The following is a 56,937-nucleotide window of genomic DNA, read 5'->3' as shown; positions in this document are numbered from 1 at the left end:
TGGGCGCGCTGTCCTCGCTGATCGTCACCGCCTGCGTGGCACCGCCGCTGGTGGCGGCACTCGCGGTGATCGGCCAGACGGGGGACGTCTTCCGGGGCGCGGCGGCCCTGTTCGCGCTGAGCCTCGGCATGGGCGCGCCGCTGCTCGCGGTGGGCGCCTCCGCCGGCAAGCTGATGGTGAAGGCCGGCCCCTGGATGGTGGCGGTGAAGAACGCTTTCGGCTTCGTGATGCTGGGCCTGGCCATCTGGATGCTGGACCGGGTACTGCCCGGCGCCATTACCCTGGCCCTGTGGGCCGTGCTCATCTTCATGGCCGGCGTATTCCTGGGCGCGCTGACCCCGCTGACGCCGGAGTCGGGAGGCGCGCAGAAACTCGGCAAGGGCTTCGGCGTGCTGGCGATGTTCTACGGCGCCGTCCTGCTGCTCGGCGCGCTGTCCGGGGGCGACGACCCGCTGCAGCCCCTCGCCGGCACCCGCGTGGCGGCGGTGGGCGGCGGCGCGGCCGCGGCCCACGAGGAACTGGAATTCCGCCGCATCAAGACCGTGGCCGACCTGGAGCAGGCCGTGGCCGCGGCGTCGACCCGGGGACAACCGGTGATGCTCGATTTCTATGCCGACTGGTGCGTGTCCTGCAAGGAGATGGAGAAGTACACCTTCAGCGACCCCGAGGTGCAGGCGGAACTCGACGGAGTCGTCCTGCTGCAGGCGGACGTGACCGCGAACGACGAGCAGGACCAGGCGCTGCTGACGCACTTCCGCATCTTCGGGCCGCCCTCGATCATATTCTTCGGGCCGGACGGCGAGGAGCGCCGCCCCTACCAGGTGGTGGGCTTCATGCCCGCCGACGAGTTCGCCGCCCATGCCGCCCGGGCCGTCGCGCCGGCGCCTGCCGCCGTGACCGCACAGGCAGACTGATATGCCCCGTATCCTGATGGTCCTCGTCCTGGCGGCGTCGGTCGCTGCCGGCATGTGGCTGTCCCGCCTGCTGCTGCCGCCGGAGAGTCCCGCCACCGCACCCGTCGACCGGACCGCTGCCGAGATGCGGGCCAGCGCCGTGCAGGCGGAGACGGGGGACTTCAGCCTGCCCGACCTGGCCGGCGAGACGCGCACCCTCGCCGACTGGGACGGCAAGCTGCGGGTGATCAACTTCTGGGCCACCTGGTGCGCCCCCTGCCGGCGGGAGATCCCGCTGCTGAAAGACATCCAGGCCCGGCACGGGGAGGCGGGCATCCAGGTCATCGGCATCGCCATCGACGATGCCGAACCGGTGGCCGACTACGCCGCCGAGATGGAGTTCAACTACCCCGTACTCATCGGCCAGGAGGACGCCATCGCCGCCGCGGAGAGCTTCGGCATCGATTTCCTCGGCCTCCCCTTCACACTGATCGTCGCCCCGGACGGGGAACTCCTGAACGTCCACGTGGGCGAATTCAACGCGGACCAGGCCGAGACCATGGCGTCGGTGCTGCGGGACTTCCTCGACGGCACGCTGCCAGCCGACGCCGCCCGGCAGGCCCTCGCCGATATCTGACCCGGCGGCAATCCCGCCCGGCGCACGCCGCCGCACCCCGCTGGCCGGTGGCTCCCGACGACGCCCGCCTATGGGGATTATTGTGCAATTGCCGGCTATGGGCGTTAAACTCGCCGCTAACTTCGCTGAAAAGGCAGTCTACTGGACTGATCATGCCGCGGCTGCTCCTATTGAACGGGCCCAATCTGAACCTGCTGGGCAAAAGAGAACCCACGGTCTACGGCGACGAGAGTCTGGCCGCGGTGGAGGAGCGTCTGCGTAACCTGGCCGTCGAGTTCGGCCACGAGTTGGTCTGTTTCCAGAGCAACGCCGAGCACGAGCTGGTGGCCCGGGTGCAGGCCTGCACCGACGACGGCACCCGCGCCCTGATCGTGAACCCGGGCGCCTATACCCACTCCAGTATCGCACTGCGCGATGCCCTGCTGGCCGCCGGCCGGCCCTTCATCGAAGTCCATCTCTCGAACGTGCACGCCCGGGAGGGCTTCCGGCACCACAGCTATTTCTCCGACGTAGCCGACGGCACGATCGTCGGACTGGGCGTCATCGGCTACGAACTCGCCCTGCTGGCACTGCACCGCAGGCTGACGGACTCATAAGAGAAGGCAAGCGCATGGATATAAGGAAGGTCAAGAAGCTCATCGAGCTGCTGGAGGAATCCGGCATCGCGGAGATCGAGATCACCGAGGGGGAGGAGGCGGTGCGCATCAGCCGCTACCCGGCCAATACCATGGTGGCCGCACCGCAGATGTCTCACTATCCGATGCCGCAGGCAGCACCCGCCAACCCGTCGCCGGAGCCCGCCGCGCCCGCGCCCGATCCCGCCGCCGCGCCGGCCCGGGAGCCCGAGGAAGAGGGCCACGTGGTCACCTCGCCGATGGTGGGCACCTTCTACGCCGCGCCCGCCCCGGGGGCGAGCCCGTTCGTGCAGATCGGCGACCGGATCAAGGCCGGCGATACGCTGTGCATCGTCGAGGCGATGAAGATGATGAACCCGATCGAGGCCGACGTGGACGGTGTGGTGAAGTCGATCCGGGTCCAGAACGGAGAGCCGGTGGAATACGGCCAGATGCTGTTCGTGATCGACCAGCGCACCGGCTCCTGAGCGGACCATGATCGAGAAAGTCGTCATCGCCAACCGCGGCGAGATCGCGCTCAGGATATTGCGCGCCTGCCGCGAGATGGGCATCAAGACGGTCGCGGTGCACTCCACGGCCGACACCAACCTGAAACACGTGCTGCTGGCGGACGAGACCGTCTGCATCGGCCCGCCCTCCTCCGCCGAGAGCTACCTGGACATGCCGGCCATCATCAGCGCCGCGGAGGTCACCGACTCCGTGGCCGTGCATCCGGGCTACGGCTTCCTCTCGGAGAACGCCGACTTCGCCGAGCGGGTCGAGAAGAGCGGTTTCATCTTCGTCGGCCCGAAGGCCGAGAGCATCCGGCTGATGGGCGACAAGGTCTCGGCCATCCGCGCCATGAAGGAGGCGGGCGTGCCCTGCGTGCCCGGTTCCGACGGCCCGCTCGGCGAGGACGGCGACGAGAACCTGCGCCTCGGTCGCGAGATCGGCTACCCGGTGATCATCAAGGCGGCCGGCGGCGGCGGCGGCCGCGGCATGCGGGTGGTCCACAGCGAAGCCTCCCTGCTAGGCGCCATCAACGTGACCCGGGCCGAGGCCAAGGCGGCCTTCGGCAACGATCAGGTCTACATGGAGAAATTCCTGGAGCGTCCCCGCCACATCGAGTTCCAGGTGCTGGCCGACGCCCACGGCAACGCCGTCCACCTCGGCGAGCGCGACTGCTCCATGCAGCGCCGCCACCAGAAGGTCATCGAGGAAGCCCCGGCGCCGGGCATCGGCGACGAGGAGCGGGAGCGGATGGGGGCGCGTTGCGTACAGGCCTGCCAGGAGATCGGCTACCGCAACGCCGGCACCTTCGAGTTCCTCTACCAGGACGGCGAATTCTACTTCATCGAGATGAACACCCGTCTGCAGGTGGAGCATCCGGTCACGGAGATGGTCACCGGCATCGACATCGTCAAGGAGCAGCTGCGCATCGCCGCCGGCGAGAAGCTCGGCTTCACGCAATCGGACGTGCGCGTCACCGGCCATGCCATCGAGTGCCGCATCAACGCCGAGGACCCGAAGACCTTCATGCCCTCGCCCGGCATGGTCCAGCTCTGGCACTCGCCGGGCGGGCCCGGCATCCGCGTGGACAGCCATCTCTACAGCGGCTATCGGGTGCCACCGTACTACGACTCGCTGATCGGCAAGCTGATCGCCTACGGCGAGAACCGGGAGTCGGCCATCGCCCGCATGCAGATCGCTCTGAGCGAGATCGTGATCGAGGGCATCAAGACCAACGTGCCGCTGCACCAGGAGATCATGACCCACCAGGCCTTCAAGACCGGCGGCACGAATATCCATTACCTGGAGAAGCGCCTCGGTCTCTGAACCGGCGCCGGCGGGATGTCTTGGCGTCAGTTCACCATGGCTCTGGACGGCCTGGACGCGGCCCGGGTGGAGGAGGCCCTGGAGGACCTCGGTGCCGGCGCCGTCACCTACTCCGACGCCGGCGATTCGCCGGTGCTCGAGCCGGCGCCGGGCGCGACGCCGCTCTGGCCTGCCACCCTCGTCACCGCGCTGTTCGATGAGCATCTGGACGAGCAGGTTCTGACAGCCGGCCTGCATGCCGCGCTCGATCTGGACGAACTGCCGGCCTGGCGCGTGGAGACGCTGGCGGACCGCGCCTGGGAGCGGGAGTGGCTGCGCGACTTCCGTCCCATGCGCTTCGGCCAGCGCCTCTGGGTATGCCCGACGGGCGGGGTGGTGGAAGAGCCGGACGCAGTCGTGCTGGACATGGACCCCGGCCTCGCTTTCGGCACCGGCACCCACGCGACGACCGCCCTGTGCCTGGAATGGCTCGATGCGGCCCGCATCGCCGGGCACCGCGTGCTCGATTACGGATGCGGGTCGGGCATCCTCGCCGTCGCCGCCCTGCTCCTGGGCGCCGGGGAGGCGACCGCCACCGACATCGACGCACAGGCCCTCACGGCAACGGGGGCTAACGCGGCACGCAACGACGTCGCCGGACGCCTCGGTGTCGTCGCCCCCGAAGAACTCGTCGATGCGGCATTCGACATCGTGCTGGCGAATATCCTCGCCGCCCCCCTGGCCGCACTCGCCCCGCGGCTGGCCGGACTGACCCGGAGCGGCGGCGAGATCGTGTTATCGGGTATCCTCGCGAGTCAGGCGGAGGAGATCCGCGCCGCCTACGAGCGCTGGTTCGAGATCGCGCCGGCGGTCGCACGCGAGGACTGGATCATGATCAGCGGCAGGCGCCGGGAAGACTGAGACCGTGTACACCCAATGCACCGAATGCCGGACCGTCTACCAGATCGGGCCGGAAGATCTGAAGCGCGCCCACGGGCGGGTGCGCTGCGGCGCCTGCGGGACGGTGTTCGACGCGCTGGAAACGCTGTCCCACGAACCGCCGCCGCCGCAGCCGGCCGAGCCGCCGGCACCCGGGCCGGAGTCGATCGAAGAGCCGGGGCCGGAGAGCGGCCCCGAGGCCGGGCCGGAACCGGAAACGGAGCCGGAACCCGAACCCGAGCCCGAACCTGAGCCCGAACCTGAGCCCGAGCCCGAAGCGGAAGGCGAGCCTGAACCCGGAGGCGAACCCGAATCGGGAGGCGAACCCGCGCGCGAGCCCCAGCGCTTCGACGACGACACGCCGCTGGAGGAAATCCTGGCTTCGTTCGGCGGCGACCTGTCCGCAGAGGCCGACGAGGAGGAAGCCGGACAGCGGCAGGAGGCCGCGGCGGCCGGCCAGCAGACGGACGGCCCGGCCGGGGAGCCGGCAGCGCCGACGCCCGATGCCGGCGACGACGCGGCCGAGACCGGCGATCTCGGCGACGAGGACGAGTGGCGCGCACTGCTCGCCGAACTCGAGCTGGACGAGACCACGCTCGGTGTCGGGCTGGAGCGCGAGACCGGCGACGAGGGCGGCCACGAGGACGGCGTCCCGGCCGAACGGGCGCCGGAGGACGCGCCGCCCGAGGAACTCATGCTCGTCGGGGAACCGGCTGAGACGCCTCACCGGACGGTGGCAGCACCGGATGCGGCCGAGCCGGGGGCCGGGGAACCGCCCGCAGGAAAAGCGGAGACCGAGACCGCAGCGGAGACGCCGGAAGCCGAACGACCTCCGGCCGAAGAGCCGTCGGCGCCCGAGGAACCCGCATTGCCCGAACACGCCGCCGCGGCCGGCGACCGGACGGGCGCAGCGGAGGACCGGGACGACCTCGCGGCGTCCGCGGCCCTGTTCGACGAGATCGTCCAGAGCGGTGAGTTCGCGGCGATCCTCGGTCCCGACAGCGACGCCGCGGCGGCCGCCGTCGAGGAGCACGCGCGGGAGGAACGGGAGGAATCGCAACCGGCCACCGAGGCTCCCCGGGGAGTCGAAAGCAAGACGGCCGGGGGCGCTGCCGGTGAGCAGCCGGAGGAAGACGGCGAAGAAGAGCTCATCGACCAGACACTGCTGCCGCGCCGGCGCAGCCGGTCACGGACTCTGCTGTGGTCGGGGGCGGCCCTGCTGCTGGTCGTGGCGCTCGCGGCCCAGGTCATCCACGGCCAGCGGACCCAGCTGGCGACGCATCCGGAATTCGGTCCCCGGCTGCAGCAGATCTACGGCCTGTTCGGCGCCGACGTGCAGCCGCGCTGGGACATCGGCGCGCTGTGCGTCGAGTCGTCCAGCGGCGATGCCAGCGCGGACTCGCTGCAGATCACCAGCGTCGTCGTTCACCAGGGCGACCGGCCCCAACCCTATCCGCTGCTGCACGTCTCGCTGACGGACCGCTGGCAGAGCGTGATCGGCAGCCGCTCGGTCGAAGCCGACGACTATCTGCCCGAGGGGGAATTGCGCGACGTCCGCATGCATCCGGGCGACCGCGTGCGCGCCCGCGCCCGGCTGTCGGATCCGGGCAGCGAGGCGGCAGGCTACGAGCTGCACGTCTGCTACCGGAGCGCAGAGGGCGACCTGCGCTGCTCCGGCGCCTGCCGCTAGAATCCCGACATGCGCATCGGCACCATCGACATCGCCTCTCCCGTACTGCTCGCTCCCATGGCCGGCACCACCGACCTGCCGTTCCGCCGCCTCGCGCGCCGGTTCGGGGCGGGCCTGGCCGCCACGGAGATGACCACCGCGGACACCTCGCTCTGGCGCTCGGAGAAGTCACGGCACCGGTTGCGCCTGGAAGGCGACCCCTGGCCACGGGTGGTGCAGATCGCCGGCAGCGATCCCGCGCCGATGGCGGAGGCGGCCCGTGCCGTCGCCGACGCCGGCGCCGACATTGTCGACATCAACATGGGCTGCCCGGCCAAGAAGGTCTGCCGCAAGCTCGCCGGCTCGGCGCTGCTGCAGGACGAGCGCCGGGTCGCCGATATCCTCGCCGCGGTCGTCGCCGCCGTCGATGTGCCCGTCACACTGAAGACGCGGACCGGCTGGGATCCCGACAACCGCAACGGCGTGCGGGTGGCCAGACTCGCCGAGGACTGTGGCATCCGGGCGCTGGCCATCCACGGACGCACCCGCGCCTGCCGCTTCGCCGGCAGCGCGGAATACGCGACTATCGGGCAGATCGTCGACGCGGTCTCCATACCGGTGATCGCCAACGGCGATATCGACAGTCCTGAAAAGGCACTCGAAGTTCTGCGCGTAACCGGCGCCGCCGCCGTAATGATCGGCCGCGCAGCGCAGGGCCGTCCATGGATATTCCGGGAAGTGCTGCACTACCTCTGTCACGGCGCCGCGCCGGCGTCTGTCGACGCTGCCGAGCTCCGTGCTATCATCACCGCCCACCTGCACGAGCTGCACCGTTTCTATGGGGAAGAGCGCGGTGTTCGGGTGGCACGCAAACACCTGTCCTGGTACAGCCGCCATCTGCCGGATGGCGATGAATACCGACGCCAGGTGGTGCGCGTTGAGAGTGCCAGGGAGCAGCTGCTCCTCACCGAGCGCTTTCTCGACAGCGCGGACCGGGCCGGTGCTCTAGCCGCCTGATCGCGCTGTTCAGCAACAATAAGTCAACAGGAGCGCTGCGGTCGACGGTCGTGGCGGCGATCTGCGGGGAAACGAATCGACGTGGCTCAATCGACACGAAAGAAGAAACGAAAGCCGACGCTGGGCAACGACAAGTCCCTGAGCGACCACACCCAGGAAGCCCTGAACCAGTATTTCGAGAGCCTGAACGGCTATCGACCGGGGGATCTCTACGAGTTGGTGCTGAGCGAAGTGGAGAAGCCGCTGCTGCGGACGGTGCTCGAATACACCGGTGGCAACCAGAGCGAGGCGGCCTCGATCCTGGGCATAAACCGCGGCACCTTGCGCAAGAAACTGAAGGCGTACGCGTTGCTGCGCTGAGCGGCCGCCGGCGCCAGGACACACACCGGGAGCAGAGCCGATGACGCGATCCCGCCGCGCGCTGTTGAGCGTCTCCGACAAGACCGGGGTGGTGGAACTGGCGCGGGGCCTGGCCGACCGCGGCTACGACCTGCTCTCCACGGGCGGCACCGCCCGCGCGCTGCGCGATGCCGGTCTGCAAGTCACCGACGTCTCGGCGCACACCGGCTTTCCCGAGATCATGGACGGCCGGGTCAAGACCCTGCATCCGAAGATCCACGGCGGGCTGCTGGGCCGCCGGGACACCGACGCCGCCGTCATGGCCGAGCACGGCATCGACGCCATCGACGTCCTCGCTGTCAACCTCTATCCCTTCGAGCAGACGGTCAGCGCGGCGGACGCGACCCTCGGCGACGCCATCGAGAACATCGACATCGGCGGCCCCGCCATGATCCGGGCCGCGGCGAAGAACCACCACAACGTCCTCGTGCTGGTGGACCCGGCCGACTACGAGACCACACTCCGCGCGCTGGAGGAGGGCAGCGTGGACGAGGCCATACGCCTGCGCCTCGCCGCGAAGGCCTATACCCACACGGCCAGTTACGATGCGGCCATCTCATCGTGGCTCACCGAGGGGGCGGGCGAAAGCCGGCTGGGCGAACGCTTCGCCGCAGGCGGACGGCGCATCGCCAGCCTGCGTTACGGCGAGAATCCCCATCAGCAGGCTGCCTTCTACGCCGACGCGGGCGACCTCCGCGGCACACTCGCGGGCGCAGAGCAGGTCCAGGGCAAGGCGCTCTCCTACAACAACATCGCGGATGCCGACGCCGCCCTCGAATGCGTGCGCCAGTTCGAGGGCCCCGCTTGCGTGATCGTCAAGCACGCCAATCCCTGCGGCGCGGCCACTGCGGGGTCGCAGTTCGAGGCCTACGAGCGGGCCTACGCCACCGATCCGGTATCCGCCTTCGGCGGCATCATCGCCTTCAGCGCGCCGCTGCAGAAGAAAGTGGCCCGCGAGATCCTGGATCGACAGTTCGTGGAGGTCATCGTGGCACCCGCCCTGGCCGACGGCACCGCCGAAGTGCTGGCCGCGAAGAAGAACGTGCGCATTCTCGTGACCGGGGAGACCCGACCCGAGCGGCCGGCCGTGGAGCTGAAAAAGGTCTCCGGCGGGCTGCTGGTGCAGGAGCGGGACGACGGTCGCATCGAGGCCGGTAACCTGCGCGTGGTGACCCGCCGCGAACCCTCGGCCGGCGAGATCGCCGACCTGATGTTCGCCTGGCGGGTGGCGAAGTACGTCAAGTCCAACGCGATTGTCTTTGCCCGCGGCGGCGCCACCATCGGAGTCGGCGCCGGCCAGATGAGCCGGGTCTACTCCACGCGCATCGCTGCCATCAAGGCGGCGGACGCCGGCCTCTCCACGAAAGACGCCGCCATGGCGTCCGACGCCTTCTTCCCTTTCCGCGACGGCATCGACTCGGCAGCGGAACACGGCGTGCGGGCCGTGATCCAGCCCGGCGGTTCCGTGCGCGACGAGGAGGTCATCGCCGCGGCCGACGAACACGACATCGCGATGGTGTTCACCGGCATGCGCCATTTCCGTCACTGAGCCGGAGAGTTGCCTTGAAGATACTCATCGTGGGCGGCGGCGGGCGCGAACACGCGCTGGCCTGGAAATGCGCGGGCTCACCGAGGGTCGACGAAGTCGTCGTCGCACCGGGTAACGCAGGCACAGCGCTGGAACCCGGTGTCCGCAACGCCGCCGTGGCGGCGGACGACGTGGAAGGCCTGCTGGCGCTGGCCCGCCGGGAAAGCGTGGATCTCACCATCGTCGGCCCCGAGGTCCCGCTGGTCGCGGGTCTCGTGGACCGCTTCGCCGAGGCCGGGCTGCGCTGCTTCGGACCCCGTGCGGAAGCCGCGAGGCTGGAAGGCTCCAAGGCCTACACGAAGGATTTCCTGGCCCGCCACCGCATCCCCACGGCCGCCTACGAAAACTTCACCGAACTGGCGCCGGCTCTCGACTACATCCGCGAGCAGGGCGCGCCACTGGTGGTGAAGGCGGACGGCCTCGCCGCCGGCAAGGGAGTGGTGGTGGCGCACACCGTCGAGGCAGCGGAGGAGGCAGCACGGGACATGCTGCAGGCCGGCGCGTTCGGCGGTGCCGGCCGTCGCATCGTCGTGGAGGAGTTCCTGCAGGGCGAAGAGGCGAGCTTCATCGTCATCACGGACGGCCGCCACATCCTGCCGCTGGCCACCTCCCAGGATCACAAGGCCCGCGACGAGGGCGACACCGGCCCGAACACCGGCGGCATGGGCGCCTACTCCCCTGCGCCGGTGGTCACGCCCGCGATAGAACGGCGCATCATGGACGAGGTGATCCGGCCCACCATCGACGGTCTGGCAGCGGACGGCGTCGACTACCTGGGGTTCCTGTACGCAGGGCTGATGGTCGACGACAGCGGCGCGCCGCGGGTGCTCGAATTCAACTGCCGCTTCGGCGACCCCGAGACACAGCCGATCATGGCGCGACTACAGAGCGACCTGGTCGAGCTCTGCGAGGCCGCGCTGGACGGCCGCCTGGCCGACGCGAGGGCCGAATGGGATCTCCGCGCCTCCCTCGGCGTGGTAATGGCCGCGGGCGGCTACCCGGAGGACTATCCGAAAGACGATGCCATCGAGGGCCTGGACCGCGCCGCCGCCCTGGACGGCGTCAAGGTCTTCCATGCCGGCACGCGCATGGATGGCGACCGGGTGGTGACCGCCGGCGGGCGCGTGCTCTGCGTCGTGGGGCTGGGCGAGAACGTCACGGCGGCGCGGGACTCGGCCTATCGGGGCGTCGCTTGCATCCGCTGGGACGGTGCTTATTTTCGTCGGGACATCGGCCACCGCGCCATCGCCCGCGAAATCGCCGCGGCGGCCGGCGGCTGAGACCTCGTGATTACCGCCGGCGAAGCCTGGCGGCCTATCGAAGACGCCCTGCCCGACTACGGCATCGAAGACGCCGCCTCAGCGTTTCCTCAACGCTTCATGGCCTCGAAGAACTGGGCGTTGGTCTTGGTGTCCTGCAGTTTGGAGAGCAGGAACTCGACGGCGGCGAGTTCGTCCATCGGGTGCAGCACCTTGCGCAGCACCCACATCTTCTGCAGCTCGTCCGGCTGGGTGAGGTATTCCTCTTTCCGTGTGCCGGAACGGTTGATGTTGATGGCCGGGAACACACGCTTCTCGGAGATGCGCCGATCCAGGTGGATCTCCATGTTGCCGGTGCCCTTGAACTCCTCGTAGATGACGTCGTCCATCTTCGAGCCGGTGTCGATCAGCGCCGTGGCGAGGATGGTGAGGGAGCCGCCCTCCTCGATGTTGCGCGCCGCACCGAAGAAGCGCTTCGGCCGGTGCAGGGCGTTGGCGTCCACGCCGCCCGTCAGCACCTTGCCGGATGACGGCACCACGGTGTTGTAGGCACGCGCCAGCCGCGTGATGGAGTCGAGCAGAATGACGACATCGCGCTTGTGCTCGGTGAGCCGCTTGGCCTTCTCGATCACCATCTCCGCCACCTGCACGTGCCGGCTGGCCGGCTCGTCGAAGGTGGAAGACACGACTTCGCCGCGCACCGTGCGCTCCATCTCCGTGACTTCCTCGGGCCGCTCGTCGATGAGCAGCACGATGAGGTCGCACTCCGGGTAGTTGGCCGCGATGGCGGAGGCGATGTTCTGCAGCAGCATCGTCTTGCCGGCCTTCGGCGGCGAGACGATCAGACCGCGCTGGCCCTTGCCGATGGGCGCCACCATGTCGATGATGCGCGCCGTCAGGTCCTCGGTGCTGCCGTTGCCCTGCTCGAGCTGCAGCCGCTCCTTCGGGAACAGCGGCGTCAGATTCTCGAACAGCACCTTGCTCTTGGCGTTCTCCGGCGCGTCGAAATTGATCTGCCCCACCTTCAGCAGCGCGAAATAGCGCTCGCCGTCCTTCGGCGGCCGGATCAGGCCGGAGACGGTGTCGCCGGTGCGCAGGTTGAAGCGCCGGATCTGGCTCGGCGAGACGTAGATGTCGTCCGGCCCGGCCAGGTAGGAGCTATCGGAGGAGCGCAGGAAGCCGAAGCCGTCCTGCAGGATCTCCAGCACGCCGTCGCCGTAGATGTCCTCGCCCTGCTTCGCATGCGCTTTCAGCATCGCGAAGATGATGTCCTGCTTGCGCGAGCGTGCGAGGCCTTCCAGCCCCATCTCCTCGGCAAGCACCACCAGCTCCGACGCGGGACACGTCTTGAGCTCGGTGAGGTTCATCACGTTCTTGTTGTCGGCGAGCTGCTCCGGCGTTATGACCTCGAGATTCTCCTCGTCGGCGGGGAGATCCTCGTAGCCGTGCTGCGTATTGCCGCTTTTCCGCCGGCGCGGTTTGCGCGGCGGCCCATTCTGATTTTTCGGACGGGAAGATTGCTTCGACCGTCCTCTTGCTTGATTACCCAAGTAGCCTCTCACAAATTGGCATCCAAAAACTCGACAAGTTGCGATTTCGACATCGCACCCATTTTCTGTGCCTGCACTGCTCCGTCGCGGAACAGCATCAGGGTAGGGATACTGCGGATCCCGAATTTCGGCGGCGTGTTAGGATTCTCGTCGATGTTTATCTTCGCCACCTTCAATCGATCGCCGTACTCGCCGGATACGTCATCGAGCAGCGGCGCGATCATCTTGCACGGACCGCACCACTCCGCCCAGAAGTCCAGCAACACCGGACGATCGGACTGCAGCACGTCCTGCTCGAACGTCGCGTCACTCGTATGAACGATCTGGTCAGTCACCGCTGTTAACCTCCCCGCAGTATCGAATGATTCAGTGTCCAGAGTCGGAGCTACCCCGACGGCGCATATTTGTTTCGGCGCCGGACCGGGCAGGTGACGGCGCGTTCCCGATCAGGCAATATGTCGCAGCTTTCTCGCCGGTCTTGTGCGGCTTCTCTTGAGATTTGGTGGTAGCGAATTCTGGCAGGTGCGACGGCTGTCGCAGCGAACTGGGGTTAATTTGAACCCTTCGCGGCCGAATTTGCAAGCCTTACATTCACTTTTTCCCCACGGGAACCCATGTCTGAAAATCATCTGAGCGAACTGGCCTTCAGGGATCTGGAGCTGCCCGACGGCATACGCGAAGGCATCGAGGATGCCGGTTTCGAATACTGCACGCCGATCCAGAGCCGGACGCTGCCCATCGCCCTCGCGGGCCGCGACGTCGCCGGCCAGGCGCAGACCGGGACGGGCAAGACGGCCGCGTTCCTGATCGCCCTGTTCAATCGCCTGCTTGCGAGTGAGCGACCGGACAGCAAGCAGTCAGCGCCGCGTGCGGTCATCCTGGCCCCCACCCGGGAACTGGCGGTGCAGATCGCCGCCGACGCCGAGACCCTGGGCAGCCACACGGGTCTCGAGGTCGCACTGGCCTATGGCGGCAAGGACTACGACAAGCAGCGCGACCACATCAGCGCCGGCATCGACGTGTTGATCGGTACGCCGGGGCGCCTCATCGACTACTACAAACAGGGTGTGTTCAATCTGAACCACGTGGAAGTGATGGTACTGGACGAGGCCGATCGCATGTTCGATCTGGGCTTCATCAAGGACATCCGCTACGTGCTGCGGCGACTGCCTCCGCCGACGGAGAGGCTGAACATGCTGTTCTCGGCCACCCTGTCGCACCGGGTGATGGAACTCGCCTACGAGCACATGAACGATCCGGAGCTTATCCGCATCGAGCCCGAAAAGGTGACGGCCGACCGCGTGCGTCAGGTCATCTACTACCCCTCCAACGAGGAGAAGCTGCCGCTGCTGATCAAGTTGCTGCGCGAGAGGGACGCCAAGCGCACGATGGTGTTCGTGAACACGAAGCGGGAGGCGGAGAGACTCGAGGACACGCTGCGCGCGAACGGCATCAACGCCCAGGCCATCTCCGGCGACGTCCCCCAGCGCAAGCGCGAGCGCATGCTCTCCGACTTCCAGAGCGGCGAGCTGGCGGTGCTGATCGGCACCGACGTCGCCTCCCGCGGCCTGCACGTGCCCGACGTGAGCCACGTTTTCAACTACGACCTGCCCCAGGACCGCGAGGACTACGTACACCGCATCGGCCGCACGGCGCGGGCCGGCGCATCAGGTGACGCGATCAGCTTCGGCTGCGAACAGTACGTGGTTTCGCTGCCCGACATCGAGGACTACATCGGCAACAAGATCCCGGTGGCGAGCTTCGATCACGAGGCGCTGCCCGAGATCGAGCGCCCGCCCCGGCGGCCGCGCAAGCGCCTCGGTGACCGCCCCGGCGGCGGCGGCAGGCCGTCCCGCGGCGGCGGGCGCAGCGGCCGGAGTGGTGGCGGCGGTGGTAGCGGCGGTGGCGGCAGGAAAGCCCGCTCCGACGACGGTGGCGGCAAATCGAAATCCGGCGACGGCGGCGAGAAGAAGAAGCGACGCCGGCGCAGGCGCACGAAGAAGTCCGGTGACGCCGGTCAGTAACGCGGAGGACACGTGCAGAACCGACAGCAGCTCCTGAAGAACGTGGTGGCCATCACCCGGGATGCCGGTCAGGCCATCCTGGAGGTCTACGAGACCGACTTCGACGTGGAGAGCAAGCAGGACGACTCGCCCATCACGGCGGCCGACCGTGCGGCCCACGACGTTATCGTCCAGGGTCTGAAGCAGCTGACGCCCGGCATGCCCGTGCTGAGCGAGGAAGACGGCATACCACCCTACGGCGAGCGCCGCGCCTGGCAGCACTACTGGCTGGTGGACCCCCTTGACGGCACGAAGGAGTTCGTCAGCCGCAACGGCGAGTTCACCGTGAATATCGCACTGGTGGAGGGCCATCACGCGGTGCTCGGCGTCGTGCACGTGCCCGTGCAAGGCAAGACCTACACCGGCCTGCACGGCTACGGCGCGCGCCGTCTCGTCGACGGCGCGAGCAGCGAGGCCATCCGCGTCGCGGAGGAATCTGCATCGCCCGTGCGCGTTGTCGGCAGCCGCTCGCATCGCGGCGCGAGCCTGGACGCGTGGCTCGGGGAACTGGGCGAACACGAGCTCCTGCCCATGGGCTCCTCCCTGAAATTCTGTGTCGTCGCCGAGGGAGGCGCGGACGTCTATCCCCGGCTCGGTCCGACGTCGGAGTGGGATACGGCCGCCGCCCAGGCCGTGGTGGAGGCCGCCGGCGGGCGCGTCACGGTGGCCGGCGGCTCGCCGCTGGCCTACAACGCCAAGGCGGACATCCTGAACCCGCACTTCCTGGTGACCGGCCCGCAGGATCGCCCGTGGCCGCCTATAGGCTGAGGCCGGGAAAGACTGGACAAGCGCCGGATTTCGGCTTACTAAGAAAGCGTGGACGGCGAGATCACCGACAACAACAACGTCGAGAACGACGTATTCCGGGACCTGGAGCGACTGCGGGAGCTGCGCATCAGCCACAGGGACCTGGACGACCTCATCGACCGTCTGTCGGAAGACCCCCTGGTCGACCAGCTGCGGCTGCGCCGCCTGAAGAAGCGCAAGCTCCAGCTGAAGGACATGATCTCCCGGCTCGAGAGCGAGCTGATCCCGGACCTGAACGCCTGAACTAACTACTCCTCTTCGGTCCCGCCGTAGACGGCGCCGATATGCCGCTCGCCGCGCGCCTCCGCCAGCTCCACCTGGCGGCGCCGTTCTGCCAGCCGCTCGGCGCGGTCGGAATCCACGTCACCGTGGCAGTGAGGGCAGCTCACGCCGGCGGCGTAGAGCGGCGATGCCACGTCCGCAGCGGACAGTGGCCGGCGGCAGGCGTGGCACTGCACGTAGTGGCCGGGAGCCAGACGCCGGTCCACCGCCACCCGACTGTCGAAGACGAAGCACTCGCCCTCCCAGCGATTGTCCGGTGACTCCGCCATCGCGTCGAGATAGCCGAGGATTCCGCCTTCCAGCTGGTAGACCCGCTCGAAGCCCATCTCACGCATCATGGCCGTCGCCTTCTCGCAGCGGATGCCGCCGGTACAGTACATGGCGATGGGTCGGTCGCGCTCGCCGGCCAGCCGTTCGTCGACGAAACCCGGGAAATCGCGGAAGCTGTCCGTGCCCGGATCGACGGCGCCGGGAAAGCGCCCGACGTCGATCTCATAGCGGTTGCGCGTGTCGATCACCAGCGTCTCCGGATCCGCGATCAGCCCGTTCCACTCCGCGGGGCTGACCCGCTCGCCGGTGAGCACCGATGCGTCGACGTCCGGTCGCCCGAGGCTGACGATCTCCCTGCGCAGGCGCACCCGCAAGCGCCGGAACGGCGGCTCGTCCGCGCGCGACCATCGGCCTTCCACATCAGCCAGCCCCTCGATATCGCCCAGCCAGTCCAGCAGCGACGCCAGTGCGTCGCGCTCTCCGGCGAGCGTCGCGTTGATACCTTCCGGCGCCAGCAGAACGGTGCCCAGGAGGTTGCGTTCGCGCCCGGCCGCGAGCAGCGGCCCGCGCACCTGCCGATACGACGGCAGAGAGACGAAACGGTAGAAGGAGACGACGTCGCAGGCGTCGCCGTCCGAACTGCGAGACGCGTTATTCATGAACGCAATTGTACGCAACGCGGGGCGCCCGGAGTGCAGACACAGGCGCCTCAGGCGTGCTCCCGTTCCGCCTCTTCGGGCGGCAGCTCGCTCACGGTCGTGCTGAGGATGTGGTGGCAGAGTTGTTCGCCGAGCACCTGGCGGGCGTCTTCCTCGACACGCACCAGGTCCTCGCCGAACGCCAGCCGGCCCTCGGCATCGACGGAGAGGACGCCGCCCTTGCGCAGCGTGCGGATGAATTCCTGAAACAGCTTGCGGTCGAAGAAGTCCGGTGAGCGCAGTCCGGACACCATCGACAGGCGCTGCGCGGAGAGTTCGCAGATGCGCTCCAGCCGCCCCTGGGTGAGACGCCCCGACCCGTAGCGCTCGAGCAGCGCGATCGTCATGTAGTAACGCTGCAGCATCGGCAGCATCAGGCGGCCGAGCTGGACCAGCTGGAAGGCGGCCGCGCCGCCCGCGCGGGGCCGGCGCAGCGTCTGGCCGTCCTGCGACAGACGCAGCAGACCGAGCCCCGTGAGCTGACCGATGACGTCGCGCACCAGTGCCTCCACCTCGCCGCCCCGCCAGCGCAGGAACAGCTCCGCGCGCACGTAGGGATAGGTGAGTCCAATCAGGCGCACCACCTCGGCGAGCGCGAGCCGCCGGCTCTGGATGAAGCAGGCGGCCACCAGGCCCGGGATGGCCAGCAGGTGCAGCACGTTGTTCAGGAAATAGGACATCAGCACCGCCTCGCTCTCCCGCATCAGGATGAGATCGCCGAGCGGATGTTCCTCGCGCCGGATGACGCCCATCTTCTCGCCGTGGGCGATGACGGCTTCGGGCCCGAGCTCGGTGACCGTCACGGCGTCACTGTAGGGGAAGCGGCGCAACAGCTCGAGCAGCAGCGTGAGCTGGCGGTGCAGCGTGGACTCCGGCATGGTCTGGCGTGGCGTCGCCAGCAGCGCCAGGGCCAGCAGGCTGATCGGAGTGACGGCGGCGGCGGCATTGATGCGCCACATGATGCGGCGCTCCAGGTCGCCGATCACCTCCGGCAGCCAGGCCGGCCGCTCGCCCTCGACCGATTCCTCCTCCCGCCAGCCGGGACGGTGCGCGTCCAGCAGGGCGGTGAGCTCCAGCGGCTCGCCCACGTTGACGTACACCTCGCCGAAGTAGTCGCGCAGCGTCCGCAGCGAGCGGACCAGGCCGAGCACGGTCTCCTTCTTCTTCTGCTCGCCGGAGAGCTCGCTGACGTACGCCTTGCCTTCCACCAGCTTCTCGTAGCCGAAATAGACGGGCACGAAGACGACCGGCCGGCGGGGGTCCTGCAGGAACGATTCCACCGTCATCACCAGCATGCCGCCCTTCGGTTTGAGCAGCCGCCCGGTGCGGCTGCGCCCTCCCTCGACGAAGTACTCGATGCTGAAGCCGCGCGTGATCAGCGCCCGCAAGTAGGCATAGAAGACTGCGGCATACAGCCGGTTGCCGCGGAAACTGCGGCGCAGGAAGAAGCCGCCGCCGCGGCGCAGGATGGAGCCCACCACCGGCAGATTCAGATTCACGCCGGCGGCCACGTGGGGCAGCGACAGGCCCTGGTGGTACAGCACATAGGACAGCAGGATGTAGTCCATGTGACTGCGGTGACAGGGCACGTACACCAGTTCCCTGCCCTCGGCCACGGATTGCACCCGCTCGATGCCGTTGAGGCGGATGCCATCGTAGAGCTGATGCCAGGCCCAGGTGAGCACCTTGTCCAGGAAGCGCACCATGGGGTAGGACATGTCGGCCGCGATCTCCCGGGCGTACTCCCGGGCCTTGCGCCGCAAACGCTCGCGCTTGCGCGCATCGCCACGGGACTCCTGGCTGATCACGCCGCGCACGCTGGCGCTGCGCACCACCCCGTTCACCAGTGTGCGGCGATGGGAGAGATCCGGGCCCAGGGTCGCGACCCGGCGCTGGCGGAAATGCACGCGGAGTATCCGCGAGATCTTCCGCGCGGCCAGCCGCGCGCTGAGCCCTTCCGCCGCGACACGGCGCACGGACAGCGGCTCGCTGAAATGCACCAGCGTGGCGCGGCCGTAGAGGATCGTGCTCAGGAACTTGCGCGTGCGGCCGCCGATATCCCACTGCTCGCTGAACAGCACCTTGAACCAGGAGCGTTCCTTCTCCGGCGCCCGACCCCAATAGACCGCGACAGGGACCAGCAATAACTCTTCGTCTTCGTCGCCGTCGCGCGCGGCGGCGGCCACCAGGCGCTCGAGCCGCTCCGAGATCTGTTTGCGGCGGCGGCCGAACAGCAGACTCCGCCGGGTGCGCAGCACGATCAGCGCCGTGGATTCCTCCTGCCCCGCGAACACGACACCCTCGCCGGCAAGCGGGAGGTCGTGACGGATGCAGGCCTGCTCGAGCGCCAGCCGATCCGCCAGCCCGCCGTACTCGAGGACGTAGCAGACCCGGGTGCCCGCCGGCGCCATCAGCTCCGCGGGCTCCTCCGGCAGCACGGCCGGTCTGATCCACAGGCGGGTGATGCGCGCGAGCAACCAGATCCAGGGCTGACGCAGAAATCTCGGGGCGATCATCCGGCGGATTCTACCGAATACCGGCCGCTCGGGTGTTTGCAAAGCGCGCCGCGGTGCGCAATGCTCGCACCGCCGTGACAACGACAGCAAAGAACCTGAAACCTGCGCCGCCACTCGGCGACCCCCGGCGCTGGGCACTGTTCCTGGACGTGGACGGGACGCTGCTCGGCTTCCGAGACGACCCCTCGGCGGTGGCTTCCACCGCCGAGCTGAACGCCCTGTTGTCGCGCCTGGCCGAGCGGCTGGATGGTGCGCTGGCCCTGATCAGCGGGCGCCCGGTGCACGACATCGACCGGGTCTTCAGCCCGCTGGTACTGCCCGCCGCCGGTGCCCACGGCCTGGAGTTACGCCGTCATTCCGGCGACCCGGTGGAGTACCGCGAGGGCACGCAGCTGCCGGACGGCGCGATGGACCGCCTGCAGACATTCGTCGCGGGCCGCCCCGGCGTGCTGCTGGAGCACAAGCCCCAGGGCGTCGCGCTGCATTACCGCCGCGCGCCGGCCGCGGGCCCGGCGGTCGTGGAGACCATGCGCGCCATCGGCGAGGACCTCGGACCCGGCTTTCGTCTGATGGAAGGCAAGATGGTCTGCGAGCTCATGCCGGCCGGGCGCAGCAAGGGCAAGGCCATCGAGGACTTCATGACCGTGGAACCCTTCGCCGGGCGGCTTCCGGTTTTCGTCGGCGACGACATCACGGACGAAGCCGGCTTCTCGGTCGTCAACGAACTGGGCGGGCACTCCATCCACGTCCGCGAGAGCGCCCGGCAGACAGGCACGCTGGCGCGCTGGTCGCTGCCGGACATCGAGGCGGTCTACGCATGGCTCGCCGCGCTGGCGGACTCTTGACCGCGCCCGCCCGTCCATCATTATCGGAATTGTCGGAGTCATCGGAATCCACGACGCAAAGGGGTCGCGCATGACGGATCTGAATCTCGGGGTCATCGGCAACTGCCAGATCGCCTCACTCATCGACAGCCAGGGGGTGATGGTCTGGGGCTGCATGCCCCAGTTCGACGGCGATCCGGTCTTCTGCCGCCTGCTGCGCAGCGAGGAAGACCGCGAGCAGCCCGGCTACTTCGAGATCGAGCTGCAGGACTTCGAGCACGCCGAGCAGGAGTACGTGCCGAACACCCCGATACTGCGCACCACGCTGTACGATCGCCACGGCGGCGCCATCGCGATCACGGACTTCGCCCCGCGCTACCCCTACATGGGTCGCATGTTCCGGCCCATGATGCTGATACGAGCGATCGAGCCTCTGAGCGGGAGCCCGCGTATCCGCATCCGGCTGAACCCGGCGCGGGATTACGGACGCAAGGCCTGCAAGACCCGCCGCGGCAGCAACCACATCCGCTATCTTGGCTCCGGCATGCGGCTGCGTCTCACCACGGACGTATCGATCACCCGGGTGCTGGACCAGTCCAGCTTCGTGCTCGACCGGCCGGTGCATCTCATACTCGGCCCGGACGAGTCCATCCCGGAGGCCGTCTCGGACACATACCACAACCACCTCGAGGCCACGGAGCGCTTCTGGCGCGGCTGGTCGAGAGGTCTCGCTATCCCGTTCGAGTGGCAGGAAGCCGTGATCCGTGCGGCCATCACGCTGAAGCTGTGCACATTCGAGGACACCGGCGCGGTGATCGCCGCGATGACCACCTCCATTCCGGAGGCCGCGGGGAGCGGGCGCAACTGGGATTACCGCTACTGCTGGCTGCGCGACAGCTACTTCGTGGTGAACGTGTTGAACCGACTCGGCGCCACGAAGACCATGGAGGAGTATCTGCGCTATATCATCGACGTCTCCACCGAGGCCGGTCTGGAGGAACTGCAACCCGTCTATGCCATCAGCGGCCGCGCCGACCTCACCGAGAGCGTGGTCGAGTCGCTGTCCGGCTACCGGGGCATGGGACCGGTGCGCCTCGGCAACCAGGCCTACGAGCAGAACCAGCACGACGTCTATGGTGCGGTGGTGCTCTCCTCCACCCAGATGTTCTTCGACCAGCGCCTCACCCATCCTGGCGGTATGGCCGAGTTCCAGCTGCTGGAGCAGCTCGGCGCCGTCGCGGTGCGACTGTACGACCAGCCGGATGCCGGCCTGTGGGAGTACCGCGGCCGCAAGAGAGTGCACACCTTCTCCTCGCTGATGTGCTGGGCGGCTTGCGACCGCCTGGCCCGCATCGCCACACGCCTCGGTCTCGCCGACCGCGCTGCCTACTGGGGCCGCCAGGCGAGCCACATCCACAAGGTGATCTGCGAGGAGGCCTGGGACGACAAACAACAGGCTTTCACCGAGAGTTTCGGCCGCCCGGAGATGGACGCGAGCCTGCTGATGATGCACTACCTCGGTTTCCTGAAGGCCGACGATCCCCGCTTCATCGGCACAGTGAACGCCATCGAGAAGCAGCTGCGCCGCGGCCATCACGTGTTCCGCTACGCCGCCGCCGACGATTTCGGCGAACCGGAGAACGCGTTCAACATCTGCACCTTCTGGTACATCGACGCACTGGCGTCCATCGGCCGGGAGGAAGAAGCGCGGGAACTCTACGAGCACATGCTGAGCTGCAGGAACTCGCTGGGCATGCTCTCCGAGGACATAGACCCGCGGGACAATTCGTTGTGGGGCAACTTCCCGCAGACCTACAGCATGGCCGGTATCATCGACGGTGCCATGCGCCTCAGCAAGAGCTGGGCCGAGGCAATCTAGGGAGCAGCAAATGAGCGGCAACGGACGTCTGATCACCGTCTCCAACCGGGTGGCGATGCCCAATCCCAACCGACCCGCGGCGGGCGGCCTGGCCGTCGGCGTGCTCGCGGCGCTGGAGGACGAAGGCGGCGTCTGGTTCGGCTGGGACGGCAAGCTGACCGCCAGCGACAGCCACGACGCCCAGCATGTCACCCGCGGCAAGATCACCTTCTCCACCATCGACCTGAACGAGCGCGAGTACGAGCTGTACTACAACGGCTTCAGTAACCGGGTGCTGTGGCCGCTGTTCCATTACCTCCTGAGCTACATGCTCTACGACCGCCGCGAGTTCGAGGCGTACCTGCGGGTGAACGCGCTGTTCGCGCGCAAGCTGAAGCCGCTGCTCGAGCCCGACGACATCATCTGGGTGCACGACTATCACCTGATCCCGCTCGCGGCCGAACTCCGGAATGCGGGCGTGGATCAGCCCATCGGCTTCTTCCTGCACGTGCCGTTCCCCGGCTACGACGTGCTGCAGGCGCTGCCCGACCACGAATACCTGCTGCGCTCGCTGTCCGCCTACGACGTGGTGGGCTTCCAGACCGAGCGCGACCTCGCTTCCTTCCGGGAGGCGATGACCCACCCGATCATCGGCGGCGAACTCGCGGAGGGCAACCGCATCGACGTTCCGGGCGGCTCGCTGATTGCCGACGTCTACCCCATCGGCATCGACGTGGACGGCATCGCGACCCTGGCGGAGGCCAACAAGGACACGGAGAACGTGCAGCGCATGCGCGCCAGCCTGGGCAACCGGGAGCTCCTGATCGGCGTCGACCGCCTCGACTATTCCAAGGGCCTCAGGCGAAGATTCCAGGCCTACGAGCGCCTGCTGGAGCGGTATCCGTCCAACCAGGGCAACCTCGTGTTCATGCAGATCGCGCCGCCCACCCGGGTGGGCATCCGCGCCTACGAGGAGATCCGCGCCCAGCTCGAGCGCACCGCCGGTCAGATCAACGGCCGCTTCGCCGACATGGACTGGGTGCCCATCCGCTATCTCAACAAGGGTTTCGATCGGCCCACGCTGATGGGCATGCTGCGCAGCGCCCGGGTGGGGCTGGTGACGCCGATCCGCGACGGCATGAACCTGGTGGCGAAGGAGTATCTCGCCTCCCAGGATGCCGAAGACCCGGGCGTGCTGGTGCTGTCCAAACTCGCCGGCGCCGCCCACGAACTCACGGAGGCGGTACTGGTGAACCCGTACGACACCGAGGACGTGGCCGATGGCATCAACCGCTCCCTGCACATGCCGACGGAGGAGCGCCGCGAGCGCCACGAGGCCATGCTCGAGACGATGCGCCGCAACGACATCACCGCCTGGCGCACCCGTTTCGTCGCCGACCTGAGGAAGAAGCGGCGATGATTGCGGCAGGTCCCGACCGCTGGCTGATCGCGGACATCGGCGGCACCAACAGCCGCGTCGGCTGCTGGCGCCGCGGCCAGCCCCACCACCAGATCGAGCATCCGCTGGTGATGGAGAACGCGGCCTTCGAGAGTCTCGAGGACATGCTGCGCCACTACCTGGACGGCCTGGGCGGCAAGCCGCCCGAGGCGGCCGGACTCGCCGTCGCAGCGCCCGTCACGGGCAACGAGGTCGATCTGCTGAATATCGACTGGGCGTTCCGGCAGGACCGCCTCGCCGCGGACTTCGGCTTCTCCGAGCTCTACGTCATCAACGACTTCGAGGCCATCGCCTGCGCGCTGCCGTCGCTGCCCGCGGAGGACTGCATCGACATCGGCGGCGGCGCCGGCCTGCCGGGTCGCAGCGTAGCCGTGCTGGGCCCGGGCACCGGCCTCGGCGTGGCCGGGCTGGTCATGAGCGACGCCGGCTACATCCCGGTGAGCGGCGAGGGTGGCCACATGACCCTGCCCGCCGTCAACGACGACGAGATGCGGGTGATCAAACGGGTGCGGGACGAACTCGGCCACTGCTCGGCGGAGCGCATACTATCCGGCTCGGGCATCGGACGGCTGCACCAGGGACTGCACGGCGGCGAGCGCCCGGCGGCGCGGGAAGTCAGCGAGGCCGCTCGCGCCGGCGACGAGGCGGCCATCCGTACCTTCAATCTGTTCTTCGACTTTCTCGGCACCGTCGCATCGGACGTGGCGCTCGTGTTCGGCGCCCTCGGCGGCGTCTACATCGCCGGCGGCATCGTGCCGGCGAACCTGGGTCTGTTTCGCCGCTCCGGCTTCACCGAACGCTTCGTGGACAAGGGCCGTTACCGGGAGTACCTGGCGGGGATCCCGCTGAAGCTGATCACCGCGGCGACGCCGGGACTCACCGGCATGGCGGCATTCTGCGACCCCGACTCGAGTATCCGCACGCAAAGGACGCGGTGAGTCACGGCGAGGACGGGTCCTCGCGTTCGCTGGCCAGCCGGAGTAACAGCTGGCGCTGGCGGTCCTTCCAGCCGAGCATCACCGAGGCAAGAAGACTTGCGCCGACAGGTATCAGCAAGGCAGGGTTCACGCAGCGACACGCCGGCACGTCGAGACTTGTCGGGTAAGACGCGACCGCACCATAGACCAGCATGCCCGCTCCCGCGATCAACAGAACGTAGCGGCCGTATCTCCAGAACGATTCCTGCCAGCGTGCGCGATCGACGATCGCGCGGTCCTCATCGGCGAGCTGCAACATCGTCCTCCTCGTTACCGCCGGCAGGGCGCTGCCTGTGCGCGACAGACCAATGGACCTGATTCTCTATCGTGACAGAGGAGGCCGTGCAACGTCAGGCGCGGAATCACCCGCCGCCCAGTCCGCCGTTTCCGGCCCTCCCGCGGCTCCGGATGCGATCTCGTCACGCAGCAGCGCCATCAGCCGGGGCTGGCTGTCCGCCATCAGGTTGCGCATGATCCGCAGCGCCTCGGCTTCCAGAAGGGGCTGACGCTCGATCATCTTCCTGCCGACCGGCGAGCGGTAGAAATCGATCAGCTGCCGGAGATCCGCCTCGTCGTAGACGTTCGTGTAGGCCTGGACGAACTCGGGTTCAACGCGCTCCCAGGACATCTCGCGGTCGATGAACTCCTTCGCCAGGCGGAAGCACCGCTCGAACCGCTCCCGATTCTCAGCGCGGATGCCGGCCGATTCCATCGACTCCATGATCATCGACAACGTCTGCGCCTGCGAGCGCTCCATCATCTCGCGGGAACGGGTGACCTCCAGCAACTCCGTGGCGGCGGCCGCGTGGCTGGCTGCATTGCCGGTAGCCGTCGGACCGTCCCCTGCTCGCTCATTGTCCAGCGTGGCGCAGGACGGAACAGCGAAAAGGACTACGAGGGCAATAAGCAGGAACTGACGCAACATCGTCTCCTCCATGATGGGCGGAGCAGGTAACCGGCCGACCGGCGGTGAAAACGGGGCCTCGCTGCCGCCGAAGCCGCGGACCAGCGCCACGAGCACCGGCGTTACGAACGCATCAGGAAACCGATGTCCGACGCCCCCGACGTCCCCGCCTGTCATATGCGGGAATAAATTACCGCAAATTGAAGAGGGAGTCACGACCGTCGACCCGAAGGCGTGGCGGCTGTCGGTTGTCCGGGCCGCTCAGTCCGCCTGCAGCGACCGCAGCGTCTGCTCGTACAGCGCCGCGTCGGAGTCGCTGAACAGCACGAACCGGACGTGCTTCACGGCAGAGAGCTTCGGCAACGCCTCCAGGACCGCGCCCAGAGCGATACGCGCCGCCGGTTCCGCCGGGAAGCCGAAAGCCCCGGTGGAGAGCGCCGGGAAAGCAATGGACGCCACCGAGTTTTCGTCCGCCAGCGCCAGCGCGTCGCGATAACAGGAGGCCAGCAATTCGTCGGACGGCTCGTCGCGACCGTAGACCGGCCCCAGACAATGGAGGACGCAACGGTTCGGCAGATCGTGGGCGCCCGTCATCACCGCCTCGCCAGGCTCGATCGGCGCGTGCTGCCTGCCCTCCTCGGCCAGGCCCGGTCCGGCGGCGCGATGGATAGCGCCAGCGACGCCGCCGCCGGTCTGCAGCTGCGCATTCGCCGCATTCACGATCGCTTCAATGTCGGGCTGGTCGGCGATGTCGCCGCGGACGATCTCTATCGTGATGTCATTGATGGTCGTCCTGCTCATGGGGCCAGTCTAGGGAGACGGCTCTCCGGCGACAACGACCGCCATGCGCCTCAGTGGCCGATGACGGCCTCCGCGAGCCGCGCCTCGATCTCTCCCATGAGTTCGCTGTCCGGCTCGGTGAATCCCGTGTCGGTGTTCACCTGGAAGGCGATCGTCACGCCGTGATCGGCGTAGTGGCGCAGGCTGGAGCTGTAACCCGGGATCCAGCCGGCGTGGCCGTACACGTCGCCGAAATGCCCGTCGCGGAACTCCGCGACCCCGAGGCCGTAGCGCACGGCGGGCCGCGACGGGTCGATCGTCGCCGAGGCGAGCAGCAGCGGCAGGTAGTCTCCCGGCATCGCGTCCCCGCCGAACAGGGCGGCACCCCAGTGCGCGAGGTCCAGCGAGGTGCTGACGAAGCCGCCGGCGGTCCATTCGAGCCCCGGATGGAAGACCAGCAGCCCTTCGTCCGTCAGTGTCTTCGCCGGCAGCCCGAAGGGGTTGTCAGCGGCCAGATAACCGGGCACCAGCCCGGCCAGGTCGCGACGATCCGACGGCGACGTCTGCGCGAGACCGATCGGCTCCAGGAACCGCCGGGCGACCGCCTCGTAGTAGCTCTCGCCCGCCGCCTTCTCAATGACGAGTCCGAGCAAGACATAGCCCGTGTCCGTGTAGGCGAATCCCTCACCTGGCGGGAACAGCGGTTCGTCGTCGAGGACGTAGCCGATCAGCTCCCGCGGCGCGAACAAGCGGCCAGTCGCGAGCCGTCGCGCGAACTCGGCGCCGAAGGCCTCGTCGTAGACGTGGTCGGGAAGTCCCGATCGATGCCGGAGCAGGTGGCGCAGCGTGATGGTGTCGTGGTTCGGCAGCCGCTCGTACCAGGGCTCCTCACCCAGCCAGTCGGCCAGGGGATCGTCGAGTCCGAGCCTGCCCTCGCGCGAAAGGGCCAGCGCCATCGCACCCGTGAAGGTCTTGCCGATGCTGGCTGCCAGCATCCGGTCGTCCGGGCGCATCGGCCTGCCGGCGTCCACGTCGGCAAGTCCCGTCGCCGCGACCAGCACCGAGCCGTCGGGCAGGACGCAGGCGGCCGTGGCGCCGGGGAATCCGTGTTCGGCGTGCAGCGCTTCCAGCGCGTCCCGGAATGCTGCTGCCGGATCGGCCGCGGCCGGCAGAGAGAGGGCGATGGCGGCCGCGAGCCCGAGCGCGGCCGCGGACACTGCCCTTACGCGAGCCCTTATCCTAGGCATAACGGTTCGTGATGACGCCGATGGCGGCGCCCTGCCGGCTGAACATCGCCTCCCGGTTCAGCCAGACCACGACCACGGCCGCCGCGCAGAAGAGATACATGTCCCAGGGCTGGGCGTCCGGCCACAGCGGGAAGATCAGCCAGAAATGGAAGAAAACGGGCAGGAGAATGCTGCCGCGGGAGGCGTTGAACAGCGCCGTCACGATCAGGGCGGCCGCGACCGAACCCAGGAAGAAGGGGGTGAACGACCACGCGCCCTGGGGTGTACCGCTCAGCAGGAAGGCCGGGAAGTGCCACAACGCCCAGACGATGCCCACCGCGAGGCCGGCCCAGAAAGGGACGAGCCTGCGCTGAGCCAGCGGCAGGGCCAGCCCGCGCCAGCCGAACTCCTCGATCGGACCCTGGAACAGCATGACCAGCAGCGCCGTGCCCAGCGCGCCGGCCGTCCCCGACCATCCGGACCACTGGTCCAGGTCGCCCTTCAGTGCCGCGCCGGCGACGAACAACACCGGAATGCCGAGGATCACGAAGGCGTACCAGGCGGGCGAACAGCGCCAGAGGGTGAGCCGGCGAAGGTAGCCTTTCAGGCCGGGCAGGCCGCCATATCGCAACACGAGCAAGAAGGCGGCGATGCCCGGCGCCCAGACCGCCAGGAAGAAGAGCGGGTTGCGGCCGCTGATCTCACCAAAAACTGCCGTCACGGCATCGGGGACGAAAAGGAAAAGGGAGAGCACGCCCCAGGCGATGCCGAAGGTGATCAGGACAAACGGGACGAGTGCCGCAACGGGCACGGCGTCGACGTTCTGCGCGGCCGGGGCGCCTGTCATGACGGCATCCTCGAGACTGACCAAACCCCATTGTCGGGACGGCGCGGCGCGGCGTCCATTGGTGCTTCGCGCAACAACACCCGTTAGCATCTGCGAACTTCCTGGACCAGACCGGCGGCCTGCGGGCGAACGGCAAGCGGGTCGGCAAGGTCGGCAGCCGCACCCCTTCGGAGAAGGAACTCACGATTGCGCGCTTCCAGGGAGAGCACGTCGCGGAGATCGCGAAGAAGCTCGTCGCCCAGCGGCGGGCGTCAGCCGGTCACGGTCACTCGGGGCCCTCCCCGTCGGCCTCCTCCAGCGCCTCGTCCATGGCCTTCTTGCGGTCCTTGCCCATCTCCTCCACTTCCTTCGCGCGATCGATCGTGTCGGTCATCGGGTCGAAGACGGTCTCGCGATCCTCATAGGGTTCGTCGGACTTCGTCGCCTCGTCGTCCGCGCCGCCGCAGGCGGCCAGCACCAGACAGGTGCCGATCAGGAACAGGTTGCGCATCTCAGCCTCCCCTCTTTGCCATCACGCGCCCGACGAACAGGCGCAGCAGTTCATTGATGATATCGATGTTCTCCGTCAGTCGGTGATCGCCATCGACGATGTGCAGCGACGCCAGCGACTCCCGGGCAAAACGGATGCTGTTCTCCACCGGCACCACGTCGTCGCGCCAGCCGTGCACGATCTCGAGCGGGCAGTCCGGCGGCGGCGGCGTCAGCTCCTCGTAGCCGGGCATGAAATAGGCCGGGGCCAGCACGAAGACGCCGTCGACCGGCTGGACGGTGCTCGCCGCGGTGGCGACGTGGCCGCCCATGCTGGAGCCCACCAGGATTATCGACCGCGCCGGTCGCTCGATGCCGCCGAGCACGCCCACGAGCTTCTGCACCCGCCGGGTGGGATCTTCAATGCCCTGGTAATCCACCGAGTCGGCTCGCGCGCCCATCTCCCGCACCATCGCGGCCATCGCGGTGATCTTGCTGCCCCAGGGGCCGCTCTCCTGGCCGTGGGAGAAGACGACGTCGAAATTGCCGAGGTTGCCTGTCACTGGGTGTCCTCCCTGTTGGCGTCGGCGGCCGGCGCCGCCCTCCAGATGAGTTCGTCGAGGTCCGGCTGCCAGCCGAACCGCGGCATGGAAATACGGCCCCGCACCACGGTGACGCCTTCGTCGCGCAGGCGGTCGCGCTGGCGGCGATAAGCGTCACTGCCCGGCGGCAGCGAGATGCGGCCGGCGGCGTTGACCACCCGGTGCCAGGGCACGTCGGTGCCATCGGTCAGCGAGCCCATCACCCGCCCCACCAGCCGTCCGCCGCGGGGCAGCCCGATCAGCCGGCCTATCTGGCCGTAGCTGGCCACGCAGCCCGGCGGTATCGAGCGCACCATCGCACAGATGCGATCCCGTCGCTGGCGCGCCAGCGCGTCGGGCTCACTGCGGCGTCCGGCCAGCCTCATTGCGCCGCCCGCAACCGCTGGCGGATCTCCTCGCGAGCCTCGCGCAGGATCGTGTCACGGTCGAGGCTGGCCAGGATTTGCGCCACCACCCGCTTCGGCCCGCCCTCGCCCCAGGACTTGCCCTGGGCGAGATACTGATCGGCGACCCGGCCGACCACGTAGGTGCTGTAGTACGCGATCGCGCCCTGGGCGCCGGCCGTGACGAGCGTGGACAGCCCGCCGGTACCCACCTTCAGCGCGCTGGAGACGAAGTGCACCGCCCAGACGGTGCCCATCAGCGCCGCCGCCTCGGTCATGATGACCCGTATCAGCGAGCCGGCCTCGCGGCGGGCGACGGGCAGGTCGTAGATACGGGACAGGTGCACGACCATGCCCACGTCGACGAAGGCGACGGCAAACAGATCCGCCACGGGCACCGGATTCAGCGCCACCGTAGCGCCCTTGGCGATGCAGTAGGTCCGCACCACCCGCTCGGCCACCCTGCGCCGGGCCTGCACGATGCGGTGCCCGACCTTGTCGGTAAGATCGGCCGCGAAGATGGACGCGTTCAGCGCGGCCAGCGTCTTGCCTTCCCGGTCCAGGATGTCCCAGAGCCTGAGACGAAGCGCCTCCACATCCGCCGGCGGCCGGCGGCGCGTCTCGTTCTCCGCACCGTCCGGCCCGCGGGTGATCACGGTCCGTGGCGCCGGGTCGGCCGCGGCTGCGATCACGTTGCGCGCATCGATCAGCCCGTCGACGCGGCTGCGCAGCGCCGCCAGCAGCGCGTCGCGCTCGGCGTCGTCGTAGCGGTCGGCCTTGTTCAGCACCAGCACCACCGGACGGCCGAGCCGGACGATCGTGCGCAGGGCATCGAATTCCGTCGCCGTCATGTCGCCGTCGACCAGGAACATCACCAGGTCCGCGCGAGCCGCGACTTCGCGGGCCAGGGCTTCGCGCTCCTCGCCGCCGGCCTCGTCGATGCCCGGCGTGTCGATGACGAAGACACCGCCCGCCTCTTCCTCGCGCAGGGCGTGCATGGCGCTCTCGCGGGTCTCGCCGTGCAGCGGACTGACGGTGAAGCGGGTCTCGCCGATCAGGGCGTTCAGCAGCGAGGACTTGCCGGTGCTGACCCGGCCGAATGCGGCGATGTGGAGGTGGCCGTGCTCGAGCTTGTCCAGCATCGCCCGGACCTGCCGGTAGTCGTCGGCCAGCGCCTCGCGCACGCCGCCGGGCAGGCGCCGGTCGCCGAGCAGCTCGCGCAGACTCTCCCGGGCCAGATCGAGATGATCGCCACTCGGGTCGGCCGCGAGGGCTGCTGCGGGATCTGACCCCGTGCCGGCCCTACTCTTCCCGGCGTCTTGCCTGTTCCCGGAGGGCGATCTGCGCCACGCGCCGAACACCCGTTTCCAGATACTCACTCAGATTTTCCTCGAACTGCTCGGCGGCCGCCTCCGGCGAGAACCGTCCCCGGGCGGCGAGGGCCTGGACCAGACTGCGGCCCAGGGCATCGAAGATGAGGCCATAGGCTACGGCATGCACCAGCCCGCCCGCCACTGTGCCCACACCGGGGAAGGCCTTCAGCCCGTTGCCGGCCACGGCGAGCGTGAGCGGCAGCGCCCGGCCCACGCGGCTCTGGCTCAGGTTCAGGAACTGCTCGATGTCCAGATCCCGGGGCGAGATACCGTACAGCGCGGACAGGGCGCGGGTCATGGCGGTGCCGAGATAACCCTGAATGACGATGTCGGAGCCGGGACTGACCGCCGCCAGTGCGCCGATCACGGCCTTGCGCGTATAGGAGCGGATGATCTCCTCGGCCCGTCGCGCCCGGTAGGCGGTCTCCGCCGCCTGCAGCTTCTCGGTGGCGAGCGCGAACACGGCCGCATCGCGGCGGCGGTCCATGTCGTCGCGGCCGCGGGCGAGCTGCTCGTTCAGCGCCAGCACCAGCTCGGCGATATCCGGCTCGCGCGCCCGGCGACGCTCGACCAGTTCTCCGTCCGGGCTCTCTTCCATAACGGCCTCGTCCTCGCGGGCGCTCACGCGTACCGCGACGGCCGGCGCCTCGGGCCGCAGATCCTGCAGGCGGGCCTGCAGGCGTTCCATCACCTGGTAGAGCTCCTCCTCCGTGTACTGATCGGTCTTGTTCAGCACCAGGATGGTGGGCTTGCCGACGCCGACCAGCTGCCCGAGCGCGTCGGCCTCCTGGCGGCTGAGATCGCCGTCGCAGAGATAGAGCACGACGTGGGCGCGCAGTGCCTCCTCCCGGGCGACGGCATCGAACTCGCCGCCCACGGCGCCGGTGCCGGGGATGTCGGTCAGCACCACCTGCTCGCCGTTCGGGCTGTGCCACTGATAGCGGGCGATCTCGCGGGTGGAGCCGCCCACCGGACTCGTCTCGACTTCCGCGCCGGGCACGAGCGCGCGGATCACCGAACTCTTGCCCGTGCTGATCTCGCCGAACAAGGCCAGATGGATGCGCCCGGCGGCCCGTCGCTCGTCCAGGGCGGCGAGTTCGCCGCGGGCCGCGGCCACATCGACGCCCGCCGTCTCCGCCGCGGACAGCCGGTCCTTCAGCGCTTCCTCGGAGAACACCGGCTGCTTGTGCTCCTCGCGGCGCGAGCGCCGCGGCAGCAGGAAGCGCCAGACGATCCAGACGGCCGCGAGGGCGATGGCGAGCAGGACCCCTGCATAGGAGACGACCAGCCATGCCGGCGCCTCGCGCAGCCGGTCCCAGACGTTGAGCGCGGACTCGGTGATGAACAGCATGCCCGCGATCACCGCCACGAACAGCAGGATCACTGCCAGGATCAGCGCGGTACGCAGGATGCGATCGACCTTCATAGGCGGCACAGTCTAATTGCGGTGACGATCAACGCACACTCATCGCGTCAGTCGCTGCCCGAGTGGCGAGAAGCCCAGGCTATCGTGAGCGCGACGACGAGTGGCACCAGCCGCTCGGCGGCGTCGCCCGGCGTGTGCGGCAGCCAGTGCAGGATGACCGTCAGCCCGAAGCCCGCAAGCAGGGTGGCGAGTGTGCCGCCCGCGCCGACGCGATAGCCAAGCACGCGCATCAGCAGCAGCGGGCCGAAGGCCGAGCCTACCGCGTGCCACGCGAACAGCACCCGGGTGAAAATGTCCTCCGCGACGAAGATCGCCAGCAGGGCCGACGCGATGCAGAGCAGGACCACTGTGACCCGGGACACCGACAGGCGCGAAGTGCGCCCCGGCGTGCCCGCGTTCCAGTCGTGGGCCGCCGACGAGGCCGCCACCAGCAACTGGCTGTCCGCGGTGGACATGATGGCCGACAGCACCGCCGCCAGGACGATACCGGCGACGAAGGGCGGCAGCACCTGCGCCGAGACCTCGAACAGCACCTGCTCGCCGTCGGCGATGTCGTAGAGCACCCGGGCGCAGAGTCCGAGCAGCAGCATGCCCGCGTAGACCAGCACCGCCCAGGCGATCGCGATGACCCGTGCCCGCCTGAGCGAAGGCTCGTCGCGCAGCGCCATGAAACGGTTCACCACGTGGGGCTGGCCCGGATAGCCGAGGCCAATGCCGAGCGTGCCGAGGACGAACGCCACGCCCATGGCGCCGGTGAACGGACCGGTCAGCGACAACTCGACCGGCGAGGCGGTGGCAGCGAGCCCGGATGCCAGTTCGCCGACGCCGCCGAGGGTCACGAGCGCCGCCGCCGGCACCAGTACGGCGGCGGCCACCATCATCAGCCCCTGCACCAAGTCCGAGACCGAGACGGCCCAGAACCCGCCGAGGAAGGTGTAGGCCAGCACGATCGCCACACCGGTCAAGATGGCCGCCTCCCGTGGCCAGCCGAAGTGCGACTGAAAGGCCTTGCCCGCGCCTTCGAACTGGGACGCGATATAGAAGATGAAGCAGAACAGCACGATCACGGCCGCCACCCGCAGCACCGTCTTGCGCGCCGCGCCGAACTCGGCCGGCGCGATGATCTCCGCCAGCGTGATGGCGCCGGTCTCCCGGGACAGCACCCGCAGGCGCGGGCCGATCAGAAACCAGTTGATGAGGAAGCCGCTCAACGTCGCCGGGAACAGCCACAGCGCGGACAGCCCCCAGGAATACGCCGCGCCGCTGACGGCCAGCAGGGTCCAGGCCGAAGACGAACTCGCCGAGCCGCTCAGCGCCGCCAGCCACGGCCCCAGGCGACGCCCGCCCAGGAAGTAGTCGGTATTGTCCCGGTTACGGCTCTGCGCCCACACGCCGATGCCGACGAGCGCGATGCCGTACGCCAACAGCGTCCAGAGGATGACGTCGTTCTGCTTCATGCGCCGGCCATCTTACTGCACCCACCGGTAGGAGGGCCTTCAGGCCCGATGAGGTTCTCTTGACGTAGGCCCGCCATCGGCCGGGGTGGACTGCTGGGCCCGTAGCCGATACGTCCGGCACACGTTAGCTGACGCTTCTGACCGGCAGGCCCTTCACGCCACCCCGAGGCGGCCGTCATGCGGGGGTATCCATCGCTGCGACCTTTTGTCGGGAGCAGGATGGATACCCCCGCAGGGCGGCCAGGAAAGAACGAGAGGCGGGCGGGACGGTACACTCTGCCGGATGCATGACGCCGGCTGGCAATTCTGGATCGACCGTGGCGGCACGTTCACGGACGTAATCGGCCGCTCGCCCGCGGGCGACCTGGTCACCGCCAAGCTGCTGTCCGAATCACCGGGGCGCTACGACGACGCGGCCGTCGAGGGCATCCGCCGTCTGCTCGCCGCCGCCGGTGAGACCGGCGCCCGCGTCGACGCCGTGAAGATGGGCACCACCGTCGCCACGAACGCGCTGCTCGAGCGACGGGGCGAGCCCGTCGCGCTGGTGGTGACGAAAGGCTTCCGCGACGCGCTCGCGATCGCCTACCAGAGCCGGCCTGACATCTTCGCGCTGCACATCGAGAAGCCCGCCCCGCTCGAGACGGAGATCATCGAGGCCGACGAGCGGGTCGGCGCGGCGGGGACGCTGCTCCGGGAACTGGACGAGTCGGCGCTGCGCCGGGACCTCGCGGCGGTACGGGAGCGGGGGATCGCCGCCGTCGCGGTTTGCCTGGTGCACGGCTATCGCTGGACGACGCACGAGCAACGCGTTGCCGCCATCGCCGCGGAGCTCGGCTACACCCAGATCTCCGTGTCCCACGAGACGGCCCCGGTCATCAAGTTCGTAAGCCGTGCCCAGACGACGCTGGTCGACGCGTATCTCTCCCCGGTGCTGTACCGCTACGTCGAGCGCCTCGGCCGGGCGCTGGAACCGGTGGCGGCACCGGAACGGCTGCAGATGATGCAGTCGAGCGGCGGGCTCATCGACGCGGCGCGCCTGCGCGGCAAGGATGCCGTGCTGTCCGGTCCCGCCGGCGGCGTGGTAGGCATGGTGCAGACGGCGAGCGCGATCGGCCTCGAGCGGCTGATCGGCTTCGACATGGGCGGCACCTCCACCGACGTCTCGGCCTGGGCCGGCGAATACGTGCGCACGCTGGACTCGGAGGTGGCCGGCGTCCGCCTGCGCGCCCCGATGATGGAGATACATACCATCGCCGCGGGCGGCGGCTCGGTGCTGACCTATCGCGACGGCCGCTTCCAGGCCGGCCCCGAATCCGCCGGCGCCGACCCCGGACCGGCGTGCTACCGACGCGGCGGGCCCGCCACCGTCACCGACGCCAACGTGACACTCGGGCGCATCCCCGTGGCTCACTTCCCCGCCGTATTCGGCCCCGGCGGCGACGAGCCACTCGACCGGAGCGCGAGCCTGGCGGCGCTCGAGGCGCTGGCGGAAGCTGCCGGCGCCGACACCGGCCGGACGCCGACCACAGAGGAGGTGGCCGAAGGGTACCTTCGGATCGCCGTCGAGAGCATGGCGAACGCGATCCGCCGCATCACCGTGGAACGCGGCGAGGACGTGCGCGACTTCACGCTGTGCTGTTTCGGCGGCGCCGGGGGCCAGCACGCCTGCCGGGTGGCCGACGTCCTCGGCATTCGCTCGATCTGGCTGCATCCGCTGGCCGGCCTTCTCTCGGCCTACGGCATGGGGCTGGCCGACCTGATTGCCTCGCGCACGGAGAGCATCGAGATGCCGCTCGAAGCCGCGCCGGACACGGCCGATGCGGCACGGGACAGGCTGGTGGCGGATTGCCGGGACGAACTCGCCGCCCAGGGCCTGCCCGGCGACGCGCTGGAGGTGGCAGTGCGCTACGGCCTGCGGGTGGCCGGCAGCGACACCATACTCACGGTGCCCGGCGGCAGCCCCGATGAGGCGGCCGCGGCCTTCGCGGAGGCCCACCGCAGCCGTTTCGGCGTGGCACCCGGCGACGAACCCCTGGTGCTCGCCTCGCTCACGGTGGAGGCGCGGGGCCGTGACGAACTACCGCGCGGTTTCGCCGGCCCGGACGCCAGCGACGGGCCGCCCGAGCCCATGGAGCGCACGGATGTCTGGCTGGATGGCGGGTACCGCCGCGTGCCAATCTACGACCGCGCCGAACTGGGCGCGGGCCAGCGTATCCCGTCGCCGGCGATCGTCATCGAGGACAACGCGACCACGGTGATCGAGCCGGGATGGGAGGGTGTGCTCAACGAGCACGGCCATCTGCTGCTGAGCCGGCGCGAGGCGCCGGCCGCCGAGCGGGTCTCCCGGGAAGCGGATCCGGTGATGCTGGAGGTCTTCAACAACCTCTACATGCACATCGCCGAGCAGATGGGCACCGTGCTGCGCCACACCGCCCATTCCGTAAACATCAAGGAGCGGCTGGACTACTCCTGCGCGGTGTTCGACCGCGCCGGACGGCTCATCGCCAACGCGCCCCACATGCCGGTGCACCTGGGTTCGATGGGCGACAGCGTCGCCGCCGTCATCGATGCCAACGCGGGCGACGTGTGTCCCGGCGACGCCTGGATGCTGAACGCGCCCTACAACGGCGGCACCCATCTGCCGGACATCACGGTGGTCACGCCCTATTTCCCCGGCGCCGACGCGGCGGAGCCGGCATTCTGGCTCGCCTCGCGCGCCCATCACGCCGACGTGGGCGGACTCACGCCCGGCTCCATGCCGCCGGCAAGCCACCGCATCGAGGAGGAAGGCGTCCTGCTGGACAACGTGCGTCTCGCGCGCAGCGGCGAGTTGCAGACGGAGGCGGTACTCGAGCGCTTCCGCAGCGGCGACTGGCCCGCCCGTAACCCGCGGCGCAATCTGATCGACCTCAAGGCCCAGCTCGCGGCCAACGAGGAAGGCATCCGTCAGCTCGACCGCGCCATCGACCGCTACGGCGCCGAGACCGTGCACGCCTACATGGACCACGTGCGCGAAAACGCGGCCGCCAGCGTGCGCCGCCTGCTGGCGCGGCTGCACGACGGCGAGTTCGCCTGCGAGATGGACAGCGGCGAGATCATCCGGGTGAGCGTCAGAGTCCGGGACGGCCGCGCGCTGGTGGATTTCACCGGCACCAGTCCCCAGTCACCGAGCAACTTCAACGCGCCGGAGTCGGTGACCCGCGCGGCGGTGCTGTACGTGTTCCGCACACTGGTGGCCGAGCGCATCCCCCTGAACGCCGGCTGCCTCGAACCCCTGGACATCCGCGTACCGCCGGGCACGCTGCTGAGCCCGTGCTATCCGGCGGCCGTCGTGGCCGGCAACGTGGAGACCTCCCAGTGCGTCACCGATGCGCTCTACGGCGCCCTCGGTGCGCTGGCCGCCTCCCAGGGCAGCATGAACAACCTCACCTTCGGCGACGACGAACACCAGTACTACGAGACCATAGCGGGCGGCGCGGGTGCCGGCCCGGACTTCGACGGCGCCGACGCCGTGCAGACCCACATGACCAATTCCCGCCTCACGGACCCGGAGGTGCTGGAAGGCCGCTTCCCGGTGCTGGTGGAGGAGTTCTCCGTCCGCGCAGGCTCGGGCGGCCGCGGCCGGCAGCGGGGCGGCGACGGCTGCCGGCGCGTCATCCGCTTCCTCCAGCCGATGGGCGTCTCCATACTGTCCGGGCATCGGCGCGTGCCGCCGTTCGGTCTTGCCGGCGGCGGCGACGGCGCGGTGGGCCGCAACCGCCTGCGCCGCGCCGACGGCAGCATCGAGGAACTGGCCGCGGTGGACACGCGCGAGGTCGGCGTCGGCGACGCCGTGATCATCGAGACCCCCGGCGGGGGCGGTTACGGGGCACCGGCACAAGAGGAACCGGATCATGACGACTGAGACTTCCGCGCTGCGCATGTGGCGCCGGCTGTCGCGCTGGCCGCTGGGCCGCTGGCTGTTCACGCGCGCGGTGTGCCTGCGGGCACCCTACTTCTCGTCCCTGTCGCCGCTGATCCTCGAGATCGAGCCGGATCACGTCACCGCAAGAGTGCGCAAGCGGCGCAAGGTGAAGAATCACATCGGCACGGTGCATGCCCTTGCCTGCGCGAACCTCTGCGAACTCTGCGCGGGCGTGCTGATGGAGGCGGCCATCCCGGCGGACCGGCGCTGGATCCCGCGCGGCATGCATATCGAGTACCTGGCCAAGGCGGCCACGGACGTGACGGCGACGGCCCGCCTGCCGGAGACGCAATGGGACGACGGCGAGGACGTGGCGGTGGACGTATCCGTGCGCGGAGAGGACGGCACCGAGGTGGTGCACGCGGTGATCCGTATGTACATCACGGCGCGGCCCGCCCGCGCCTGATCCGGGTGGTCTTCAGCCCGCCGCGGCGCTGGCGCCGGCGCCGGCGAAGGCCGCCGGGCTGATCCGGGCCCCGGCCGGCTCCTGCACCAGAGACCACACCAGCATCTCCGTCTCGCCGACCGGCCGAAAGCCGATGATGAGGCCGACCGAGGGCCTGCCCTGCTGGGCGGCCGTATTGGTGGACGAATTGCAGCGCACGAACCAGGCGGCGCCGCCGCGGCCGGCGAAGGCACCGTCGGCCTCCAGCGCCTGCATGAAGTCGCCCACGCGGCGCTCGATCGCGTGCCACAAGGCGCGCTCACTGTGCCGGAACAGCACCCAGCGCGTGGATCGCTCGACGCGATGAAGCACGAACTGGATCAGCCGCTCGGTGCCGAGGCGCCGGGCGCCGCCGAACACACTGCCGGTAAAGGTGACGTCCCCCGTCGGCCGCACCCGCCGGTCGGCGCCGCGGCGCAACGTCTGCACACCGTGGCGATGCAGCGCCGCCGCCTGCGCGTCGTCCAGCTCCAGCGCCGGACGCAGATCGCGCAGGAACGCCGATCCGGTGGCCGGGGACTTCCAGACATGACCGCTCTCGTCGTTGCGGGCCAGGATGCCGGCGAGCGCGCCGCCGGCCGGCACGAGTCCGTCGTCCGGGTGGCGCCGGTCGGTCATCCGGGGGAAGTAGGTCACCAGGTGCGGGCTGCGGAAGCCGTCCCGCCGCAACGCCAGATCCAGCTCGGCGAAACTCCGGCAGGAAGCCGGCGGATCGACGATGAGCATGGCGCCGCGGCGCTGGCAATATCGCTCGGCCGCCATCAGGAAAGCGGGCCCGGGATCGCGACCGCCGCCCATCGGCGGCGCGTAGAGGAAGCTGAAGTGCGCCGCGCCCTCCAGCGCGAACAGTCCGGTGTAGTCCCGTGCCGAGCCGATCAGGTCGTAGTCGCTCAGCGGCTGGCCGTCCGTGCCGGCCTCGTCGGCGGGCACGTAGGAGACCACCCGGTCCGCACCGCCGGACCGGGTGGCGTCGGGACGGCGTTCGGGCAACGGCCCGGCCACGCGCACGAGCCGCGAGGTGAGGAGACGATCGCGGACATTGCTCTCGGCGCCCTCGGCGCAGCTCAGCCCGCGGAAGATCTCCTGGTCGTCGATGAGGCGCGTGCGCGGCGAGAGCCGCTGCACCGTCAGGTTGAAACGGCTGCCGTCGGTGCCCGGGCGGCCATCGATGCCGTCGTAGTCCACGGAGGCGCGGAACGTCTCCCCGGCGCCCGGGCTGAGCGCCGCCAGCGTCAGGCCGGTATCGCCGGCGGGCAGCGTGAGCCTGGCGCCGCGCGCGCCGTTCGCCACGCGGACGACAATCGCGCGACGCCCGCCATGAGCGAAGAACTGCTCCACGGCCGGGCCGAGGCTGCTCAGCCGCCAGTGGCCGCCGAAGCGGCGCGAGAATTCGGAGAAGGAGCTGACGGCGACGGGGTGGTTGACGGGGCCGCAGAGCGCGCGGCCGATGAAAGCGGCGGTGGTATCGGGATCAGTCGGTATGGACTGATCCTCGGCCGGCATCTCCCCCACGGTGATGCCGGTGTCGGTCGAATCGCTCAAATGCCGATCGCCCCTGTGGCCCCTGGTGCCTCAGCGTCCAGGGCCTGATTCTACGGCCTGGCGAGGGGAGTTACCATGCCGGCTGGCATCGACCGGTCCCGCCCATGCAGACGCCGCGCGGCTACAGCCATCTCGAACAATCCCATGGCGGGCTCAACCGTCTGCCGCGGGAGTTCCTCGGAGTCTTCCCGACGCCGCTGGAATGTCGCCGGACCGACCGTCTGCCGCTCTGGATCAAGCGGGACGATCTCACCCATCCCGACTATGGCGGCAACAAGCTGCGCAAACTCGAGTATGCCCTCGGCCAGGCGATCGCCCGGGGTCATCGCTCGGTCGCCACCTTCGGCGCGGCGGGCTCGAACCACGCGCTGGCCACGGCCGTGCATGCCACGAGCCTCGGTCTCGGCTGCATCTGCCTCCTGGGGCCGCAGCCGGGCGGCCCGGCCGTGCGGCGCACGCTGAACCGGCATCTCGCACTGGGCACCGAGCTGGTGCCCTGGGGCGGCAGCCGGGCGCAGCGCCTCGCGCTGTACCGGGACCTGTTCCGCGGCCCGGATGCGGCACACCGGCCCTGGATCATCCCCATCGGCGGGTCCACCTGGCACGGCACGGTGGGCTACGTGAACGCGGCTTTCGAGCTCGCCGCCCAGGTCCGCGCCGGGCAGGCGCCGGAACCGGAATTCGTCTATCTGCCCCTCGGCACCATGGGCACGGTGGCCGGGCTCGCGGCCGGACTCGCGGCCGCCGGCCTGTCCAGCCGCGTCGTCGCCGTCCGCGTGGTCGTCGAGAAGATTGCCGACGAGGCGCGCACGCGGCGTCTCGGCGCGAAGACGGCCGCGTTGCTGCATCGACTCGACCCTGCGTTTCCGCCGCTGCGGGAGGATGCGCTGAACCTGGAGGTGCGCGACGAGTTCCTCGGCGAAGGCTACGCCGTACCCACTGCGGCGGCCCGCCGGGCGGTCGACTGGGCAGCCGCGGAACTCGGCCTCACACTGGAGACCACCTATTCGGGCAAGGCGCTGTCGGCCCTGCTAGCCGACACGGACGCGGGCCGTCTCGCCGGCCGCCCGGTGCTGTTCTGGAACACCTACAGCTCGGCACCGACGGACGCCCCCGCCGAGCACCCGATCCGCCCGGGCCTGCCGGAGCCGCTGGCGCGCTATTTCGAACTCAACAGGTAGGAGGGCCTGAAGGCCCTCCTACAGTCCTTTTTGCTGGCGGCGCGCCATCAGGGTGCGCCAGTTATCCAGCGAGTGGAGGTGGGAGTAGAGGCAGGACAGCTCGCCGGAGCGGTGCCATGCGTAGATCGTGTCCTTGTCCAGGTCGGTGAGTTTCTTCGCATCGACGCAGACGTAGCTCGCCAGGGTCTGCGTCTGCTGCTCGCTCGCGCCCGTCGGCGTGTAGGTCGCCTGCTGGGGCGTCAGCAGCTCCAGGTCGCGGAGCCGCTCGCAGAGTTCTCGGGTACGCGCGCGCTCGGCATCGTACTGGGAGCAGAACTGCACCATCTGCTTCGTCTGCTCGGAGACCTCGCCGCCCTCGAAGAACGGGTAGCGGGGTTCCGCGGTGACGGCGGCCGACTTTCGGTCGATGAGCAGCGCGCCGCGGCCCTGGTCGTCCATGGCGAGGCCGAAAGGATAACAACGCAGGTACGATGGCACATAGCACATCGGGTCCCATTGGCCCTGCTCGTCGACGAACAGGTTCGTGTCGTCCAGGACCGCGGTAACGACCAGCGGCACCGGGTCGTCCACGGACGCGAAGACGATCGGATAGTGGCGCTGGGCGATGGCGAACTCCGCCAGCGTCACCGGAATGGCGCGCACGTTGCGCACGAAGTCATAGGGGCGCTCCGGCGGCGTCAGCCCCAGCGAGCCGTGTTGCTCCGGAGTCAGCAGCTCCGGCTGCTCGTACAGGAAGGCACTGCCGGTCAGCACCGGTTCGGCGCCCCGTTGCGGTTCATCCGTCATCCTTCTTGTCTCCTGCGTCGTTGCCGCCCTCGCCCGGCCGCACCGGCACGCCCTTCTCCTTGTCGTCCCTCGCCGGCCCCTGGTCCGCGGCGGATTCGCGGGATTCCTCTTCCTTGCGGTCGATCTCCTCCAGCATCACCTTCAGCCATTCACTGATGTCGCTCACTCGACCCCGGCCTCCTGTTGTGTCTCGCCCGCGTCAGCGTCGGGGTCCGATTCGATCATCATCTCGTCGATGAGCTCGGCCACTTCGGCCAGCGTGGGTGCGTCCGGATCCGGCTCGACGACATTCGCCACCAGGCGCACGCGGCGCGCCAGCTCGTTGTCGTCCCGGCTCAGCACGCGGATGGGGACGCCCCTCGCATCGGCGGCCGCACGCCGCGCGTTCGCGCGCTCGTGTTCCTCGGCGAACGCACCCGATTCCTGCCGGGCCCGCTCCATCAGTTCGTCGAGGAGCGCGTCCGCATCACGCTCGTCCTCCGCCAGCATCGGATGCGCCTCCAGATAGAACTCCCCCGCCCGGCGGCCGTAGAGCACGGGCTGGTTGACGATGGTGACGGGCGTGCCCCGGTCCACCTGTTCGTACAGGGTCTCGATGTTCTCGGGGTAGAGCCGCACGCAGCCGTGACTCACCCGCATGCCCACGCCGTACGGCTGGTTGGTGCCGTGGATCAGGTAGCCCGGCATGTCGAGCTGCAGTACCCGGTTGCCCAGCGGGTTGTCCGGGCCCGGCTCCACTACCGCCGGCAGCGGATTCCCCGCCTCGGCGTGTTCCTGGCGCACCGACCAGGGCGGATACCACACCGGATCCCGGGCCTTGTCGATCACCTCGGCCGCGCCGGTCGGCGTCTCCCAGCCTTCGCGGCCGATGCCGATCGGGTGAGTGATCACCGTCTGCGCCCCGTCTTCGTCCGCCGGTGGAAAGTAGAACAGGCGCTTGGCGGCGATGTTCAGCACGATGCCCTCGCGGGGCGCGTCCGGCAGCACGAACTGGGTGGGCAGCACGACGATCGCGCCTTCGCCCGGCAGCCAGGGGTCCACACCCGGATTGGCCTGCACGAGTTCGTCGTAGCCCAGGCCGTAGGCACGCGCGATGTCCGAGAAGGTGTCGGACTCCCGGGCCTGAACGATCTGCACCTCGCCGACTACGCTCTGCTGTGGCGACGCCAGCTCGAAGCGCTCTGCGGCGATCGGCTCGCGCTCCTCCAGCGTGTCGATCCAGCGCACGTCACCCTCCGCGCTCTCCTGGCCACCGGTCGCGGCGCAGCCGGCCAGCACCAGGCCCATGGCGGCGGTAACGAGCGTGCCCGTCATACGGCGAACTGTGGGGCGGCGGGTGGTCATCGCGGGGATTCTAGCGGATGGCGGCAGCGGCCGCCTCAGACCGCCAGCCCGAGGTAGTACAGCGTGGCCAGGAACGCTAGCACCATCAGCGCGAGTGCGCTCAGGTTCAGCGCCGTCCGCCAGAGGGACCGCCGGCGGCGCACGTCCCGCCGGATGGACTCCGCGTCAGCGCCGCCGGGTCCGGCCGGATTGAGACGCCAGCGCTGCCCGCCCTGACGGGGCACCGGTGTGAAGTACTCCCGCCAGCCCTGCAGGATGCGCTGGGTGCGGCCCATGTCGACGGCGGCCGCACGGGCGATGCGCAGTACGGAAAGCCCCTCCGGAGGGGCGTCGTCGAGGACCGCTGCGATGCGCTGGATGTCCGACGACAGGCGGCGGTCGAAAAGCAGCGGGAAGGAAGAGGATCGGTTCATGACGGCATGGCTGTGTCCGTGTATGGCATCGCGCCGCCGGGAGACGCTTCAGCCGCGCGGCGGACGCCGGCAGGCCCGCAGCGCAAGTGGCCAGCGCACCCGGCGCGGGCCCGGACCCCAGAGCGCTTCCAGCCGGCCGGCGATATCGGCCAGCGGATCGGTGCCGGTCGCCTTCCGGCACCGCGTGAGCGCGGACCAGGTGGACAGATAACCGATCATCTGCGCGGCCTCCCAGTCTGCCTCCATGTGGAATGCCGGCGTCTCGAGCTCCGGCCACGGCATCCCGATGGTGCCATAGCCCGCGTGGATATGCCGCCGCTCGGGCGGCCACCAGGGGCCGAGCGGCCCGCGGTAGAACTCCATCATCAGCGCATCGATGGCGGCATCGACGGTGCAGAGCTCGTAGCACCAGGCGGCCAGCAATCCGCCATCCGCGAGCACCCGGTCCGCCTCGGCGAAGAATCGGTCCGTGTCGAACCAGTGCAGCGCCTGGGCCACCGCCACCAGGTCCGCGCAGGCCTCCGGCAGCCCGGAGTCCTCCGCCGTCGCCACCCGGAAACGCACGCCCGCCAGCGCCGGCGCCCGGCGGATCTGCTCCTCGCTTGCGTCCGTCGCCTCCACCCTTCGGAAACGCGGTGCCAGGCCGGCGGCCGCCTGCCCGCTGCCGGTGGCGCAATCCCAGGCCAGGTCGCGGCCGGGGGCCGCGGTCGCCAGCCAGTCGAACAGCGCCTCCGGATAGCGGGGCCGGTAGCGGGAGTAGTCGCCGGACACGCCGGAGAAATGATCGCGGAAGCTCATGCCGCGGTGTCCCGTATCCAGATCCAGCCTTCCCGCTCGGCCAGCGTCCGGTCGCACGGCGGCGCGCAGCGGCCGGCGAGGAAGTCGGCGCCGGCCAGCGCCGCCAGCGCGGCGTCGAGCACGTCCGCTGCGTCCAGCAGCAGCCCGCGATGCTCGCCAGGGTCGAGTTCCGCGCCGAGGCCGTCGAGTATGGCCGTCCGCAGCTCGCGCGCGGCCGCTGGCTTGTATCGACGTGCGGGCAGGCCGCGGCTGAGCAGCACGGCGGCGGGATAGACCTCGATGGCTGCGCTGGCGGCGAGCGCCGGCGACCAGGCAAGCGGCAGGGACTCCGCCCGCAGTTCGCGCAGCGCGCCCAGCACACCCAGGGCGGCGACCGCCGTGCGGGCGATGCGGTCGGCGCCCACCTCCAGCGGCTGCTTGCCGAGCCGCTGTCGCACGAACTCGTCGGTGGCGCGGCGAAAGAGACGATTCGGCTCGGTCTGGCTCAGCGCCCCACCGGCCCGATGGGGCGCGAGCGTCTCGCCGAGCGCGGCCGGCCAGCCCAGGGGCGCGTCCAGGCAGAACAGCGCCGGCCCGTCGCCTGCAGCCGCTGCGGCGAGGCGAGCGACGGAACCGGGGCCCTCGCCCAGGGCCGCATGAATCACCCGGTGGCGCCCGCCTTCCCTCGTGATGCCCACCACGCCGGTCTTGCGGGGGTCGGTGGCACAGTCGATGCCGACAATGGTCCGCACCATCGCGGTCCGGACCATGGTGTCGTCGCCGGCGGTCACAGCGCCACCACGGCATCGGGGCCCACCGCGAACACCCGGTCGCCCGGCGCCGGGCGGATGTTCTGTCCGCCGGTGAAGGTGCCGAAGGCCGGCAGCACGGCGTGATCGTCCCGGAACCAGAACACGGGCAGGCGCAGCCGATCGGCGCCGTTGCGCAGGCGCACCGCCGGATGCAGGTGTCCGCCGAGGCCGTAACCTCGGCCGTCGGGCTCCGGCTCGTGCTGCAGCACGAAGGGCGGTTCCGGCCGGGGCCCGGTGAACCAGCGAATCCGCGGATCGAGTCTCTGTTGTGTCGCGGGCCGATCATGGTTGCCGGCCACGATGCTGACGGTCGCATCCACTTCGTCGAGCCAGACAGTGATCGCATCCAGCCACCGATCCGCTTCGCCCGGCGGCGCGTGGGTGAAGTCTCCCAGCACGACGAGCTCGTCCGCGCCGAACCGGGCCACCAGCCGGGTCAGGCGCTGCAGGTCCGATTCGGTCACGCCGCCGGGCACGGCCAGACCCGCCCGGCCGAAGGTCCATTCCTTGCCCAGATGCACGTCGGCCACCAGCAGCATGCGGCGCCGCGGCCAGTACACGGCCCGGTCATGGTGCAGCAGCAATCGCTCGCCGGCGCAGTCGACCGGCAGGGCGCAGGCGCACGCATCGGATGCCGCCGCGCTCATGCGCTCTTCCGCCGCCGCTCGGCAGCCCGCTCGAGGCTGGCGGCCATGCGCTCGACCCGGTCGCGCCAGGTCTCGCTGGAGAGGATCTGGCTCTGCAGGCGCTCCGCCCACAACGGGAAGGCGAGCGGCGTCAGCCGTTCCGGCCGCTCGATTACGATGCGCTTGTCGCCGATGGCCGCCAGCGTCTCGCGCATGCGGCGGGTCTCCAGCTGGTTCTCCAGCACCTCGCGGCGGGCCTGATCCAGCAGCAGGTTGTCGCTGTCGTAGCGCTCCAGCACGTCGAAGATCAGTCCACTGGAGGCCTGGATCTGGCGAGTCGATTTGCCGCGGCCGGGATAGCCCTGGAAGACCAGGCCGGCGATGCGGGCGATGTCCCGGAACCGGCGCTTCGCGATCTCGCTGGTGTTCATGCAGTCGAGCAGGTCGGCCTCCAGGTCGCCAGGCGATAACAACCCGGCGAGTCGCTCCTCGTCGATGGCCGGCTCCTCGCGGCAGAGCAGCTCCAGGCCGTAGTCGTTGGCCGAGAGCGTGAATGTGGCGGGCTTCTGCCGGGACAGCCGCCACGCCAGCAGGGTCGCAAGCCCCTCGTGCACCAGCCGACCGGCGAACGGATAACAGAACAGGCTGACGCCTTCCCGGCTGCGCGTGACCTCCACCAGCAGCTCGGCGGGCACCGGCAGCCGGGACCAGCGCCGCTGCAGATCCAGCAGGCCGGCCACCGCGGCCACCTCCGCCGGTTTGTCCGCGCCCGAACCGGACGTCTCCAGCACTTCCAGCACGCTGTCGGCCAGCTCGGTGGACAGCGGCATGCGCCCGCCCTGCCAGCGGGGTACCGTGCGCTTGCCCTTCTTCGCGCGCCGCACATAGGCGGTCATGTCGCGCACCTGGGCGAGCTCGACCAGGCGGCCGGCGAACAGGAAGCGGTCGCCCCGTTGCAACCGGGACACGAAGGACTCCTCGATGGTGCCCAGCGAGCCCCCGGTCAGCCAGCGGATATTCATCGCGGTGTCGCTGGCGATGGTGCCGATACCCATGCGGTGGCGCTGGCCGATGCCCCGGTCGGTCACCCGGTAGCGCCCGTCCACGGCCTCCACACGCCGGTACTGCGGGTAACCCTGCAGCGCCTGGCCGCCGCGGGTGACGAAGTCCATCACCCAGCCCCATTCGGTATCCGAGATGCCGGCGAAGGCGTGGCTACGGCCCACCTCCGCGCGCATGGCCTCCGCCTCGAAGCCGCCGCCGAGCGCGACGGTGACCAGGTGCTGCGCCAGCACGTCCAGCGAGCGGACCAGCGGCCGGCGTGCCTCAATGCGCCCCTGCTCCGCCGCCCGGCGCGCGGCCGCGATCTCCACCAGTTCGAAAGCGTGGGTGGGCACGCACAGCACCTCCGATACCGCACCCGGCCGATGACCGCTGCGACCGGCCCGCTGCAGCAGCCGGGCGACGCCCTTGGGACTGCCCACCTGCATCACCTGATCCACCGGGCTGAAGTCCACGCCCAGGTCGAGCGACGAGGTGCACACCACGCAGCGCAGCTCGCCCGCCCTTAGGCCGTCCTCGATGCGCTGCCTGAGCTTGCGGTCGATGGAGCCGTGATGGAGCGCGATGCGGCCTACCCAGTCGGGGCGCGCGTCCACCAGGCCCTGGAACCAGAGCTCCGCCTGGGAGCGGGTGTTGGTGAACAGCAACGTCGAGCCCTTCGACTCGATGGCCTCGACCACCGCCGGCAGCAGGCGGATGCCCAGGTGGCCGGCCCAGGGGAAGCGCTCGAGCGTATCGGGCAGGACGGAGCGGATGCGTACGGCCTTCGGTGCCTGCCCGCGCACCAGGCGGCCCTCCGCCCCCGGCCCGAGCAGCACCTCGCGAGCCTCGGCCAGGTTCGCCAGCGTGGCGGACAGGCCCCAGGTCCTCAGCCCCGGCGCGATGCTCCGCAGCCGCGCGAGGCAGAGCTCCAGCTGCACGCCGCGCTTCGTGCCGAGCAGCTCGTGCCACTCGTCCACCACCACGCAAGCGAGTCGCCGGAACCAGCTGGCGCCGTCCGCATAGCTCAATAGCACCGACAGGCTCTCGGGTGTCGTGACGAGGGCCTCGGGTGGCCGCCTGCGCTGCCTTGCCCGCACGGACTGGGGCGTGTCGCCGCTGCGCACCTCCACCCGCCAGTCGCTGCCGAGTGCGGCCGCCGCGTCTGCCAGGTTCTCCCGCGTATCGACCGCCAGCGCCCGCAGCGGCGTGATCCAGAGCACCCGCGGTCCGCCGTCCGCGCGGCCCGCCGCCGCAGCCTCCGCCAGCGGGCCGAGCCAGGCCGCCAGCGACTTGCCGCTGCCGGTCGGCGAGTGGATCAGCCCGGACTCGCCGGCGAGGTAGGCGTCGCGGGCCTGCCGCTGGAAGTCGAACAGGCGCCAGCCGCGTTGGTCGAACCACGCCTGCAGCCGCGCATCGAAATCGCCTGTCACACTTGCCGTCAAATTATCGCTCACGAGGGCACCAGCGCCCTGACGCTCTCGATATCGTCGGCATCATCCACGCCCAGATCCCGGCGCCAGCGGGCGATGCGGGGGAACCTGAGTGCCACGCCGGACTTGTGGCGGCGCGAGGCGTTGATGCCCTCGAAGGCGATCTCGAAAACCTGTTCCGGCCGCACGGAACGCACCGGCCCGAAGCGCTCCACCGTGTTGCGCCGGATCCAGCGGTCCAGCTCCCGGATCTCGGCGTTGTCGAGCCCGGAGTAGGCCTTGGCGATGGGCACCAGGTCGCCGTCCCGCCACACCGCGAAAGTATAGTCGGTGTACAGGTTGGCCCGCCGCCCGTGTCCGGGCTGTGCATAGATCATGACGGCGTCGACGGTGTGCGGCGCCACCTTCCACTTCCACCACAGACCCCGCTGGCGGCCGGTGCCGTAGGGCGAGTCCAGCGCCTTCAGCATCATGCCCTCCACCCGTCGCTCCCGGGACTCGCCGCGCAGCGCGGCATAGTCCGCCCAGTCGCCCGCTTTCACGACCGGCGAGAGCCTGAGTGTCTCGTGTGCGGCCGGCACGACGTCCGCCAGTGCCGCACGGCGCTCGGCCAGCGGCCGATGCCGGAGGTCATCGCCGCCCTGCTCCAGCAGGTCGTAGGCGAGGAAGACCACGGGCACCTCCGCCAGCAGCTTCGCACCGACGCGCTTGCGGCCGATACGCCGCTGCAGCGCCGCGAAGTCCATCACGCCAGCCTCGGCGTCCCAGGCCAGGATTTCGCCGTCCAGCACCGTGCCGTCGGGGAGCACTTGCGCCGCATCTCGTACCTCGGGGAAACGGTCGGTGATCAGATCCTCGCCCCGGGACCAGAGAAAGCCGCGGCCGGCGCGGCGCACGAGCTGGGCGCGGATGCCGTCCCACTTCCACTCCACCTGCCAGTCCGCCGGCGTGCCCGGCAGGTCCGTGGGACGGGTGTCGTCCAGCGGCGCGGCCAGGCAGAAGGGATAGGGCCGGGAGACATCCGCCTCGCCGTCGTCCGGCGACATCAGCCGCTCGAAAAACCCGGCGTCCGGCTCCCATTGCCCCATCAGGCGATGCAGGATCACCGGCCGCGGCAGGCCGGCGGCCTCGGCCAGCGCGCGCGCCGCGAGCGTGCGGGAGACCCCCACTCGGAATGCGCCGGTCAGGAGCTTGTTCAGGAGGTAGCACTGCTCGTAGTCCAGGGTGGCCCACCAGCGCTTCACCCGCTCGCCCTGCTCGTCGGCGTCCAGCCCGCGCAGGGGCAGAATCTCCGTCTCCAGCCAGTCTGCCAGCGAACGATCGTCGGCGGGTGCCGCGCGGCCTGCGTCGGTCAGCAGCGCAATGGTCTCCGCCAGGTCGCCCACCGATGCGTAGGTGTCGTCCACCAGCCAGTCCGGCAGGTCCACGCTCTCGTACAGCCACTGCCGCAGGCGGGCCGGTCCCACCAGGCGCTTCATCCGGCGGCCGGAGAGGAAGTAAACGGCCCAGGCCGCGTCCGCCGGCGGCGCACTGGAGAAAAAGCGAACCATCGCCGCCACCTTGAGGTTGGTGGAAGTGGTCTGGTCCAGCTCCTGGTAGAGGCGGCTGAAATCACGCATGCCGGTGCCCCTGGTGCCGACCGTGATGCCGACCCTGGTAACGACCCTGGTAACGACTCCTGCGCCGATCCTTACTGGTCATCGCCGCTGCCCTCATACAGCGTCTCCAGCGCGGCCGCGTCGACGCCACGCTCGCGCAGCAGGCGCACCAGCGCATCCGTGTGGCCGTGGGTGGCCAGCACGCGGGAGGCACCGGTCTCCTCGATGGTCCGGAGCAGCGACGGCCAGTCCGCATGGTCGGAGAGCACGAAGCCCCGGTCGTAGCCCCGCCGGCGGCGCTGGCCGCGGATGCGCATCCAGCCCGAACAGAAGCCGGTGCTGGCCTGGCGGAAACGGCGCATCCAGGTGCTGCCCGCCGCGCCGGGCGGGGCGATGATCAGCTCGCCGGCGTAGTCCCCCTTGCGGCGGAGGTCCACCTTCTCCGTCGGCAGCATGGCGACGCCCGCCTCCCGATAGACGGCCACCAGCGCGTCCACGGCACCGTGCACGTAGACGCGCTGGTCCGTGAACGCGGTCAGCTCGGCCAGCACCCGCTGGGCCTTGCCGAGCGCGTAGCAGAACAGCACCGACGGTCGTCCGGAGGCCGCGTTGCCCTGCCACCAGTCGTGGATCTCGGCGGCGGTCTCGCGGCCCGGCCTCCAGCGGTACACCGGCAGTGCGAAGGTGGCCTCGGTGATGAAGGTGTCGCAGGGGACGACCTCGAAGGGCATGCAGGTCGGATCCGGGTCGCGCTTGTAGTCACCGGACACCACCCACACGCCGTCCTCGTCCTCGATGCGTATCTGGGCGGAGCCGAGCACGTGCCCGGCGGGATGGAACGACACCGTGGTATCACCGAACGCGATGGGCGCGCTCCATTCGACGGCGCGGATGTCGGCGTCGGCGCCGAGGCGCTTGCGCAGCAGGCCGACACCGGGCGCGGCGGCGTAATAGACCTGCGAACCCGGCCGCGCATGATCGGCGTGGGCATGGGTGATGAGCGCCGTCTCCGCCGGGCGCCAGGGGTCGATGTGGAAGCCACCGGCCGCGCAGGCGAGGCCGGTGTCGGTGGCGCGGACCAGCACGCCCCGGGTCAGGACTCCGGCTTCTCGACGGCCGGCTTCGCGCCGCAATCGGGAGCCTTGCCGGCGACACGCGCCTCGTTGTACAGCTTCAGCGCCACCGGGTAATGCGCGACCAGCTTGTCGATGCGGTCCTCGCTGGAGGGGTGGGTGGAGAGGAACTCGGGCGGCTCGCCCTTGTTCTTCTCGCGCATGTTCTTCCACAGCGACACGCTCTCCCGCGGGTCGAAGCCGGCGCGGGCCATGTATTCGATGCCGACGATGTCCGCCTCGCGCTCCTGGGTGCGGGTGAACGGCAGCGTGATGCCGAGCTGGGCGGCCATCTGGATCGCCGTGGATGCGCTGCGGTTGGCCATGGCCGTGCCGCCGACGATGGCACTCAGGAAGCCCACCGTGTAGCCGGTGGCCGTCGCCCGGGAGGCGCGCTCGTTGGGATGACGGGCAGTCACGTGGGCGACCTCATGGCCCATGACGGCGGCGAGCTGGTCGTCGTTATCGGTGACGCCGAGCAGACCGGTGAATACGGTGATCTTGCCGCCGGGCAGCACAAAGGCGTTCACCTCCGGCCGCTCGACCACTGCCAGTTCCCAGTTCAGCGCCGCCATCTCGCCTTCGAGCTGGCCGACGATGGCGTTGGCGACGCAGGCGACGAAGTCGATGGTGGCCCGGTCGGTGGAAAGCGGCATCTCCGCCCTGAGCTGGGTGAAAGCCGCCTCTCCCTGGGCCGCGAGTTCTTCGTCGGACTTCAGGATCAGCTGGCTGCGGCCGGTCGGCGAAGTGGCGCAGGCGGTTGCCAGCACGATGCTCGCAGCGATCAGGCCGGCGGCGGTCAATCGGAGCAATTGGAACGAACGGGTCTGCTTCATGGCGCGGCTCGTGGGGTCTCGGTGTTCATTCAGACTGGCGGCGCCCGGCCGAGTTCCGGCCGCGGCGCCACGGGGCAGGCTCCGGAGAGCTTCCCGCCGGATTCTAAACCAGGCGGGCGCCGGCCGCTCAGCGCAGGTAACGGCTCTCCTGCAGGCGCCGCCACAGGATGTCGGCAGCCCGCTCGGCAAGGGCGTCCATGGAGTGCAGCACTTTCTTCGGCAGCGGCTGCTTGATCTCGTAGGTGACCTTGTACACGTCCCGGTCTTCCACGGCCTTCACCAGCAGCTCGTCGCTGGTGGCGAGCTCGTCGGCCAGCGACAGCGCGATCGCCTGGGTGCCGTACCAGTGCTCGCCGGTGGCCACCTTCTCCATGTCCAGGTCCGGCCGATAGCGGCCGACGGCGTCCTGGAAGAGCCTGTGCACGTCCTCGAGCTCCTGGCGCAGCTTGTCCCGATCCTCCTCGGTGTTCTTGCCGAACATCGTGACCGTGCGCTTGTACTTGCCGGCGGCGATCTGCTCGAACTCCACGCCGTGGTTGTCCAGCATGCGGTTGAAGTTCGGCAGCTGCGCCAGCACGCCGATGGAGCCCAGAATGGCGAACGGCGCCGCCACGATGCGCTCGGCGATGCAGGCCATGAGGTAGCCGCCGCTGGCGGCCACCCGGTCCACGGCCACGGTGAGCGTCACCCCGGCCTCGCGCAGGCGCACCAGCTGGGAGGCCGCGAGACCGTGCTCGTGGACCATGCCGCCGGCGTTCTCCAGCCGCACCAGCACCTCGTCGCCCTCACCGGCCACGGCGAGCACCGCGCTCACCTCCTCGCGCAGGGCGGCGACGCCCGTCGCCTTGATGTCTCCCTTGAAGTCGACCACGAAGGTGCGGGGGCGGGATTCGTCGCTCTTCGCGGCGCTTTTAGCCGCCTTCTTCGCCGCCGCCTTCTCTGCCTTGGCCAGCGCCTTGGCCGCCTTGCGGTTAACCACGCTGCGCTTGAGCGTGCCCGCCAGTTTGCGGTACCGCTCGTTCAGGTTCTCCACCTTCAGGCCCTCGCCACCCGAGACCTTGCGCGACGCGGCCGCGCCGGCGGCAATGATTACCAGCACGGCGGCGACGAAGGTGATTGTCTTGGCCAGAAACAGGCCGTAGTTGGCGAAGAAGTCTTCCATCCGGGTCCCCGCGTCAGGAGGCGGCCGAGGCCGCCCCGCTCGCTTCTGTGGCTATGCCCACGTTGTTCTGCTCCAGCACCCGCTCGGCCCGGTAGCTCGAGCGCACCAGCGGCCCGGCCACGACCTCCAGGAATCCCCTCGCCAGGCCGGCTTCCCGGTAGCGGGCGAATTCCTCCGGCGAGACAAAGCGCTCCACCGCCAGGTGATTGCGGGTGGGCTGCAGGTACTGGCCGAGTGTGAGGATGTCCACGCCGATGGCGCGCAGATCGTCCATCGTCTCGTAGATCTCCTCGTCGGTCTCGCCGAGGCCCAGCATCAGGCTGGTCTTCGTGAGCACGTCGGGGCGATAGCGCTTGGCGTGCGCGAGCACGGACAGGGTCTTGTCGTAGCCGGCGCGGGGGTCGCGCACGGGATGGGTGAGCCGGCGCACCGTCTCGACATTCTGCGCAAAGACTTCCAGTCCGGAATCCACCAGCAGCTCCACCGCCACGGTGTCGCCGTCGAAGTCCGGCGTCAGGGCCTCCACCGCGGTCTGCGGCCTGAGCGCCTTGATCTCCCGCACGCAGGCCGCGTAGTGGGAGGCGCCCCCGTCCGGCAGGTCGTCCCGGTCCACGGAGGTGAGCACCACGTAATTGAGATTCATGAGCTCGACCGCGCGGGCGGTGTTGGCCGGCTCCTCGGGGTCCAGCCAGCCCCGGGGGTTGCCCGTATCCACGGCACAGAAGCGGCAGGCGCGGGTGCACACCGACCCCATCACCATGATGGTGGCGGTGCCGGCGTTCCAGCACTCGCCGATGTTCGGGCACATCGATTCCTCGCAGACGGTGCTGAGCCGGTTGTCGCGCACGGTCTGTTTCACGGCGGAGTACTTTCTGCCGGCGGGCATCCTGGCCCGCAGCCAGCGCGGCTTGCCGCCGCGGGTCACGGGCTGCTCGTCACGGCCGGTCTTGATGCCGTTCTTGATCGCGGTGAAACCGGCGTCCGTCCGGTACTTCTCGCCGCTGCGGGCGCCGCCGCGGACATTGTCCTGGACGATGGGGATGCCGCGGAAACCTTCGGTCTTGTCTGTCATGGGTCCCTGGCCTTCTGGCCATCCGGAAGCTGACCGGCTATTGTCGCATGCCGCACCGCGGCATCAAACTCTGTCGCACTTGTGTCGTCACACGCTCTGGTCGGAGCCGCGTCATGCCATTGCAAGGACACCTCAGGAAACTGCGCGCCGAGCACAGCGCGCCCGTGAGCTACCGGCTGCCGCTGGGCGACGCCGAGGAGCCTCTGAACGACCACCTCGGCCGGGAGATCACTCTTGCCCACACCGGCGCCATCCACTGTGTGGCCTGCGGGCGCAAGACGTCGAAGAGCTTCAACCAGGGCTACTGCTTCCCCTGCGCCCGGGGACTCGCCCGCTGCGACATCTGCATCGTGCGCCCGGAGCGCTGCCACTTCCACGAAGGCACCTGCCGCGAGCCGGACTGGGGCGAGACCAACTGCATGCGCTCCCACGTCGTCTACCTGGCCAACTCCTCCGGGCTGAAGGTGGGCATCACCCGTGCCTCCCAGGTGCCTACACGCTGGATCGACCAGGGCGCCCGCCAGGCGCTGCCCGTCCTGCGCGTGGCAAGCCGGCGCATCGCCGGCCTGGCCGAGGTGGCCATCGGCCGCCACGTCTCCGACAAGACGGACTGGCGGCGGATGCTGAAGGGCGACCCGGAGCCCCGCGCGCTCGCGGACAGCCGGGACGAGTTGCTGGAGCTTGCGGGGCAGGAACTCGATGCCATCGCCGCCGAGTTCGGCGCCGGCACCATCGAGCAGGTCACGGATGCGGTGGAAGTGGTGATCGAGTACCCGGTCAGGGAGTACCCGGACAAGGTGCGCGCACTGAATCTGGACAAGACGCCCGCGGTCACCGGCACCCTGCTGGGGGTCAAGGGGCAGTACCTCATCCTCGACAGCGGCGTGCTGAACATACGCAAGTACGCCGGCTACGAGGTGATGTTCGAGGCCTGAACCGGGCGGGCGGCAAAAAAAACGCCCGGGCAAGCCGGGCGTATCAACGGGAGGCTCGGAAGCCTGGAGAGAAACGTTCGCGGCCGCGCCGCGTCCTACCGCTAATCAGTGCACTCTGGCCCAGCGCAGCAGCTGGACGCAGTCGGCGTCGAGTTCGAAGTTGTGCGCCAGCAGGGCCTCGATGTCCTCGGGCTCCACGTCGGCGCCGGCCGGCCGGCAGAGTTCGACGATACCGCTGTACTCGTCGGCATCCCGGCTGCCGCCCTCCCTCAGGACGAATTCCGCGTAGTACTGGGCACAGTGTCTTCCCATGTGCCCGAGGATAGGCACCCGGCCCGGGGCGTTTCTGTGAGCCGCTGCACAGAATCGCCCTTCATCCCCTTCTTGATCCCCTTCGGCATACCCAAGGGCCGCATAAGCGGTCCCGGCGGGCAGCGCCCGCGCCGTTGCTCCCGGTCCGCTATCGCCCGACTCCGCTGCTGCAGATGATTCATGATCGCGCTCCCCCTTCCGTTGCGCCGTTTCGCGTCAATTCGCTTTGCTCTTGTATTACTGGATGCAGCCGCGGCCGAATTGGTTGCAACGACTCTCACCCAACGTAACACTATCGGGATACTCGTTACCCACAGATGCCGCCGGCAACCGGCCGGGCTCCCCAGGAAGAACCCATGCCCCACTCCGTTATGCGCCTTGCCTCCCTTCTCCTGTGCTTGCTGACCCTGGCCGCCGCGGCCGCGGGCGCCCAGGAGCTCCGAGCCGCCCTGTTCGAGGACGCCGACGCCGCGCGCGCGGCCGCGGAGGAACTCCAGGCGTCCCTGTTCTCGCCCCGGCACTGGGAACGGGGCGTCAGGGACTACGAGGCCGCGGAGGCCGGCCTGGAGCGAGGACGCAGCGTCGACTACATCCGCGGCAAGCTGGCCGACGCCGAGCAGGAGTTCCGCGAAGCCGCCGAGGCGGCGGAACTCGCCCGCATCACGCTGGCAACGGTCATCGAGACTCGCCAGGATGCGCGCAAGGCCGAGGCTCCCGCGCGCTCCGCCCCCATCTGGGAAGACGCGGAAGAGCAGTTCGGCGATGCCATACGGGAGCTCGAGAGCGGCGACCTGCAGGACGCGCAGGAGCGAGCCGGCGAGGCCGAGAGTCTCTATCGGGACGCCGAACTCTCCGCCATCAAGAGCCGCTACCTGAGCGAAACCCGGCGTCTGCTGGAGGAAGCCGACCGTGCCCGGGTCGAGCGCTACGCGCCGATCACGCTGGCACGCTCCAAGCGCCTGCTGCAGCAGGCCGAGAAGGAGCTGAACGAGAACCGCTACGACACCGACCTGCCCCGCAGCCTCGCCCGCCAGGCCAATTACGAGGCCCGGCACGCCATCCGGCTGGCCGACGTGGTCCGCGACGTGCGCGACGACGAGCTGACCGTGGAGGAACTCATCCTCTCCTGGGAGCGCGCCCTGACGGCGGTGGCCGGTGCCGCCGACATCGTGCCCGACCTGGTCGACGGCAACGAGAAACTCACGGCCGAGCTGGTCGCCTACGTCGAGAATCTCCGCTCACGAAATCAGTCGCTGGAACAGGATCTGGCGGACAGCGTCTCGCGGGTGGCGGAGATGGAAGAGGAACTCCGCATCCTGGACGAGCGGCTGGGCGGCGCCACCGAGGAACGCCGTGAGCTGATGGAGCGCCTGCAGGCCCAGAACCGCATCCGGGAGCAGTTCGCGCAGGTGGAGAAGATGTTCGAACGCGACGAGGCCCAGGTCTTCCGCGAGGGCAACGACGTGACATTGCGCCTGGTCGGTCTGAGCTTCCCCAGCGGCAGCGCGTCACTGGAAGCCGAGCACTACCCGCTCATGGAGAAGGTGGAAGCCGCCATCAACGTCTTCCCGCGCAGCCAGCTGACCGTCGAGGGCCACACCGACAGCTACGGCGGCGACGAGAGCAACGTACGCCTGTCACAGGCGCGCGCCGATGCCGTGATGCAATACATGATCAACGCGCTGCGCGTGCCGAGCTATCGGCTGAGCGCCACCGGCTACGGCGAGACCCGCCCGATCGCGAGCAACGAGACCGCGGACGGGCGCGCCCGCAACCGCCGCATCGACATCGTCATCAGCCCCGAACTCGACGACATGTAGGAGATTCTATGGCGCTTGGCTATAGGCGATCTCCTGTTTCTGGAAGGTCTGCTGACGGTTGATCAGGGTGAAGGCGATGCGGGCGAGTTTTCTCGCCAGGATGCAGTTGGCGGCGATCTTCGAGAG

General features: G+C 69.4%; 53 protein-coding genes and 1 pseudogene (1 of these 54 only partly in view). 24 read left to right on the top strand and 30 right to left on the bottom strand.

Annotation, left to right across the window (positions count from 1 at the left end):
• The 11 genes from dsbD to purD all read left to right on the top strand — a co-directional run.
• A protein-coding gene (gene dsbD / locus ACJMKX_RS15330; RefSeq protein ID WP_405227381.1) for a protein-disulfide reductase DsbD crosses the window boundary here: on the top strand, positions 1 to 914 show its end. Its footprint begins 1,420 nt before the window's first position; 914 of the gene's 2,334 nt are visible here — the last part of the coding sequence; its start codon lies off the left edge, out of view; its stop codon occupies positions 912 to 914.
• Between the two features lies 1 nt (position 915).
• Complete coding sequence (locus tag ACJMKX_RS15325; RefSeq protein WP_405227378.1) at positions 916 to 1,530, top strand: TlpA family protein disulfide reductase; 615 nt, start codon at positions 916 to 918, stop codon at positions 1,528 to 1,530.
• Positions 1,531 to 1,682: 152 nt separating this feature from the next.
• Complete coding sequence (gene aroQ / locus ACJMKX_RS15320) at positions 1,683 to 2,126, top strand: type II 3-dehydroquinate dehydratase (RefSeq protein WP_405227375.1); 444 nt, start codon at positions 1,683 to 1,685, stop codon at positions 2,124 to 2,126.
• Positions 2,127 to 2,140: 14 nt separating this feature from the next.
• Positions 2,141 to 2,632 carry an acetyl-CoA carboxylase biotin carboxyl carrier protein gene (gene accB / locus ACJMKX_RS15315; RefSeq protein WP_405227372.1) on the top strand — a complete coding sequence of 164 codons (492 nt, stop codon included), beginning with the start codon at positions 2,141 to 2,143 and terminating at the stop codon, positions 2,630 to 2,632.
• Between the two features lie 7 nt (positions 2,633 to 2,639).
• Complete coding sequence (gene accC / locus ACJMKX_RS15310) at positions 2,640 to 3,980, top strand: acetyl-CoA carboxylase biotin carboxylase subunit (RefSeq protein ID WP_405227369.1); 1,341 nt, start codon at positions 2,640 to 2,642, stop codon at positions 3,978 to 3,980.
• 15 nt (positions 3,981 to 3,995) lie between these two features.
• The gene (gene prmA / locus ACJMKX_RS15305) at positions 3,996 to 4,880 is read left to right on the top strand and encodes a 50S ribosomal protein L11 methyltransferase (protein ID WP_405227366.1); all 885 of its coding nucleotides are present in this window, start codon (positions 3,996 to 3,998) and stop codon (positions 4,878 to 4,880) included.
• A 4-nt stretch (positions 4,881 to 4,884) separates the two neighbouring features.
• Positions 4,885 to 6,588 (top strand): DUF3426 domain-containing protein, encoded by a 1,704-nt coding sequence (locus ACJMKX_RS15300; protein ID WP_405227363.1) that lies wholly within the window; start codon positions 4,885 to 4,887, stop codon positions 6,586 to 6,588.
• 9 nt (positions 6,589 to 6,597) lie between these two features.
• Positions 6,598 to 7,584 carry a tRNA dihydrouridine synthase DusB gene (gene dusB / locus ACJMKX_RS15295; protein ID WP_405227361.1) on the top strand — a complete coding sequence of 329 codons (987 nt, stop codon included), beginning with the start codon at positions 6,598 to 6,600 and terminating at the stop codon, positions 7,582 to 7,584.
• Between the two features lie 81 nt (positions 7,585 to 7,665).
• Positions 7,666 to 7,944 (top strand): DNA-binding transcriptional regulator Fis, encoded by a 279-nt coding sequence (gene fis, locus ACJMKX_RS15290; RefSeq protein WP_405227359.1) that lies wholly within the window; start codon positions 7,666 to 7,668, stop codon positions 7,942 to 7,944.
• A 40-nt stretch (positions 7,945 to 7,984) separates the two neighbouring features.
• On the top strand, positions 7,985 to 9,532 hold the full coding sequence (purH, locus tag ACJMKX_RS15285; protein ID WP_405227356.1) for a bifunctional phosphoribosylaminoimidazolecarboxamide formyltransferase/IMP cyclohydrolase: 1,548 nt from the start codon (positions 7,985 to 7,987) through the stop codon (positions 9,530 to 9,532).
• A 14-nt stretch (positions 9,533 to 9,546) separates the two neighbouring features.
• Entirely contained in the window at positions 9,547 to 10,851 is a 1,305-nt protein-coding gene (purD, locus tag ACJMKX_RS15280; RefSeq protein WP_405227353.1) for a phosphoribosylamine--glycine ligase, read from the top strand.
• A gap of 89 nt (positions 10,852 to 10,940) precedes the next feature.
• On the opposite strand, the gene rho is transcribed toward purD, so the two are convergent.
• Both rho and trxA read right to left on the bottom strand, forming a co-directional pair.
• Complete coding sequence (gene rho / locus ACJMKX_RS15275) at positions 10,941 to 12,197, bottom strand: transcription termination factor Rho (protein WP_405227875.1); 1,257 nt, start codon at positions 12,195 to 12,197, stop codon at positions 10,941 to 10,943.
• Between the two features lie 191 nt (positions 12,198 to 12,388).
• Complete coding sequence (trxA, locus tag ACJMKX_RS15270; protein ID WP_405227350.1) at positions 12,389 to 12,715, bottom strand: thioredoxin TrxA; 327 nt, start codon at positions 12,713 to 12,715, stop codon at positions 12,389 to 12,391.
• Positions 12,716 to 12,994: 279 nt separating this feature from the next.
• Between trxA and rhlB the strand changes: the two genes are divergently transcribed.
• From rhlB to ACJMKX_RS15255, 3 genes are read left to right on the top strand one after another with little or no spacing between them, the layout of a single operon-like run.
• The gene (rhlB, locus tag ACJMKX_RS15265) at positions 12,995 to 14,404 is read left to right on the top strand and encodes an ATP-dependent RNA helicase RhlB (protein WP_405227347.1); all 1,410 of its coding nucleotides are present in this window, start codon (positions 12,995 to 12,997) and stop codon (positions 14,402 to 14,404) included.
• A gap of 12 nt (positions 14,405 to 14,416) precedes the next feature.
• On the top strand, positions 14,417 to 15,211 hold the full coding sequence (cysQ, locus tag ACJMKX_RS15260) for a 3'(2'),5'-bisphosphate nucleotidase CysQ (RefSeq protein WP_405227344.1): 795 nt from the start codon (positions 14,417 to 14,419) through the stop codon (positions 15,209 to 15,211).
• A gap of 48 nt (positions 15,212 to 15,259) precedes the next feature.
• A complete protein-coding gene (locus ACJMKX_RS15255; RefSeq protein ID WP_405227341.1) occupies positions 15,260 to 15,493 on the top strand; it encodes a DUF465 domain-containing protein in 234 nt (77 codons plus the stop codon).
• Between the two features lie 5 nt (positions 15,494 to 15,498).
• Here ACJMKX_RS15255 and trhO read toward each other — a convergent pair whose 3' ends face one another.
• Together trhO and plsB are read right to left on the bottom strand one after the other, a co-directional pair.
• Complete coding sequence (gene trhO / locus ACJMKX_RS15250) at positions 15,499 to 16,461, bottom strand: oxygen-dependent tRNA uridine(34) hydroxylase TrhO (RefSeq protein WP_405227338.1); 963 nt, start codon at positions 16,459 to 16,461, stop codon at positions 15,499 to 15,501.
• A gap of 50 nt (positions 16,462 to 16,511) precedes the next feature.
• A complete protein-coding gene (gene plsB / locus ACJMKX_RS15245) occupies positions 16,512 to 19,016 on the bottom strand; it encodes a glycerol-3-phosphate 1-O-acyltransferase PlsB (protein ID WP_405227335.1) in 2,505 nt (834 codons plus the stop codon).
• Between the two features lie 74 nt (positions 19,017 to 19,090).
• Here plsB and otsB point away from each other — a divergent pair, with 74 nt between their 5' ends.
• From otsB to glk, 4 genes are all read left to right on the top strand, one after another.
• On the top strand, positions 19,091 to 19,861 hold the full coding sequence (otsB, locus tag ACJMKX_RS15240; protein WP_405227333.1) for a trehalose-phosphatase: 771 nt from the start codon (positions 19,091 to 19,093) through the stop codon (positions 19,859 to 19,861).
• 70 nt (positions 19,862 to 19,931) lie between these two features.
• A complete protein-coding gene (locus ACJMKX_RS15235) occupies positions 19,932 to 21,719 on the top strand; it encodes a glycoside hydrolase family 15 protein (RefSeq protein ID WP_405227330.1) in 1,788 nt (595 codons plus the stop codon).
• A 10-nt stretch (positions 21,720 to 21,729) separates the two neighbouring features.
• Positions 21,730 to 23,118: an alpha,alpha-trehalose-phosphate synthase (UDP-forming) gene (gene otsA, locus ACJMKX_RS15230; RefSeq protein ID WP_405227328.1), complete on the top strand. Its 1,389-nt coding sequence runs from the start codon at positions 21,730 to 21,732 to the stop codon at positions 23,116 to 23,118.
• Complete coding sequence (gene glk / locus ACJMKX_RS15225; RefSeq protein ID WP_405227325.1) at positions 23,115 to 24,095, top strand: glucokinase; 981 nt, start codon at positions 23,115 to 23,117, stop codon at positions 24,093 to 24,095. Before otsA ends, glk begins: the two co-directional genes overlap by 4 nt.
• Position 24,096: 1 nt before the next feature.
• Here glk and ACJMKX_RS15220 read toward each other — a convergent pair whose 3' ends face one another.
• The 5 genes from ACJMKX_RS15220 to ACJMKX_RS15200 all read right to left on the bottom strand — a co-directional run bounded on the left by ACJMKX_RS15220 (position 24,097) and on the right by ACJMKX_RS15200 (position 27,891).
• Positions 24,097 to 24,393, bottom strand: a complete 297-nt coding sequence (locus ACJMKX_RS15220) for a hypothetical protein (RefSeq protein ID WP_405227322.1) — start codon at positions 24,391 to 24,393, stop codon at positions 24,097 to 24,099.
• Positions 24,394 to 24,456: 63 nt separating this feature from the next.
• Positions 24,457 to 25,215 (bottom strand): DUF2059 domain-containing protein, encoded by a 759-nt coding sequence (locus ACJMKX_RS15215; RefSeq protein ID WP_405227319.1) that lies wholly within the window; start codon positions 25,213 to 25,215, stop codon positions 24,457 to 24,459.
• Positions 25,216 to 25,299: 84 nt separating this feature from the next.
• Positions 25,300 to 25,839, bottom strand: coding sequence for a macro domain-containing protein (locus ACJMKX_RS15210; RefSeq protein WP_405227316.1), 540 nt, complete (start codon positions 25,837 to 25,839; stop codon positions 25,300 to 25,302).
• 50 nt (positions 25,840 to 25,889) lie between these two features.
• Positions 25,890 to 27,035, bottom strand: coding sequence for a serine hydrolase domain-containing protein (locus tag ACJMKX_RS15205; RefSeq protein ID WP_405227313.1), 1,146 nt, complete (start codon positions 27,033 to 27,035; stop codon positions 25,890 to 25,892).
• Positions 27,036 to 27,057: 22 nt separating this feature from the next.
• On the bottom strand, positions 27,058 to 27,891 hold the full coding sequence (locus ACJMKX_RS15200; RefSeq protein WP_405227310.1) for a CPBP family glutamic-type intramembrane protease: 834 nt from the start codon (positions 27,889 to 27,891) through the stop codon (positions 27,058 to 27,060).
• 143 nt (positions 27,892 to 28,034) lie between these two features.
• Between ACJMKX_RS15200 and ACJMKX_RS15195 the strand changes: the two are divergent.
• Positions 28,035 to 28,130, top strand: a pseudogene (locus ACJMKX_RS15195) (NAD(P)H:quinone oxidoreductase); the annotation flags it as partial.
• 26 nt (positions 28,131 to 28,156) lie between these two features.
• Here the strand turns inward: ACJMKX_RS15195 and ACJMKX_RS15190 are convergent.
• The 6 genes from ACJMKX_RS15190 to ACJMKX_RS15165 are packed head-to-tail and all read right to left on the bottom strand — an operon-like array spanning position 28,157 to position 33,600.
• Positions 28,157 to 28,381, bottom strand: a complete 225-nt coding sequence (locus ACJMKX_RS15190; protein WP_405227307.1) for a hypothetical protein — start codon at positions 28,379 to 28,381, stop codon at positions 28,157 to 28,159.
• A gap of 1 nt (position 28,382) precedes the next feature.
• A complete protein-coding gene (locus tag ACJMKX_RS15185) occupies positions 28,383 to 28,922 on the bottom strand; it encodes an alpha/beta fold hydrolase (RefSeq protein ID WP_405227304.1) in 540 nt (179 codons plus the stop codon).
• Positions 28,919 to 29,326: an MGMT family protein gene (locus ACJMKX_RS15180; RefSeq protein ID WP_405227301.1), complete on the bottom strand. Its 408-nt coding sequence runs from the start codon at positions 29,324 to 29,326 to the stop codon at positions 28,919 to 28,921. Before ACJMKX_RS15180 ends, ACJMKX_RS15185 begins: the two co-directional genes overlap by 4 nt.
• Positions 29,323 to 30,723 carry a DUF697 domain-containing protein gene (locus ACJMKX_RS15175; protein WP_405227298.1) on the bottom strand — a complete coding sequence of 467 codons (1,401 nt, stop codon included), beginning with the start codon at positions 30,721 to 30,723 and terminating at the stop codon, positions 29,323 to 29,325. Before ACJMKX_RS15175 ends, ACJMKX_RS15180 begins: the two co-directional genes overlap by 4 nt.
• Positions 30,647 to 32,143, bottom strand: coding sequence for a GTPase (locus ACJMKX_RS15170; protein ID WP_405227295.1), 1,497 nt, complete (start codon positions 32,141 to 32,143; stop codon positions 30,647 to 30,649). The genes ACJMKX_RS15175 and ACJMKX_RS15170 overlap by 77 nt, the downstream gene beginning before the upstream one ends.
• A gap of 47 nt (positions 32,144 to 32,190) precedes the next feature.
• Entirely contained in the window at positions 32,191 to 33,600 is a 1,410-nt protein-coding gene (locus ACJMKX_RS15165) for a sodium/proline symporter (RefSeq protein WP_405227293.1), read from the bottom strand.
• Between the two features lie 283 nt (positions 33,601 to 33,883).
• Here ACJMKX_RS15165 and ACJMKX_RS15160 point away from each other — a divergent pair, with 283 nt between their 5' ends.
• Complete coding sequence (locus ACJMKX_RS15160; RefSeq protein WP_405227290.1) at positions 33,884 to 37,504, top strand: hydantoinase B/oxoprolinase family protein; 3,621 nt, start codon at positions 33,884 to 33,886, stop codon at positions 37,502 to 37,504.
• Entirely contained in the window at positions 37,494 to 37,970 is a 477-nt protein-coding gene (locus tag ACJMKX_RS15155; protein ID WP_405227287.1) for a hotdog fold domain-containing protein, read from the top strand. The genes ACJMKX_RS15160 and ACJMKX_RS15155 overlap by 11 nt, the downstream gene beginning before the upstream one ends.
• 12 nt (positions 37,971 to 37,982) lie before the next feature.
• Here ACJMKX_RS15155 and ACJMKX_RS15150 read toward each other — a convergent pair whose 3' ends face one another.
• The gene (locus ACJMKX_RS15150) at positions 37,983 to 39,551 is read right to left on the bottom strand and encodes a hypothetical protein (protein WP_405227284.1); all 1,569 of its coding nucleotides are present in this window, start codon (positions 39,549 to 39,551) and stop codon (positions 37,983 to 37,985) included.
• Between the two features lie 104 nt (positions 39,552 to 39,655).
• Here ACJMKX_RS15150 and ACJMKX_RS15145 point away from each other — a divergent pair, with 104 nt between their 5' ends.
• Positions 39,656 to 40,732 carry a 1-aminocyclopropane-1-carboxylate deaminase/D-cysteine desulfhydrase gene (locus ACJMKX_RS15145; protein WP_405227282.1) on the top strand — a complete coding sequence of 359 codons (1,077 nt, stop codon included), beginning with the start codon at positions 39,656 to 39,658 and terminating at the stop codon, positions 40,730 to 40,732.
• An 18-nt stretch (positions 40,733 to 40,750) separates the two neighbouring features.
• Here ACJMKX_RS15145 and ACJMKX_RS15140 read toward each other — a convergent pair whose 3' ends face one another.
• The 13 genes from ACJMKX_RS15140 to lipA form a co-directional block, all read right to left on the bottom strand.
• A complete protein-coding gene (locus ACJMKX_RS15140) occupies positions 40,751 to 41,518 on the bottom strand; it encodes a SapC family protein (protein ID WP_405227280.1) in 768 nt (255 codons plus the stop codon).
• A complete protein-coding gene (locus tag ACJMKX_RS15135; protein WP_405227277.1) occupies positions 41,508 to 41,684 on the bottom strand; it encodes a hypothetical protein in 177 nt (58 codons plus the stop codon). The genes ACJMKX_RS15140 and ACJMKX_RS15135 overlap by 11 nt, the downstream gene beginning before the upstream one ends.
• On the bottom strand, positions 41,681 to 42,832 hold the full coding sequence (locus ACJMKX_RS15130; protein WP_405227274.1) for a L,D-transpeptidase family protein: 1,152 nt from the start codon (positions 42,830 to 42,832) through the stop codon (positions 41,681 to 41,683). Before ACJMKX_RS15130 ends, ACJMKX_RS15135 begins: the two co-directional genes overlap by 4 nt.
• Before the next feature lie 65 nt (positions 42,833 to 42,897).
• Positions 42,898 to 43,275, bottom strand: a complete 378-nt coding sequence (locus ACJMKX_RS15125; protein WP_405227271.1) for a hypothetical protein — start codon at positions 43,273 to 43,275, stop codon at positions 42,898 to 42,900.
• A gap of 48 nt (positions 43,276 to 43,323) precedes the next feature.
• Complete coding sequence (locus ACJMKX_RS15120) at positions 43,324 to 44,073, bottom strand: class I SAM-dependent methyltransferase (RefSeq protein WP_405227269.1); 750 nt, start codon at positions 44,071 to 44,073, stop codon at positions 43,324 to 43,326.
• Positions 44,070 to 44,843, bottom strand: coding sequence for a DUF429 domain-containing protein (locus ACJMKX_RS15115; protein ID WP_405227267.1), 774 nt, complete (start codon positions 44,841 to 44,843; stop codon positions 44,070 to 44,072). Before ACJMKX_RS15115 ends, ACJMKX_RS15120 begins: the two co-directional genes overlap by 4 nt.
• Positions 44,840 to 45,511, bottom strand: a complete 672-nt coding sequence (gene pdeM / locus ACJMKX_RS15110; protein ID WP_405227264.1) for a ligase-associated DNA damage response endonuclease PdeM — start codon at positions 45,509 to 45,511, stop codon at positions 44,840 to 44,842. Before pdeM ends, ACJMKX_RS15115 begins: the two co-directional genes overlap by 4 nt.
• Complete coding sequence (locus ACJMKX_RS15105; protein ID WP_405227262.1) at positions 45,508 to 47,988, bottom strand: ligase-associated DNA damage response DEXH box helicase; 2,481 nt, start codon at positions 47,986 to 47,988, stop codon at positions 45,508 to 45,510. Before ACJMKX_RS15105 ends, pdeM begins: the two co-directional genes overlap by 4 nt.
• Positions 47,985 to 49,583 carry an ATP-dependent DNA ligase gene (locus ACJMKX_RS15100; protein WP_405227259.1) on the bottom strand — a complete coding sequence of 533 codons (1,599 nt, stop codon included), beginning with the start codon at positions 49,581 to 49,583 and terminating at the stop codon, positions 47,985 to 47,987. Before ACJMKX_RS15100 ends, ACJMKX_RS15105 begins: the two co-directional genes overlap by 4 nt.
• A gap of 71 nt (positions 49,584 to 49,654) precedes the next feature.
• Positions 49,655 to 50,695, bottom strand: coding sequence for a ligase-associated DNA damage response exonuclease (locus ACJMKX_RS15095; RefSeq protein WP_405227257.1), 1,041 nt, complete (start codon positions 50,693 to 50,695; stop codon positions 49,655 to 49,657).
• On the bottom strand, positions 50,656 to 51,510 hold the full coding sequence (locus tag ACJMKX_RS15090) for a M48 family metallopeptidase (protein ID WP_405227254.1): 855 nt from the start codon (positions 51,508 to 51,510) through the stop codon (positions 50,656 to 50,658). The genes ACJMKX_RS15095 and ACJMKX_RS15090 overlap by 40 nt, the downstream gene beginning before the upstream one ends.
• Positions 51,511 to 51,637: 127 nt before the next feature.
• A complete protein-coding gene (sohB, locus tag ACJMKX_RS15085; protein WP_405227251.1) occupies positions 51,638 to 52,672 on the bottom strand; it encodes a protease SohB in 1,035 nt (344 codons plus the stop codon).
• 13 nt (positions 52,673 to 52,685) lie between these two features.
• A complete protein-coding gene (lipA, locus tag ACJMKX_RS15080; protein ID WP_405227248.1) occupies positions 52,686 to 53,744 on the bottom strand; it encodes a lipoyl synthase in 1,059 nt (352 codons plus the stop codon).
• A gap of 113 nt (positions 53,745 to 53,857) precedes the next feature.
• Between lipA and ACJMKX_RS15075 the strand changes: the two genes are divergently transcribed.
• On the top strand, positions 53,858 to 54,679 hold the full coding sequence (locus ACJMKX_RS15075; protein ID WP_405227245.1) for a DUF2797 domain-containing protein: 822 nt from the start codon (positions 53,858 to 53,860) through the stop codon (positions 54,677 to 54,679).
• A gap of 105 nt (positions 54,680 to 54,784) precedes the next feature.
• Here the strand turns inward: ACJMKX_RS15075 and ACJMKX_RS15070 are convergent, their stop codons facing one another.
• Entirely contained in the window at positions 54,785 to 54,991 is a 207-nt protein-coding gene (locus ACJMKX_RS15070; protein ID WP_405227244.1) for a hypothetical protein, read from the bottom strand.
• 356 nt (positions 54,992 to 55,347) lie between these two features.
• Between ACJMKX_RS15070 and ACJMKX_RS15065 the strand changes: the two genes are divergently transcribed.
• Positions 55,348 to 56,811, top strand: a complete 1,464-nt coding sequence (locus ACJMKX_RS15065) for an OmpA family protein (protein WP_405227242.1) — start codon at positions 55,348 to 55,350, stop codon at positions 56,809 to 56,811.
• The last annotated feature ends 126 nt before the right edge of the window (positions 56,812 to 56,937 follow it).

The sequence above is a fragment of the Lentisalinibacter sediminis genome, from assembly GCF_040706615.1.
GTDB lineage: Bacteria > Pseudomonadota > Gammaproteobacteria > Steroidobacterales > Woeseiaceae > Lentisalinibacter > Lentisalinibacter sediminis.
Note: the sequence above shows the minus strand (reverse complement) of the source record. Positions and strands in the feature narration are given on the sequence as shown.

Coding starts and splice junctions, on each gene's coding strand:
- ACJMKX_RS15170 (WP_405227295.1), bottom strand. CDS start 32,143: ATGAAGGTCGATCGCATCCTGCGTACCGCGCTGATCCTGGCAGTGATC.
- ACJMKX_RS15235 (WP_405227330.1), top strand. CDS start 19,932: ATGACGGATCTGAATCTCGGGGTCATCGGCAACTGCCAGATCGCCTCA.
- accB (WP_405227372.1), top strand. CDS start 2,141: ATGGATATAAGGAAGGTCAAGAAGCTCATCGAGCTGCTGGAGGAATCC.
- pdeM (WP_405227264.1), bottom strand. CDS start 45,511: ATGAGCGCGGCGGCATCCGATGCGTGCGCCTGCGCCCTGCCGGTCGAC.
- ACJMKX_RS15130 (WP_405227274.1), bottom strand. CDS start 42,832: ATGACGGGCACGCTCGTTACCGCCGCCATGGGCCTGGTGCTGGCCGGC.
- ACJMKX_RS15165 (WP_405227293.1), bottom strand. CDS start 33,600: ATGAAGCAGAACGACGTCATCCTCTGGACGCTGTTGGCGTACGGCATC.
- ACJMKX_RS15215 (WP_405227319.1), bottom strand. CDS start 25,215: ATGACAGGCGGGGACGTCGGGGGCGTCGGACATCGGTTTCCTGATGCG.
- rhlB (WP_405227347.1), top strand. CDS start 12,995: ATGTCTGAAAATCATCTGAGCGAACTGGCCTTCAGGGATCTGGAGCTG.
- ACJMKX_RS15220 (WP_405227322.1), bottom strand. CDS start 24,393: ATGTTGCAGCTCGCCGATGAGGACCGCGCGATCGTCGATCGCGCACGC.
- ACJMKX_RS15120 (WP_405227269.1), bottom strand. CDS start 44,073: ATGAGCTTCCGCGATCATTTCTCCGGCGTGTCCGGCGACTACTCCCGC.
- prmA (WP_405227366.1), top strand. CDS start 3,996: ATGTCTTGGCGTCAGTTCACCATGGCTCTGGACGGCCTGGACGCGGCC.
- aroQ (WP_405227375.1), top strand. CDS start 1,683: ATGCCGCGGCTGCTCCTATTGAACGGGCCCAATCTGAACCTGCTGGGC.
- ACJMKX_RS15210 (WP_405227316.1), bottom strand. CDS start 25,839: ATGAGCAGGACGACCATCAATGACATCACGATAGAGATCGTCCGCGGC.
- ACJMKX_RS15145 (WP_405227282.1), top strand. CDS start 39,656: ATGCAGACGCCGCGCGGCTACAGCCATCTCGAACAATCCCATGGCGGG.
- ACJMKX_RS15140 (WP_405227280.1), bottom strand. CDS start 41,518: ATGACGGATGAACCGCAACGGGGCGCCGAACCGGTGCTGACCGGCAGT.
- purH (WP_405227356.1), top strand. CDS start 7,985: ATGACGCGATCCCGCCGCGCGCTGTTGAGCGTCTCCGACAAGACCGGG.
- ACJMKX_RS15090 (WP_405227254.1), bottom strand. CDS start 51,510: ATGAAGCAGACCCGTTCGTTCCAATTGCTCCGATTGACCGCCGCCGGC.
- sohB (WP_405227251.1), bottom strand. CDS start 52,672: ATGGAAGACTTCTTCGCCAACTACGGCCTGTTTCTGGCCAAGACAATC.
- trhO (WP_405227338.1), bottom strand. CDS start 16,461: ATGAATAACGCGTCTCGCAGTTCGGACGGCGACGCCTGCGACGTCGTC.
- ACJMKX_RS15125 (WP_405227271.1), bottom strand. CDS start 43,275: ATGAACCGATCCTCTTCCTTCCCGCTGCTTTTCGACCGCCGCCTGTCG.
- otsA (WP_405227328.1), top strand. CDS start 21,730: ATGAGCGGCAACGGACGTCTGATCACCGTCTCCAACCGGGTGGCGATG.
- ACJMKX_RS15065 (WP_405227242.1), top strand. CDS start 55,348: ATGCCCCACTCCGTTATGCGCCTTGCCTCCCTTCTCCTGTGCTTGCTG.
- ACJMKX_RS15100 (WP_405227259.1), bottom strand. CDS start 49,583: ATGCGTGATTTCAGCCGCCTCTACCAGGAGCTGGACCAGACCACTTCC.
- accC (WP_405227369.1), top strand. CDS start 2,640: ATGATCGAGAAAGTCGTCATCGCCAACCGCGGCGAGATCGCGCTCAGG.
- ACJMKX_RS15180 (WP_405227301.1), bottom strand. CDS start 29,326: ATGAGGCTGGCCGGACGCCGCAGTGAGCCCGACGCGCTGGCGCGCCAG.
- ACJMKX_RS15325 (WP_405227378.1), top strand. CDS start 916: ATGCCCCGTATCCTGATGGTCCTCGTCCTGGCGGCGTCGGTCGCTGCC.
- ACJMKX_RS15160 (WP_405227290.1), top strand. CDS start 33,884: ATGCATGACGCCGGCTGGCAATTCTGGATCGACCGTGGCGGCACGTTC.
- ACJMKX_RS15070 (WP_405227244.1), bottom strand. CDS start 54,991: ATGGGAAGACACTGTGCCCAGTACTACGCGGAATTCGTCCTGAGGGAG.
- lipA (WP_405227248.1), bottom strand. CDS start 53,744: ATGACAGACAAGACCGAAGGTTTCCGCGGCATCCCCATCGTCCAGGAC.
- ACJMKX_RS15200 (WP_405227310.1), bottom strand. CDS start 27,891: ATGACAGGCGCCCCGGCCGCGCAGAACGTCGACGCCGTGCCCGTTGCG.
- rho (WP_405227875.1), bottom strand. CDS start 12,197: ATGAACCTCACCGAGCTCAAGACGTGTCCCGCGTCGGAGCTGGTGGTG.
- ACJMKX_RS15155 (WP_405227287.1), top strand. CDS start 37,494: ATGACGACTGAGACTTCCGCGCTGCGCATGTGGCGCCGGCTGTCGCGC.
- ACJMKX_RS15075 (WP_405227245.1), top strand. CDS start 53,858: ATGCCATTGCAAGGACACCTCAGGAAACTGCGCGCCGAGCACAGCGCG.
- ACJMKX_RS15190 (WP_405227307.1), bottom strand. CDS start 28,381: ATGCGCAACCTGTTCCTGATCGGCACCTGTCTGGTGCTGGCCGCCTGC.
- plsB (WP_405227335.1), bottom strand. CDS start 19,016: ATGATCGCCCCGAGATTTCTGCGTCAGCCCTGGATCTGGTTGCTCGCG.
- glk (WP_405227325.1), top strand. CDS start 23,115: ATGATTGCGGCAGGTCCCGACCGCTGGCTGATCGCGGACATCGGCGGC.
- dusB (WP_405227361.1), top strand. CDS start 6,598: ATGCGCATCGGCACCATCGACATCGCCTCTCCCGTACTGCTCGCTCCC.